The 55,934-nt window shown below is 62.0% G+C and carries 52 protein-coding genes and 2 pseudogenes (1 of these 54 cut by a window edge); 29 read left to right on the top strand and 25 right to left on the bottom strand.

Translation table 11 applies throughout. From position 1 onward, the window contains the following. Both AC1DLT_RS08785 and AC1DLT_RS08780 read left to right on the top strand, forming a co-directional pair. A pseudogene (locus AC1DLT_RS08785) lies at positions 1-131 on the top strand (IS3 family transposase); the annotation flags it as partial. A gap of 13 nt (positions 132-144) precedes the next feature. Next, a pseudogene (locus AC1DLT_RS08780) lies at positions 145-977 on the top strand (substrate-binding domain-containing protein); the annotation flags it as partial. Here the strand turns inward: AC1DLT_RS08780 and AC1DLT_RS08775 are convergent. Genes AC1DLT_RS08775 through AC1DLT_RS08765 form a run of 3 tightly spaced genes read right to left on the bottom strand, consistent with a single transcriptional unit; the run spans position 974 to position 3,137 of the window. After that, positions 974-1,849 carry an amidohydrolase family protein gene (locus AC1DLT_RS08775; protein WP_038547636.1) on the bottom strand — a complete coding sequence of 292 codons (876 nt, stop codon included), beginning with the start codon at positions 1,847-1,849 and terminating at the stop codon, positions 974-976. The pseudogene AC1DLT_RS08780 and the gene AC1DLT_RS08775 overlap by 4 nt on opposite strands. A 25-nt stretch (positions 1,850-1,874) precedes the next feature. Then, on the bottom strand, positions 1,875-2,330 hold the full coding sequence (locus AC1DLT_RS08770) for a MarR family winged helix-turn-helix transcriptional regulator (protein ID WP_038547639.1): 456 nt from the start codon (positions 2,328-2,330) through the stop codon (positions 1,875-1,877). 12 nt (positions 2,331-2,342) lie between these two features. Next, positions 2,343-3,137 (bottom strand): crotonase/enoyl-CoA hydratase family protein, encoded by a 795-nt coding sequence (locus AC1DLT_RS08765; protein WP_038547642.1) that lies wholly within the window; start codon positions 3,135-3,137, stop codon positions 2,343-2,345. A 133-nt stretch (positions 3,138-3,270) separates the two neighbouring features. Between AC1DLT_RS08765 and AC1DLT_RS08760 the strand changes: the two genes are divergently transcribed. From AC1DLT_RS08760 to AC1DLT_RS08720, 9 genes are all read left to right on the top strand, one after another. Then, the gene (locus AC1DLT_RS08760; protein WP_477486481.1) at positions 3,271-5,127 is read left to right on the top strand and encodes a feruloyl-CoA synthase; all 1,857 of its coding nucleotides are present in this window, start codon (positions 3,271-3,273) and stop codon (positions 5,125-5,127) included. After that, positions 5,124-5,885: an SDR family NAD(P)-dependent oxidoreductase gene (locus tag AC1DLT_RS08755; RefSeq protein ID WP_477486480.1), complete on the top strand. Its 762-nt coding sequence runs from the start codon at positions 5,124-5,126 to the stop codon at positions 5,883-5,885. Before AC1DLT_RS08760 ends, AC1DLT_RS08755 begins: the two co-directional genes overlap by 4 nt. 6 nt (positions 5,886-5,891) lie before the next feature. Then, positions 5,892-7,499, top strand: coding sequence for an acyl-CoA dehydrogenase family protein (locus AC1DLT_RS08750; protein ID WP_477486479.1), 1,608 nt, complete (start codon positions 5,892-5,894; stop codon positions 7,497-7,499). 118 nt (positions 7,500-7,617) lie between these two features. Then, on the top strand, positions 7,618-8,526 hold the full coding sequence (locus AC1DLT_RS08745; protein WP_477486478.1) for a LysR family transcriptional regulator: 909 nt from the start codon (positions 7,618-7,620) through the stop codon (positions 8,524-8,526). A gap of 194 nt (positions 8,527-8,720) precedes the next feature. Next, entirely contained in the window at positions 8,721-10,058 is a 1,338-nt protein-coding gene (locus tag AC1DLT_RS08740; RefSeq protein ID WP_477486477.1) for an FAD-dependent oxidoreductase, read from the top strand. Between the two features lie 10 nt (positions 10,059-10,068). Next, positions 10,069-11,340, top strand: a complete 1,272-nt coding sequence (locus tag AC1DLT_RS08735; RefSeq protein ID WP_436111386.1) for an aconitase X — start codon at positions 10,069-10,071, stop codon at positions 11,338-11,340. Next, on the top strand, positions 11,340-11,780 hold the full coding sequence (locus tag AC1DLT_RS08730; protein ID WP_247031871.1) for an aconitase X swivel domain-containing protein: 441 nt from the start codon (positions 11,340-11,342) through the stop codon (positions 11,778-11,780). Before AC1DLT_RS08735 ends, AC1DLT_RS08730 begins: the two co-directional genes overlap by 1 nt. 91 nt (positions 11,781-11,871) lie before the next feature. Continuing rightward, positions 11,872-12,612, top strand: a complete 741-nt coding sequence (locus AC1DLT_RS08725) for an SDR family oxidoreductase (protein ID WP_477486476.1) — start codon at positions 11,872-11,874, stop codon at positions 12,610-12,612. Between the two features lie 74 nt (positions 12,613-12,686). Next, entirely contained in the window at positions 12,687-13,733 is a 1,047-nt protein-coding gene (locus tag AC1DLT_RS08720; protein ID WP_477486475.1) for an NAD(P)-dependent alcohol dehydrogenase, read from the top strand. Here AC1DLT_RS08720 and AC1DLT_RS08715 read toward each other — a convergent pair whose 3' ends face one another. The 11 genes from AC1DLT_RS08715 to AC1DLT_RS08665 all read right to left on the bottom strand — a co-directional run bounded on the left by AC1DLT_RS08715 (position 13,734) and on the right by AC1DLT_RS08665 (position 26,087). Next, positions 13,734-14,438 (bottom strand): ParA family protein, encoded by a 705-nt coding sequence (locus AC1DLT_RS08715; protein WP_038547666.1) that lies wholly within the window; start codon positions 14,436-14,438, stop codon positions 13,734-13,736. A 116-nt stretch (positions 14,439-14,554) separates the two neighbouring features. Next, positions 14,555-15,637 (bottom strand): protein-glutamate methylesterase/protein-glutamine glutaminase, encoded by a 1,083-nt coding sequence (locus AC1DLT_RS08710; protein ID WP_477486474.1) that lies wholly within the window; start codon positions 15,635-15,637, stop codon positions 14,555-14,557. A gap of 3 nt (positions 15,638-15,640) precedes the next feature. Next, positions 15,641-16,504 carry a CheR family methyltransferase gene (locus tag AC1DLT_RS08705; protein WP_038547672.1) on the bottom strand — a complete coding sequence of 288 codons (864 nt, stop codon included), beginning with the start codon at positions 16,502-16,504 and terminating at the stop codon, positions 15,641-15,643. Between the two features lie 38 nt (positions 16,505-16,542). After that, positions 16,543-17,034, bottom strand: a complete 492-nt coding sequence (locus AC1DLT_RS08700) for a chemotaxis protein CheW (protein ID WP_038547675.1) — start codon at positions 17,032-17,034, stop codon at positions 16,543-16,545. Next, positions 17,034-18,959, bottom strand: coding sequence for a methyl-accepting chemotaxis protein (locus AC1DLT_RS08695; protein ID WP_247135968.1), 1,926 nt, complete (start codon positions 18,957-18,959; stop codon positions 17,034-17,036). The genes AC1DLT_RS08700 and AC1DLT_RS08695 overlap by 1 nt, the downstream gene beginning before the upstream one ends. 174 nt (positions 18,960-19,133) lie before the next feature. Next, positions 19,134-20,945: a methyl-accepting chemotaxis protein gene (locus AC1DLT_RS08690; RefSeq protein ID WP_477486473.1), complete on the bottom strand. Its 1,812-nt coding sequence runs from the start codon at positions 20,943-20,945 to the stop codon at positions 19,134-19,136. A gap of 186 nt (positions 20,946-21,131) precedes the next feature. After that, on the bottom strand, positions 21,132-22,838 hold the full coding sequence (locus AC1DLT_RS08685; RefSeq protein WP_477486472.1) for a methyl-accepting chemotaxis protein: 1,707 nt from the start codon (positions 22,836-22,838) through the stop codon (positions 21,132-21,134). Between the two features lie 24 nt (positions 22,839-22,862). Then, positions 22,863-23,378, bottom strand: coding sequence for a chemotaxis protein CheW (locus AC1DLT_RS08680; RefSeq protein ID WP_038591915.1), 516 nt, complete (start codon positions 23,376-23,378; stop codon positions 22,863-22,865). Continuing rightward, the gene (locus AC1DLT_RS08675; RefSeq protein WP_247031881.1) at positions 23,375-25,396 is read right to left on the bottom strand and encodes a chemotaxis protein CheA; all 2,022 of its coding nucleotides are present in this window, start codon (positions 25,394-25,396) and stop codon (positions 23,375-23,377) included. The genes AC1DLT_RS08680 and AC1DLT_RS08675 overlap by 4 nt, the downstream gene beginning before the upstream one ends. After that, positions 25,393-25,761, bottom strand: a complete 369-nt coding sequence (locus AC1DLT_RS08670; protein ID WP_038547692.1) for a response regulator — start codon at positions 25,759-25,761, stop codon at positions 25,393-25,395. The genes AC1DLT_RS08675 and AC1DLT_RS08670 overlap by 4 nt, the downstream gene beginning before the upstream one ends. After that, the gene (locus AC1DLT_RS08665) at positions 25,758-26,087 is read right to left on the bottom strand and encodes an STAS domain-containing protein (RefSeq protein WP_477484037.1); all 330 of its coding nucleotides are present in this window, start codon (positions 26,085-26,087) and stop codon (positions 25,758-25,760) included. Before AC1DLT_RS08665 ends, AC1DLT_RS08670 begins: the two co-directional genes overlap by 4 nt. A 335-nt stretch (positions 26,088-26,422) precedes the next feature. On the opposite strand from AC1DLT_RS08665, the gene AC1DLT_RS08660 reads away from it, so the two are divergent. The 6 genes from AC1DLT_RS08660 to AC1DLT_RS08635 all read left to right on the top strand — a co-directional run bounded on the left by AC1DLT_RS08660 (position 26,423) and on the right by AC1DLT_RS08635 (position 33,666). Beyond that, positions 26,423-28,156 carry a chemotaxis protein gene (locus tag AC1DLT_RS08660; RefSeq protein ID WP_477486471.1) on the top strand — a complete coding sequence of 578 codons (1,734 nt, stop codon included), beginning with the start codon at positions 26,423-26,425 and terminating at the stop codon, positions 28,154-28,156. 173 nt (positions 28,157-28,329) lie between these two features. Then, positions 28,330-28,737: a 30S ribosome-binding factor RbfA gene (gene rbfA / locus AC1DLT_RS08655; RefSeq protein WP_477486470.1), complete on the top strand. Its 408-nt coding sequence runs from the start codon at positions 28,330-28,332 to the stop codon at positions 28,735-28,737. A 12-nt stretch (positions 28,738-28,749) separates the two neighbouring features. Continuing rightward, positions 28,750-29,679: a tRNA pseudouridine(55) synthase TruB gene (gene truB, locus AC1DLT_RS08650; protein ID WP_038547697.1), complete on the top strand. Its 930-nt coding sequence runs from the start codon at positions 28,750-28,752 to the stop codon at positions 29,677-29,679. Between the two features lie 151 nt (positions 29,680-29,830). Beyond that, the gene (gene rpsO / locus AC1DLT_RS08645) at positions 29,831-30,100 is read left to right on the top strand and encodes a 30S ribosomal protein S15 (RefSeq protein ID WP_038547700.1); all 270 of its coding nucleotides are present in this window, start codon (positions 29,831-29,833) and stop codon (positions 30,098-30,100) included. Between the two features lie 335 nt (positions 30,101-30,435). Further along, on the top strand, positions 30,436-32,568 hold the full coding sequence (gene pnp / locus AC1DLT_RS08640; protein ID WP_477486469.1) for a polyribonucleotide nucleotidyltransferase: 2,133 nt from the start codon (positions 30,436-30,438) through the stop codon (positions 32,566-32,568). A gap of 90 nt (positions 32,569-32,658) precedes the next feature. Beyond that, positions 32,659-33,666: a class I SAM-dependent methyltransferase gene (locus AC1DLT_RS08635; protein ID WP_477486468.1), complete on the top strand. Its 1,008-nt coding sequence runs from the start codon at positions 32,659-32,661 to the stop codon at positions 33,664-33,666. Between the two features lie 7 nt (positions 33,667-33,673). On the opposite strand, the gene AC1DLT_RS08630 is transcribed toward AC1DLT_RS08635, so the two are convergent. The 5 genes from AC1DLT_RS08630 to fabA all read right to left on the bottom strand — a co-directional run bounded on the left by AC1DLT_RS08630 (position 33,674) and on the right by fabA (position 36,935). After that, positions 33,674-34,069 carry a type II toxin-antitoxin system HicB family antitoxin gene (locus AC1DLT_RS08630; protein WP_247135960.1) on the bottom strand — a complete coding sequence of 132 codons (396 nt, stop codon included), beginning with the start codon at positions 34,067-34,069 and terminating at the stop codon, positions 33,674-33,676. After that, on the bottom strand, positions 34,066-34,260 hold the full coding sequence (locus tag AC1DLT_RS08625; protein ID WP_247135959.1) for a type II toxin-antitoxin system HicA family toxin: 195 nt from the start codon (positions 34,258-34,260) through the stop codon (positions 34,066-34,068). Before AC1DLT_RS08625 ends, AC1DLT_RS08630 begins: the two co-directional genes overlap by 4 nt. A 77-nt stretch (positions 34,261-34,337) precedes the next feature. After that, the gene (gene fabI / locus AC1DLT_RS08620) at positions 34,338-35,144 is read right to left on the bottom strand and encodes an enoyl-ACP reductase FabI (protein ID WP_038547712.1); all 807 of its coding nucleotides are present in this window, start codon (positions 35,142-35,144) and stop codon (positions 34,338-34,340) included. A 4-nt stretch (positions 35,145-35,148) separates the two neighbouring features. Then, the gene (fabB, locus tag AC1DLT_RS08615; protein WP_247031890.1) at positions 35,149-36,372 is read right to left on the bottom strand and encodes a beta-ketoacyl-ACP synthase I; all 1,224 of its coding nucleotides are present in this window, start codon (positions 36,370-36,372) and stop codon (positions 35,149-35,151) included. A 47-nt stretch (positions 36,373-36,419) separates the two neighbouring features. After that, complete coding sequence (gene fabA / locus AC1DLT_RS08610) at positions 36,420-36,935, bottom strand: 3-hydroxyacyl-[acyl-carrier-protein] dehydratase FabA (RefSeq protein WP_038547719.1); 516 nt, start codon at positions 36,933-36,935, stop codon at positions 36,420-36,422. A 316-nt stretch (positions 36,936-37,251) separates the two neighbouring features. Here fabA and irrA point away from each other — a divergent pair, with 316 nt between their 5' ends. Next, positions 37,252-37,668 (top strand): iron response transcriptional regulator IrrA, encoded by a 417-nt coding sequence (irrA, locus tag AC1DLT_RS08605; RefSeq protein ID WP_038547722.1) that lies wholly within the window; start codon positions 37,252-37,254, stop codon positions 37,666-37,668. 6 nt (positions 37,669-37,674) lie between these two features. Here irrA and AC1DLT_RS08600 read toward each other — a convergent pair whose 3' ends face one another. Then, positions 37,675-38,328 carry a trimeric intracellular cation channel family protein gene (locus AC1DLT_RS08600; protein WP_247135958.1) on the bottom strand — a complete coding sequence of 218 codons (654 nt, stop codon included), beginning with the start codon at positions 38,326-38,328 and terminating at the stop codon, positions 37,675-37,677. Between the two features lie 116 nt (positions 38,329-38,444). On the opposite strand from AC1DLT_RS08600, the gene AC1DLT_RS08595 reads away from it, so the two are divergent. Continuing rightward, complete coding sequence (locus AC1DLT_RS08595) at positions 38,445-38,921, top strand: hypothetical protein (protein WP_247135957.1); 477 nt, start codon at positions 38,445-38,447, stop codon at positions 38,919-38,921. Positions 38,922-38,939: 18 nt separating this feature from the next. On the opposite strand, the gene AC1DLT_RS08590 is transcribed toward AC1DLT_RS08595, so the two are convergent. The 4 genes from AC1DLT_RS08590 to AC1DLT_RS08575 form a co-directional block, all read right to left on the bottom strand. Next, positions 38,940-39,728 (bottom strand): YdcF family protein, encoded by a 789-nt coding sequence (locus AC1DLT_RS08590; protein WP_477486467.1) that lies wholly within the window; start codon positions 39,726-39,728, stop codon positions 38,940-38,942. 18 nt (positions 39,729-39,746) lie between these two features. Continuing rightward, positions 39,747-40,466 carry a YoaK family protein gene (locus AC1DLT_RS08585; RefSeq protein WP_038547731.1) on the bottom strand — a complete coding sequence of 240 codons (720 nt, stop codon included), beginning with the start codon at positions 40,464-40,466 and terminating at the stop codon, positions 39,747-39,749. Positions 40,467-40,575: 109 nt separating this feature from the next. Further along, positions 40,576-41,784: a TIGR03862 family flavoprotein gene (locus AC1DLT_RS08580; RefSeq protein WP_477486466.1), complete on the bottom strand. Its 1,209-nt coding sequence runs from the start codon at positions 41,782-41,784 to the stop codon at positions 40,576-40,578. A 19-nt stretch (positions 41,785-41,803) separates the two neighbouring features. Beyond that, positions 41,804-45,430, bottom strand: a complete 3,627-nt coding sequence (locus tag AC1DLT_RS08575) for a hydantoinase B/oxoprolinase family protein (RefSeq protein WP_477486465.1) — start codon at positions 45,428-45,430, stop codon at positions 41,804-41,806. 204 nt (positions 45,431-45,634) lie between these two features. Here AC1DLT_RS08575 and AC1DLT_RS08570 point away from each other — a divergent pair, with 204 nt between their 5' ends. Genes AC1DLT_RS08570 through AC1DLT_RS08555 form a run of 4 tightly spaced genes read left to right on the top strand, consistent with a single transcriptional unit; the run spans position 45,635 to position 49,128 of the window. Beyond that, positions 45,635-46,219, top strand: a complete 585-nt coding sequence (locus AC1DLT_RS08570; RefSeq protein ID WP_477486464.1) for a TRAP transporter small permease — start codon at positions 45,635-45,637, stop codon at positions 46,217-46,219. Between the two features lie 2 nt (positions 46,220-46,221). Further along, positions 46,222-47,538, top strand: coding sequence for a TRAP transporter large permease (locus AC1DLT_RS08565; protein ID WP_038547739.1), 1,317 nt, complete (start codon positions 46,222-46,224; stop codon positions 47,536-47,538). Between the two features lie 31 nt (positions 47,539-47,569). Next, positions 47,570-48,550, top strand: a complete 981-nt coding sequence (locus AC1DLT_RS08560; RefSeq protein ID WP_408962357.1) for a TRAP transporter substrate-binding protein — start codon at positions 47,570-47,572, stop codon at positions 48,548-48,550. A gap of 56 nt (positions 48,551-48,606) precedes the next feature. Continuing rightward, positions 48,607-49,128, top strand: a complete 522-nt coding sequence (locus AC1DLT_RS08555) for a winged helix DNA-binding protein (RefSeq protein WP_477486463.1) — start codon at positions 48,607-48,609, stop codon at positions 49,126-49,128. Here AC1DLT_RS08555 and AC1DLT_RS08550 read toward each other — a convergent pair. After that, a complete protein-coding gene (locus AC1DLT_RS08550; protein ID WP_477486462.1) occupies positions 49,125-49,988 on the bottom strand; it encodes an alpha/beta hydrolase in 864 nt (287 codons plus the stop codon). The two genes, AC1DLT_RS08555 and AC1DLT_RS08550, sit on opposite strands and share 4 nt — an antisense overlap. 164 nt (positions 49,989-50,152) lie before the next feature. Here AC1DLT_RS08550 and AC1DLT_RS08545 point away from each other — a divergent pair, with 164 nt between their 5' ends. The 6 genes from AC1DLT_RS08545 to AC1DLT_RS08520 form a co-directional block, all read left to right on the top strand. Then, positions 50,153-51,778: an AMP-binding protein gene (locus tag AC1DLT_RS08545; protein ID WP_477486461.1), complete on the top strand. Its 1,626-nt coding sequence runs from the start codon at positions 50,153-50,155 to the stop codon at positions 51,776-51,778. Between the two features lie 142 nt (positions 51,779-51,920). Next, positions 51,921-53,057 (top strand): ABC transporter substrate-binding protein, encoded by a 1,137-nt coding sequence (locus tag AC1DLT_RS08540; protein WP_038547751.1) that lies wholly within the window; start codon positions 51,921-51,923, stop codon positions 53,055-53,057. A 9-nt stretch (positions 53,058-53,066) separates the two neighbouring features. Continuing rightward, complete coding sequence (locus AC1DLT_RS08535) at positions 53,067-53,990, top strand: branched-chain amino acid ABC transporter permease (RefSeq protein ID WP_247031908.1); 924 nt, start codon at positions 53,067-53,069, stop codon at positions 53,988-53,990. A gap of 15 nt (positions 53,991-54,005) precedes the next feature. After that, a complete protein-coding gene (locus AC1DLT_RS08530; protein ID WP_477486460.1) occupies positions 54,006-54,983 on the top strand; it encodes a branched-chain amino acid ABC transporter permease in 978 nt (325 codons plus the stop codon). Beyond that, entirely contained in the window at positions 54,976-55,725 is a 750-nt protein-coding gene (locus AC1DLT_RS08525; protein WP_477486459.1) for an ABC transporter ATP-binding protein, read from the top strand. The genes AC1DLT_RS08530 and AC1DLT_RS08525 overlap by 8 nt, the downstream gene beginning before the upstream one ends. Next, positions 55,725-55,934, top strand: partial view of an ABC transporter ATP-binding protein gene (locus AC1DLT_RS08520; RefSeq protein WP_477486458.1) — the beginning only. Its footprint extends 474 nt past the window's final position; only the first 210 of its 684 coding nucleotides appear in the window; it begins with the start codon at positions 55,725-55,727; its stop codon lies beyond the right edge, outside the window. The genes AC1DLT_RS08525 and AC1DLT_RS08520 overlap by 1 nt, the downstream gene beginning before the upstream one ends.

The following is a 55,934-nucleotide window of genomic DNA, read 5'->3' as shown; positions in this document are numbered from 1 at the left end:
ACTATGCCGGGACCATCGCCGCAACCGGTTCCAACGCTGCGCAAGATGAAAGCTTCGCGTTTCCGCCGGTTGCTCAAACCGCGCCATTTGGCATATTCAAAGCCGCCGAGGCTCTAACCGCCGCTGGATGAAAGTTCAGTGGCAGGTCAGCTCGCCAACCAGAGCCGCCTTGTCGGCATCGTCGCCACCAAGCCGGAACTCGGCTTTCGCGCCCATCTGACCGCGGCTTTGGCCAAAGCGCTGATCCAGCGTGGCAGCATCCCGATCCTCATCAATACCGGACAGGCGGAAGAGGAATTGCTGGCTGCCCAGAAAATGCTGATCGGCCACCGCGCCGAGGCGACGATCATCCTCTCCGGTTCGCCGCCCGCAAGCTTCTCGAACTCGCCCAGCGCAACGGCCAGCCGCTGGTGGTGATCGGCCGTTCGGAACCGGATGCCGATCATGTCCGCGCCGGCAATTCCGAGGCCTCCCGCAAGGCTGCCAATGCCTTTTTCGATGCCGGCCGTCGGCACCTCGCCGTCGTCGGTTCGCAATCGGGGACGCCGAGCATCGTCGAACGCGAAAATGCCTTCACGGCGGCGGCGCTGGCGCTCGGCGCCGAGGTCCGCTCCGCCGGCGGGCCCGATTCCGATTACGACAGCGGCATCGCCGCCGCCCGCGAGCTGTTTGCCGGTGGCGAACGCCCGGACGCGGTGTTCTGCGCCAACGACCAGATCGCCTTCGGCCTGATGGATTTCATCCGCATCGAGAAGAAGCTGCGCATCCCGGAGGATGTGGCGGTTATCGGCTTCGACGACGTGCCGGAAGCGGCATGGCTGAGCTACGGCCTCACCACCTTCCGCCAGGACCCGGTCACCATGGCGCTTCGGGCTGTCGAGCTTCTCGAACGGCGCCTTGAAAACCCGGACGCTTCGCCAGGTTACGAGCGGGTGATCCCCGAACTGGTGGTGCGAAAGAGTTTCGTCCCGGTTTAAAGCTTCAGCAGCTTGCGGGCGTTTTCCTTGAGGATCAGCGGCCGCACCTCGTCCTTGATCGAGATAGCGGCAAAATCCGCCATCCAGCGGTCCGGCGTGATCGCCGGCCAGTCCGAGCCGAACAGCATTTTGTGCTTCAGGATCGAGTTGGCGTATTGCACCAGGATGGCCGGAAAATATTTCGGCGACCAGCCGGACATGTCGATATAGACGTTCGGCTTGTGGGTCGCGACCGAAAGCGCCTCTTCCTGCCAAGGGAAGGAGGGATGCGCCAGAATGATCGGCATGTCGGGAAAGTCCGCTGCCACGTCGTCCAGATAGATAGGGTTGGAATATTTGAGCCGCATGTTCATGCCGCCGCGCATGCCGGCGCCGACGCCCGTCTGGCCCGTATGGAACAGCGTGATCGCACCCTCTTCGGCAATCGCCTCGTAGAGCGGGTAGGCCATCCGGTCGTTCGGATAGAAGGCCTGCATGGTCGGGTGGAACTTGAAACCCTTGACGCCGAATTCCCGCACCAGCCGGCGCGCCTCGCGGGCGCCCATCTTGCCCTTGGCGGGGTCGATCGACGCGAACGGGATCATGATGTCGCTGTTTTCGGCGGCGATCATCGCCACTTCTTCGTTGTTGTAACGCCGGAAACCGGTCTCGCGCTCGGCATCGACCGGAAAGATCACGCAGCCGATCTTGCGTTCGCGGTAATAGACGGCGGTTTCGTTCACCGTCGGCAGCATGCCCTTATGGCCGGCCGGGTTCTTGAAATATTTGGCCATGCCGGCCTGGAATTGGTCGTAGCCGTCGTCGCGCGGGCCGCAGCAGGGCTCTTCCGCATGGGTGTGGACGTCGATGGCGATCAGCTCGTCGATGTTCAAGGTTCGCTCCTCCCGATCCTTAAATTCAGCCCAGGCCTACGAATTTCCGCAGCAGGGACGTCAGTTGTTGGCGCTCGTCACCGGTAAGGTTGGCGCCGACCGACTCCTCGTAGGTAAAGAACCATTGGCTCGCCTGCTTCACCCTTGTCACCGCTTCCGGCGTCAGCGTGATCTCCACGGCGCGGCGATCGCCATCCGGCACCTTCCGAGAAACGAGGTTCTGATCCTCCAGCGCCCGGATCAGCTTGGTCATATGAGCCCGCTTGATCATCAGCCGTTGGCCGAGCACGCTTTGGCGGATGCCGGGATTGTGGAGAATGACCCAAAGCACGGAGAATTCCCCCGGCTTCAGATTGTGTTCGCCGACCTCTTCGAAAAAACGCTCGTAGATCTTGAGCTGCGCCAGCCGCATCAGGAAACCGAGCGCAGAATTGAGCCGGTCGAGTTCGACCTCGTCTGCGGTGCGGATCGGCATGTCCATGGGCGTTCCCCCTTATGCCGAGCCCGGCGCCTTCAAGCGCGCAGCGCGTTTTTCCAGGAAGGCGCGCAGACGCTCTTCGGCCTCCGGGCTGGTGGCGGTGAAGGAGGCGATGAAGGATTCGACGAAAAGCCCGTCTTCCTTGGCCATGTCCTGGATCCGCGGCAATGCGTTGAGCACCGCATAGTTGGAAATTTCGGCGTTGCTGGCGGCTGCTTCCGCAAGCTCGTGCGCCTTTTGCCGGGCCATGCCCTTTTCTACGACGTATTGGGCAAGGTTCCAGCGCTCGGCCTCTTCCGCCGAAGCGACGCGGCCGGTCAGCATCATGTCGGTCATGCGGGCGACGCCCATCAGCCGTGCGGCCCGCACCGAGCCGCCGCCGCCGACGAAGATGCCACGCTGGCCTTCCGGCAGGGCGAAAAAGGCGGACTTGTCCGCAACCCGGATATGCGTGGCGGACGCCAGTTCGAGGCCACCGCCGACCACCGCCCCATGCAGGGCTGAAATCCACGGGATCGTGCCATGTTCGATGCCGGCAAACACCGCATGCCAGCGGCGCGAACCGCGCACGCCTTCGATCGGCGTTTTCTTGACGTGTTCGGCAAGGTCGAGCCCGGCGCAGAAGTGATCGCCATGGCCGAACAGCACGACGGCTTTCGCCTCGCTTTCGGCGCGCGCCACGGTCTCGGCGATCGTTTCAACGAAACGGTCGCTGATCGCATTGCGCTTTTCCGGACGATTGAGACCTATATGGGCAACATTGCCCTTGAGCTCATAGGTCACGAAGCTGGTTGCCGTATGATCGGCCATTTTATGCATTCTCCTCCAGCAACGGACGCTCCCCAGCCCGTCATCAGTTTTTGATCGTTTACAGGGAGATTGTTTCTTTGTAAACAAATTTTGGGAGCCCGATAGGGAGCATTGACGTCTGGGAGGAGAAGTCATGAGCGGAAAACCTGTGCGTGACGTGAAGCTGTGGTCGCCTGTGGTCGGCTGGGAAGAACGGCCGAACGGCGAGTTCGTGGTCTGGCGTGAGGATCCGCTCGGACCTTATCCCGACAAGCTCAACGAGCGGCTGGTCCACTGGGCGAAAACCGCACCCGACCGCACCTGGATGGCGGATCGCGAAGGGACGGCCGAGTGGCGCAGGGTGAGTTTTGCTGAGGCGCTGGATCACGTGCGGCGCATCGGTCAGTTCCTGCTGGACATGAAGCTCTCGGCCGAAAATCCGCTCGTCATCCTTTCGGAAAACTCGATCGAACATGCGCTGATGGCGCTCGGCGCCCAGCATGTGGGCATCCCGTCGGCGGCGATTGCACCCGCCTATGCGACCATCTCCTCGGACTTTTCCAAGCTGCACGACATCGCCAGGCAGATCACCCCCGGCCTGATCTTCGCCGACGACGCGGCTGCTTTCCGCAACGCGGTCGATACGGCTTTCGGGGCGGATATTCCGTTTGCGGGGATGCGTAACCTGCCCGAGGGCCGGTCCTGCACTTATCTCCTCGACGACATCCTCAAGACCGAGCCGACAGTGGCCGTGGACAAGGCTTTTGACGCAGTCGGGCCGGATACGGTTGCGAAATTCCTGTTCACCTCGGGCACGACCGGCTCGCCCAAGGCGGTGATCCAGACCCAGCGCATGCTCTGCTCCAACCAGGAAATGGTCACCGACTGCTATTCCTATTTCCGCGACGAGCCGCCGGTTCTGGTCGATTGGGCGCCCTGGAACCATACCGCCAGCGGCAACAAGGTGTTCAACATCGCCATCTATAACGGTGGCACCTATTATATCGACCGCGGCAAGCCGAGCCCGGCGCTGATGGCCCAGACGATCGCCAACCTGAGGGAAATCTCGCCGACCTGGTATTTCAACGTGCCGGCCGGCTATGAAATGCTGATCCAGGCGATGCGCGAGGACGAGGGGCTTCGCAAGACCTTCTTCAAGGACCTGAAGCTCTTGATGTATGCCGGCGCCGGCATGGCGCAGCATACCTGGGATGCGCTGATCGAGCTTTCCGAAATGACGATTGGCGAACGGGTGCCGCTCGGCACCGGCATCGGCTCGACGGAGACCGCGCCGTTCGCGATCTTCTGCACCGAACCGCAGGAAAAGCCCGGCAATATCGGCGTCCCCGGCCAGGGGGTCACCATGAAACTGGTGCCGATCGACGACAAATACGAACTGCGCCTCAAGGGCCCGAACGTCACCCCAGGCTACTGGCGAAACGAAAAGCTGACGAAAGAAGCCTTCGACGAGGAAGGCTTTTATCGGATCGGTGACGCAGTGAAATTCGCCGTGCCCGGCGATCCGCGCCAGGGGTTCTATTTCGACGGCCGCACGGCCGAAAACTTCAAGCTGCAGACCGGCACCTGGGTGGCGGTCGGCGTGTTGCGGGCACAGTTGGTAAACCAGTTCGGCGGGCTGATCCGCGATGCGGTCATCACCGGCGAGAACCGGGCCGAGCTCGGGGCGTTGGCGGTTCCTTTCATGCCGGCACTGCGCGAACTGATCGGCGGCGACACTGCCCTTTCCGACGAGGCGGTGGTTGCCCATCCGAAGGTGAGGGCGGCGATCATCGAGCGGCTGAAGGAACATCAGCGCCAGTCGAGCGGTTCGGCAACGCGCGTCATGCGCATGATGCTGATGACCCAGCCGTTGCGTTTCGAGAAGGGCGAGGTGACCGACAAGGGTTCGATCAACCAGCGCGCCGTGCTCGCCCATCGTGGTGATCTCGTCGAGGAACTGTATGCGGATGCGTCGGGCGTCATCCGGGTCGGCAAGGAGCTGGCGGCATGAGGATCGAAGGAACAAGCGCCGTCGTCACCGGTGGCGGATCGGGGCTCGGCGAGGCGACGGCACGGCTGCTCGCGAAACTTGGGGCCGTGGTGCATGTCTTCGACCGCAACCAGGCTGCAGCCGAAAAGGTCGCGACCGAGATCGGCGGCGTGGCGCTTTCGGGCGACGTGACCAGCGAGGACGATGCGGCCAGGGCGCTCGACGTTGCGGCGAAGGCCGGTGACGGCTTGCGCATCCTCGTCAACTGCGCCGGCATCGGCACGGCGGGGCGCATCGTCGGCAAAAATGGCCCGATGCCGCTTGCCGATTTCGAGCGGGTCATCCGCGTCAACCTGATCGGTACGTTCAACATGATGCGGCTTGCGGCCGATCGCATGTCTGGCCTGCCCGAGCGCGACGACAAGGCACGTGGCGTCATCGTCAACACGGCGTCGGTCGCCGCTTTCGAGGGACAGATCGGTCAGGCGGCCTATGCGGCCTCCAAAGGCGGCATCGTTTCGCTGGCTTTGCCGGCGGCGCGCGAATTCTCCCGCTTCGGCGTACGGGTCAACACTGTAGCACCCGGCATCTTCCTGACGCCGCTGCTCTACGAATTGCCACAGGAAGCCCAGGACAGCCTTGCCAGCGCGATCCCCTATCCGTCTCGGCTAGGCGATCCCGGCGAGTTTGCCGACGCGGTGCGGTTCGTGATCGAGAACCAGTATGTCAACGGCGAAGTGATCCGGCTCGACGGCGCACTGCGCATGCAGCCGCGGTGACCGGCGATGTCGTTTGCGGATCAGGCCGACCGAACGCTGGACATCCTGGCTCTGACGCCGGGCTGGCACCGGCTGAAAGAGCTCCGTGAAGATTGCGACGACGAGACGGTTGCCGCGATTATCGGGGAGGCGGCGAGTTTCGCCGAGGGCGTGCTGGCGCCGCTGAATGCGGTGGGCGACCGGATCGGTGCGAGGATGGTCGACGGTCGGGTGAGGACGCCGGATGGCTTTTCCGACGCCTTCCGGCAATATGCCGAGGCTGGCTGGCTCGGCATGGACGTAGCCGAGAAATTCGGCGGCCAGGCCGTTCCGCTGACATTGCATGCCGCCTGCGCGCCGTTGTTCGAGCGCGCCTGCGTGGCGCTGATGATGGCGGCCGGCTCGACCCGTGCGGCGGCCCATCTTCTGGCGGAAGCCGCCGACGAAGCGACCGCAAACGAATGGGTGCCGAAGCTTAGCACCGGCGAATGGGCGGCGACGATCTGCATTTCCGAACCGGAAGCGGGTTCCGACGTCGGTCGGCTGCGCACGAAGGCCGAACTCAGCGATGGCGAATGGCTGATCACCGGCCAGAAGATCTGGATCTCCTTCGGCGATCACGACATGGCGGACCGCATCGGCCACTGCCTGCTCGCCCGTACCAACGATCAGCCGGGCACGCGCGGCATCAGCCTGTTTCTGGTGCCGAACCTCATCGATGGTCAGCCGAATGGGGTTTCGGTCGATCGAATCGAGGAGAAGATGGGCCTGCACGGCTCTCCCACCTGTGCCATGCAGTTCGACAATGCCCGGGGCATCATGCTCGGCAAGGAGGGGCGCGGCCTGCCGCAGCTTTTCACCATGATCGAGCTGATGCGGCTGCTCACTGGCTGCCAGGGGCTGGGCATCGCGTCCGCCGCGGCCGATATTGCCGAAGACTATGCGAAGGAGCGCCGCCAGGGCGGACGGCCGGACCAGCCGCCGGTACCGATATCGAGCCATCCGGATGTGCAGCGCCAGCTCCAAGAAATCCGCAGCTCCACGGAAATCCTGCGCGCCGCCATTCTCGAACTTGCCACGACCATGGATATCGCCCGGCTGGAGCCCGAATCCGGGCTGGAGGATTTCACCGGCTGGATGCTGCCGCTGATCAAGAACTTTGGCGCGGCGGCGGGGTTCGAGACGGCGAATGCGGCAATCCAGGTGCTCGGCGGCGTCGGTTACACCCGGGATTGGCCGCTCGAACAATATCTTCGCGACGCCCGCATCATGACCATCTATGAGGGCACGACGGGCATGCAGGCGCTGGATTTTTTGACCCGCCGCCTTTGGCGCGACGAGGGGCGGGGAGCCGCGCTTTTCCTGGAGAGGGCACGCGACGAGATCGATGCCTATATCGCCGAACATCCGCAGGCTTCGGAACTGGCTCTCGCGGCCCTCGATGGTTTCGAACTCTTGAGCGGGCGGATGACGGCGCTCCAGAGCGACCCGGATACCGCCCTCTACCGCGCCGACAGCTATATGCGGGCCGCCTGGTCGGCGGTGTCCATATGGATGGCATTGCGCATCTCGGAAACCGGTGCGGTCCGGAGACTGGCTGCGGAGTTCGATTTCCATAGCGCACGTTGCGGCTGATCCACGGAGGATGATCAGGCAAATAGGAAGCCGGCTGTGGAACGCGGCGGGAGTTGCGAAACCCCGGAAAATATGCGTGTGATACCGGCTCGGATTTTTTCTCGAAACGAGAAAGACAGTGAACATACTTCTCGATATCGGTGCGTTCCTGGCGACCGCCCGCGCCGGCAGTTTTTCCGCTGCCGGCCGTGATTTGGGCGTCGCGACTTCGGTCATCACCAAGCGCGTCAAGCGGCTCGAAGAGCACCTCAATACCCAGCTTTTCGTGCGCACCACAAGACGATTGGCCCTGACGTTGGATGGCGAGCGGCTGAGGCCCCGTCTACAGCTTCTGGTCGGCGAGATCGAGGAGACGCTGGCGACGCCCAATACTCACGAGTTGGGCCTGACGGGGTCGCTGCGCATCAAGGCGCCGACGACGCTGACCTCGATGTTCTTCGGAGATATTTGCGCCGCGTTCCAGGCCGCCAATCCGCGGGTGAAGATGGAGATCGTGCTGATCGACCGCTCGGTTAATCCGCTGGAAGAGGGGTTCGACGTGGCGATCGGCGCCCTGCCGCAATCCTACGCCTATGTGATCGATCATCCGCTTTGTCCCTATCCGCGGGTGCTGTGCGCATCGCGGGGTTATCTGGCGGGCCGCAAGCGGCCGAGGACGCCCACCGAACTCGTCGGCCACGAATGCATCACCTTCCACACGATCGGCACGACCTGGATCTTCCAGATGGAGACGAGCACGATCAACGTGGAGATCACCTCGAATTTCACGGCCAACGACAGCCGGGTCCTGCTCGCGGCTGCCCGTCAGGGACTGGGACTGGCGATCCTGCCGAGGTTCCTCGCTCGGTCGGATCTCGATAGCGGCGCGCTCGAAGAGGTGATGCCGGAGTTTCCGGTCGAGCCGCTCTGGGTCAAGGCGTCGGTGCCCAGGATCAAGATGAACAAGGTCGTGGTGTCAGAGTTCATATCCTACGTGCAGAAGCGGTTTTCGGAAGGGGTGCCGGATCAGGTCATTCCGATGTTCTGAGGAGAAATCCGGACGCACCCGCAGCTGTCCACCTCCACGCTCGCGTTTCGCTGACGCCAAACCGCTGAAATCCAGCGGGACCTTTCTCGAAACAAGAAAGCTGATCGCATCACTTGCCGGGTTCAAGGCGAGGCGGCTTGGGTTACGATCGTGGCCAGAGCGCCGGGAGGGCGCAGGCTGTATGGGAGGGTTCGATGGCGGAGACGCTGAGCAGGGAAACGCGGATTGTCCGGCGCGAGAAGTCGGCGCCATTCCGCAAGCTCAAGGCGGATATCTGCGTCGTCGGCGCCGGCATCGCCGGCATTTCCGCAGCACTTGAAGCCGCGAAGCTCGGTCGCAAGGTGGTGATCGTCGATGGCCAGGCAGCGCTCGGCGGGCAGGCGGTCAACTCGATCATCGCCACGTTCTGCGGCCTGTTTTCGAACGGCACGCATGGCTACCAGTTCACCTATGGCATCGCCGACAGGTTGCTCGCCCATCTCGAAAGCCAGGACCGGTCGATCTATTACCGCCACGGGCCGAACACCACGGTCGTCTATTACGACGAAGTCGTCCTCGGCCGCTGGATGGAGAGTAGCATTCTGGACGCCGGCATCGAGGTCGTGCTCGGTGCGCAGATTCTCGACGTGCATGTCGAAGGCCGGCGCGTCGTCCAGACCGATTTCATGACCCGTTATGGCGGCGTCTCGATCGAGGCGACCGGCTGGGTGGAGGCGAGCGGTGATGCGGCGCTCGTCTGGCAAGCCGGTTTTGCCTGCCGTCAGCCGGAAAAAGGCGGCGTTTTCGGCACCCAGATGGTGGTGCTGGAAAATATCGACGAAGCCAGGCAGCCGACCCGCTACGAAATCGGCGACCGAATGAAGGAAAAGGCGGCAAGCTACGGCCTGCTACGCCGCGAAGGCCTCGGCTTCACCATTCCCGGCCGCGGCATTGCCGCCATGAACATGACCCATGTGGAAACCCCGCTCGATCCGGTCGAGGCTTCCAGGAAGGCGCTCGAAGGCAAGGACCAGGCGGCCCGCGCCGTGGAATTCCTGAAAGCGGAATTCCCGGAATGTTTCGGCAATGCCCGCATCCGCTCCTTCGGCCTGCCGGGCATCCGCCAGACCCGCTGGATCGCCGGCAGCCATCACCTGACGGTTGACGAGATCAGGGCCGGCACCAAGTTCGACGACGCGGTTGCCCGCACCGCCTGGCCGATCGAGCTGCATGACCATGGCGACGGCCACCACTGGATCACTTTCGACGAAGAGCATGCCCACTACATTCCGCTTGGCAGCCTGACGCCGGACGAGTGCGACAATATCGCCGCGGCCGGCCGCTGCGTCGATGCGGATTCGGCAGCACTTTCGAGCATCCGGGTCATGGGGCCGTGCATCGCCATGGGCATGGCGGCCGCCAACGCGCTCGACCTTGCCGGAACCGGCAGCGTACACCAGATCGATCGCGATGCATTGCGCGAGCGGGTTTCCGACAACGTCGAAAAGAAGCATTATCGGTGGGCCGACGCGAAAATGCGCGCCGCATCGTGAGGAGGATGCGATGAACCTGACGGATCACGAAAAGGCGATGTATGACGGCGAGCACGGCCGCGCCAAGGCGCGCGCCATGGACCTGCTGGTTCGTTACGGCGAAGCGCTAGGTGCCGAACGGCTGGTCGAGACCAACAATGTCGCCGGCGCCTTCAACGCCTCGACCCCCTCGGTGCAGGCGATTGCCGAAAAGGGCATGGAGCACGTCTATTCCGAGCTCAACCTCGATAGCGACGAAGTCGTCGAGGTGCCGCATATGGTGGCGCATACCTGTCAGTTGATCACCGGCATCGACAACGACAATTGGGAACTGCAGGGCGTCGACAAGGCGCTGGTGGACATGCAGCGCGCCAATGAGAAGTACCTGGGGCGGCGCGGCGTCAACATGTTCGCCACCTGCACGCCCTATCAGGTGGGCAACGTGCCGGTGAAGGGCGAACACTGCGCCTGGATGGAATCGTCCGCCGTCATCTACTGCAATTCAGTGCTCGGCGCCCGCACCAATGTCGAGGGCAAGGAAAGCACCGGCGCCGCGGCGCTCACCGGCCGCATTCCCTATTGGGGTTTCCACATCACCGAAAACCGCCGCGGCACCCATCTGGTCGAGCTCGATATCGAGGTCGACGACATGATGGATTGGGGCCTGCTCGGTTATTACATCGGCGAGGTGATCGGTGAGGAGATCCCTGTCTTGAAGGGCGCCGGCCGCCAACCCGACCTCATCAAGCTCAAGCATTTCGGCGCCGCCGCCGCCTCGTCCGGCGGTGTTGAGATGTACCATATTCCAGGCATCACCCCGGAAGCGGACAGCATCGAGGAAGCCTTCGGCGGCCGCAAGGTCAAGGGCACGTTCCGCTACGGCGCCAAGGAGCGGCGCGAGACCTATGAGAAACTGCAGAGCTCGACCGAGAAAAAGGTCGACTTCATCATGCTCGGCTGTCCGCACAATTCCATCGACCAGATGGCCCTGATCGCCCACATGCTGGAGAACAAAAAGATCCATTCGAATGTGCAGCTCTGGGTGCACACGCCGCGGGCGATCAAGCAGGTCGCCGAGCGCAACGGCTATATCGACGTCATCCGCGAAGCCGGCGGGGTCGTCATGAGCGACACCTGTCCCGCCATTTCCCGCCGGCTGCCGGCTGGGACCAAGGTCATCGCTACCGATTCCGCCAAGCAGGCGCACTACCTGCCGGCGATCACCGGCGTGCAGGGTTGGTTCGGCTCGGTCAGCGATTGCGTCGATGCCGCCTTGACGGGCGAGTGGAACGGGAGAGCCTGATGGATATCGTAACAGAAGCAAAACCCGGAACCATCGAGCTCAAGGGCCGCAAGGTGGTGGCCGGCCGCGCCGAGGGCGAGGCGCTTGTCACGACCGAGACGATCTCCGGCTGGGGCGGTATCAACGAGCGCACCGGCACGGTCATCGAGCGTCGGCACGAAATGCGCGGCGTCTCCTTCGCTGGAAAGATACTTGTCTTTCCGGGTGCCAAGGGCTCGTCCGGCTGGTCGGCCTATTTCCATATGACGCGGCTCAATGGCGTCCAGCCAGCGGCGATGATCTTTACGCGGATGACTACCAAGATTGCGCTCGGCGCCGTCGTCACCCGCGTTCCGGCGATCACCGAGCTCGATCAGGACCCGCTATCAGTGATCGAGACCGGCGACTGGGTGGTTGTCGATGCCGATGCCGGCACGGTGACCGTGACCAAGAAATCCTGAAAGCGATGTTCGCTCTCGCAGGCCTGCCCACTCGACGGCCATGCCGATCGCCGACTATAAGATGCGGCGAAACGGACAAGGAGGAGTGGATATGTCGAAAGTAGCGATCGTAACCGGCGCGGGCTCGGGTGTTGGCAGGGCCGTCGCCATCGGGCTTCTGAACGCAGGTTATAGGACCGTGCTTGCCGGCCGGCGCGAGAGCGAGTTGCGGGGTACGGCGGAACTGGCCGGCGGGGAATCGCTCGTCGTGCCGACGGACGTCACCGATCCGGCCGCCGTCGACGCCTTGTTTGCGGCGACGCAGGAGGCCTATGGTCGTCTCGATCTTCTGTTCAACAATGCCGGCCGCGGCACGCCGGCCGTTCCGATCGACGAATTGCCGCTTGAAACCTGGCGCGCCGTCATCGACCTCAACCTCAATGGCGCCTTCTATTGCGCTCGGGCGGCCTTCGGGATGATGCGGCGGCAGAGCCCGGGCGGCGGGCGGATCATCAACAACGGCTCGATTTCGGCCCATGTGCCGCGCCCGTACCAAGCCGCCTATACCGCCACCAAACACGCCATTACCGGTCTGACCCGCCAGATCGCGCTCGACGGGCGGCCGCTGAACATCGTCTGCGGTCAGGTGGATATCGGCAATGCCGACACGCCGATGACGGTGCGAATGAAGGAAGGCGCGCTGCAAGCCGATCTGACGACTGCCGTGGAGCCGGTCATGGACCCGAAACACGTGGCCGATGCGGTGCTCTATATGGACGGATTGCCTTTGGAGGCCAATGTCCTGTTCATGACGGTGATGGCAAACGGCATGCCCTACGCCGGCCGCGGCTGAGATCGGCCGCCGGCCGCCTTGATCTTGCCCGCAAGCTCGACCAGCGTCAGAAAATAATCGGAAGGAAACATCCCATGCAGCAGGCACTGGTGCTCGAGAAAAAAGGCATCCTCTCGTTGAGGGAAATCGATCTTCCGACCGAGGTCGGGCCGGGCGACGTGAAGATCGCCATCGATACGGTCGGCGTCTGCGGCAGCGACGTTCATTATTACACCCACGGCGCGATCGGGCCCTTTGTTCTGCGCGAGCCGATGGTGCTCGGCCATGAGGCGGCCGGCATCGTCGTCGAGGTCGGCAGCGAGGTGAAGACCTTGAAGGTTGGTGACCGCGTCTGCATGGAGCCCGGCGTGCCGAACCTTTCGTCCCGCGCTTCCAAGCTCGGTCTCTACAACGTCGATCCAGATGTCCGTTTCTGGGCGACGCCGCCGATCCACGGGGTGCTGACGCCGGAAGTCATCCACCCTGCGGCCTTCACCTACAAGCTGCCGGACAATGTTTCCTTTGCCGAAGGCGCCATGGTGGAGCCGTTCGCGATCGGCATGCAGGCCGCCAGCCGCGCCCGCATCCAGCCCGGCGACGTCGGTGCGGTGATCGGTGCCGGCCCGATCGGCATCATGGTGGCATTGGCGGCACTCGCGGGCGGTTGCGCCCGCGTCTTCATCTCGGATCTGAGCCCCGACAAGCTGAAGATCGCCGGCCAGTACCCGGGCATCATCCCCGTCAACATCACCGAACGGCCGTTTGCCGAGGTCATCGCCGAAGCGACCGGCGGCTGGGGCGCGGATGTCGTGTTCGAGGCGAGCGGCAGCCCGAGGGCCTATGCCGGCATGTTGGACCTGGTGCGGCCCGGCGGCGCCTTCGTGCTGGTCGGCCTGCCGGTCGAGCCGGTGCCGTTGGATGTCGCAGGCGCCATCTCCAAGGAGGTTCGCTTCGAGACCGTGTTCCGTTACGCCAACATCTTCGACCGGGCGCTGGAACTGATCGCGTCCGGCAAGGTCGACCTGAAGCCGCTGATCACCGGCGTCTTCGATTTCAAGGATTCGATCAAGGCCTTCGAGCGGGCCGCAGCGGGACATCCATCGGACGTCAAGCTGCAGATCGTGCTGAGCGGCAAGGCCTGATCAGGCGGCGCGGGTAAAGCGCTTCGAAAGCGATGCCGGCTTGTGAAGCGGCACGCGGCGGAGCATTTCGAGCGCGAACAGGCGGGCGTTCTGCCGGGCCTTGTCGAGATTGCTGATGCGGTTTTCGTCCATCGTGTAGAGCGTGCCGCCGAGATCGAAGATGTCGCGGAAGGCGGCGCGTTCGATGATCGGCGTGTCCAGCACTTCGACCTTGCGCTCGGCAAGCAGCATCTTCACCGCCAGCAGCGCACGGGTGGTGACCATCGAGTTGACGCGGGTCAGCACGACCGAGTGCGGCACGTGAAGATTGGCCTTTTCTTCGAGATAGCGCAGCAGTTCCAGCACGTTTGCACCGCCCTGGGCATCCATGGCGCAGCCCTGGATAGGGATCAGCACGTGGTCGGAAAGGCCGATCGCCTTGGCGAGCAATGGGCTCTGCGCGCCGGGAAGGTCGAGCACGAAATAATCGGTCTTGTGGCGGTTTTCAGAAATATGCCGGTCGATCGAGGCCTGCGTCACGTAGGAAATGACGTTGAGTTTGTCGTTATGCGGCGAGAGCATGTGCCAGCGGGTGATCCAGTATTGCGGATCGGCATCCAGGATCGTAACGCGGTAGCCCTGCTCAACGAGTTCTGTTGCAAGAAGGAGCACAGCGGTGGTCTTGCCCGCTCCGCCCTTGGTGTTGGCAAAGGTAATGACTGGCATCTTGGGTCCCTGTCCGGCTACGAGCGTAAGATTGCTCTCTCACCGCACCCTCATGATGCGTTGCCCCATTCTTGCCAAACATGGTTAACGAGACGTGAAAAATCCGTTGCCAGATCTTACCGGCGGCGATCGGCGGCGAGAATTTCCCGGGCGATCTGTTCGAGCGACACGACCTTGTCGACGCCGCCATGGGCGATGGCTTCCTTGGGCATGCCGAAGACCACCGACGACGCCTCGTCCTGGGCCACCGTATAGGCTCCCGCCTGATGCATCTCGTTCATGCCGCGGGCGCCATCGTCGCCCATGCCGGTCATGATCACGCCCATCGCGTTGGCGCCGGCCGAGCGGGCGGCGGACCGGAACAGCACGTCGACGGAAGGGCGATGGCGGCTGACGAGCGGACCCGAGCGGACCGAGACTTCATAACGCGCGCCGCGCCGTTCGAGCAGCATATGTTTGTCGCCGGGGGCGATGAGCACATGGCCGCGCAGTACCGGATCGCCTTCGGCTGCTTCCTTGACCTCGACTTCGCAAAGGCTGTTGAGACGCTTGGCGAAGGCGGCGGTGAACTTTTCCGGCATATGCTGGACGATGACCAAGCCCGGAGAATTGGCCGGCAGGGCTTCGAGAAGTTCGCGCAGAGCTTCGGTTCCGCCGGTCGAGGCGCCGACGCAGACGACCATTTCGGTGGTCTTCGCCATGGCTCCGAGCCTGGGAGGCGGAAGCATCGCATCGGCCGTAAGCTTGGCGGTCGCGCCGCCTTCGGAAATGCGTGACGGACGCAGCCGGCCGACGCGGGCGCGTGCGGCTCCCTTGACCGCGGTGCGGATCCTTTCGCCGGACTCGGCGAGGTGGTCGGCCGCGCCGATCTTCGGTTTCAGGATAACGTCGACGGCGCCCGCTTCAAGCGCCTGCATCAGCGTTTCCGAGCCGCTTTCGGTCAGCGACGAACACATCACCACCGGGATGGGATGCTGCGCCATCAGCTTGCGGAGAAAAGTGATGCCGTCCATCTGCGGCATTTCCACATCGAGCGTGATGACGTCGGGAATTTCCTCGCGCAGCTTGCGCGCCGCCATGAAGGGATCGCTGGCTGCGCCGATGACTTCGATATCCGGATCCGCCGACAGGACGGCCGTCAGGGTCTGGCGGACGCTGGCTGAGTCATCGATGATCAGAACTCGAATTTTGCCGGTCATGGTTCATACCCGCTTGAACACAGTATTTGCCACCTGCCGGATCGGCAGATCGAAGCCGGTCACGGTTTCCGAGTGACCGATGAACAGATAGCCTCCCGGAAGCAGGGCTTCGCAAAGACGCGACAGCACGTGCTGCTGAGTCGGCTTGTCGAAATAGATCAGCACATTGCGGCAGAAGATCATGTGCATCGGATCGCCGATGGGATAGGCCTCGTCCATCAGGTTCAGCCGGGCGAAACCGACGCGGGAGCGCAGTTTCGGCGAAATTCGCATCTCCTGCCGCCGCTTGTCGGACGGCCGCATGACATATTTGTTCATCATGTCTGCCGGAACGGGTGCCAGGAGATCGCTCTGGTAGATGCCGCGCTGGGCCTTCTGCAGCACGTCGGTCGAAAGATCGGTAGCAAGCACGAAATAGTCGCGTTCCGGCGTCGACGAACTCAGAAATTCAGAAAGCACCATGGCCATCGTATAGGGTTCGGCGCCCGTCGAGCAGGCGGAACTCCAGGTGCGGATGCGCCGGTCGGCATAGGTCTTCAGGATGTCCGGCAGCGCCGTCTGTACCATGTAGTCGAAATGCTTCGGCTCGCGGAAGAAATCGGTCTTGTTGGTGGTCACCGCATCGATGAGGAAGATCGACTCCGCTTCAATGCCGCCGTGCTTGAACAGATAGTCGCAATAACTGTCGAAGGTCGGCATGGCCGTGACCCGCAGGCGCCGGCGAAGCCGCCCCTCCAGCATCGTCATCTTGCTGTGCGGCATCTTGATGCCGCTATAGTCGTAGATGTACTTCGAAAGCAGATCGAAGTTGCGCTTGCTCAGCCGATCATCGAGCGGCTGGCTTCTCATTGCTGCATTCACGCACATGCCCCCGTACAAGAACCTATTCGGTTATGCCAATTCCGTCATGCGACCTGAGACTGCGGCCCCACATCGGCGAGAGCCGATCCGGAATCCGAAAATAGCCGTGCAAGATCGACGACGACGACGAAACCGCTCTCCCGCCGCACCACGCCGGCGATATAATCGGAGCGCCAGCGCACGCCGATATCCGGTGCCGTCTCGATCTGTTCCTTGCGAAACGGCACGACCTCGAAGACCCGGTCTGCGACGAGGCCGAGCACCAGGACGCGATCGGCGACCGGGACGTCGAGCACCAGGATGCGCGTATGTGGCGTCTTAACCGTCCTCGTCATGCCAAGGCGAAGACGAAGGTCGATCACAGGCACGCCCTGTCCGCGCACATCGCGCAGGCCGAGCAGGTATTCCGGGCCGTGTGGGATCTTGAAGGGTTCCTCGTGGTCGAGAATCTCGCGGACCACCTCGACGGGGACCGCAAAAATCTCGTCGCCGAGGCTGAAGGTCACGAATTGGGATTCGGAGGATATGACTGCCATTACGCGCTCTCCCTGAAATCGTCATCGTCCGCGTCCGGGCCGCCCATCGACAGGTCGAGGGCAAAACCTTTCACGCGGGCCTGTTGTGCGGTCACCGAGTGGCCGGCCGAATAAGCCTTGGCCGGCGGCTGGGTCTTGGCCTTCGCCGGTGCGGGCTTGGCGGTCGGGGCCGGCTGGTTTCGCTGCTTGGACCCGGCCCGTTCGACCTTGAAGAATGCGATCGAGGCCTGCAGTTCTTCCGCCTGAGCGGCGAGTTCTTCTGAAGTCGCCGACATCTGTTCGGAGGCGCCGGCGTTCTGCTGTGTCACCTTGTCGAGCTGCTGGATCGCTTCGTTGATCTGCGAAGCACCGATGTCCTGCTCACGGCAGGCGGCGGAGATTTCCGACACGAGTTCCGCGGTCTTGTGGATGTCCGGCACCAGCTTGTTGAGCATCTCGCCGGCTTCGGTGGCGACCTGCACGGTCTCGCCCGAAAGCGCGCTGATTTCGGCGGCGGCAGCCTGGCTACGTTCGGCAAGCTTGCGGACTTCCGAAGCGACGACCGCAAAACCCTTGCCGTGTTCCCCGGCACGGGCGGCTTCGACCGCGGCGTTGAGAGCAAGAAGGTCGGTCTGGCGGGCGATTTCCTGGACGATCGAGATCTTCTGGGCAATCGTGCGCATGGCGCCGACGGCGCGTCCGACGGCCTGGCCGGACGCTTCGGCGTCACGCGACGACTGCCGGGCGATCTTTTCCGTCTGGGCGGCGTTATCGGCGTTCTGCTTGATGTTGGCTGCCATCTGCTCCATCGAAGAGGAGGCTTCTTCAGCCGATGAGGCCTGCTCGGTGGCGCCCTGGCTCAGCTGTTCCGAACTTGCCGACAGTTCCTGGCTGCCCGAAGAGACGTTGTTTGACGCTGCAAGCGCGTCGGCCACGACACCTCGAAGACGTTCCACCATGCTCTGCAGCGCAAGACCGAGCGTGTCCTTCTCGGAGAGTGGCTTTGGCGAAATGGTCAGGTCGCCATTGGCGATCTGGTCGGCCACGTGCGCCGTGGTCCGCAGATTGGCGACCATGCTCTGCATGGCGAGCCCAAGCGTATCCTTGTCGGAAAGCGGCTTGGCATCGACCGAAAGGTCGCCCTCGGAAATACGCTCGGCGATCGCCGCCGTATTGCGGAGATTGCCGGTCATCACGTTGACCGTATCGATGAGGTCCTTGATCTCGTCATTGGTCTTGACCTCGACCTTCTGGTTGAGGTCTCCGATCGCCACGGCATTGGCGATCAAGGATATCTTTTTCAGGCCTCGGCTGATGCCGAAAGCGATCCAGAGGGCGGCGGCGATCGCCACGATCGTTGCCAGAGAGGCGATGGCGAGGACAAGATTACGCGTGCTGTTGTATTGTTCGTCCGTGGCCTGATCCGTTGCAGCCATTTGGTTCTTTGCGGCCTGGACGCGCTTGTCGATGGCGCTTTCGATCTCGTCGATCAGCTCTCGGCCTTGGCCTGCGATGATCACGACCGCTTCGTTGGACTTGCCGGCCTTGACAAGATCGCGGATTCGGGTGTCGAGAGTCACGATCTGCTGAAACTTGAGGCCGACATCTCTCCAAGCCTGCCTGCCTTCCTCTGTAGAGGCAAGGCCGGCAAGTTTCTCAAGTATCGTCTTGAAGTTCTGCTGGTTACGGTCACTGGCTTCGGCATAGGTGTCGAAGTCCTTGGGATTGCTTGCATTTACCATATTGAGCTGCGCCCGGGTCAGGCGAAGCTGGATATTGCCCAGGTCCTGCGCGGTTTCCAAACGCGCCGCCGGCCCAGCGATCAGTTTGCCGATCGCGTCGTTCAGGTTGGACAAGCTGTATATTCCGAAGCCCGCCACGCCGATTAGCAGCGCTATGACCAAGCCATAGGTGAATGCCAGCTTCAATTTGATAGTAAACCGCATTTTAAGGTCTCCGAAATCCTTCAGGTCGGGGAATGCTTCATCTCGGATGCGATCGAGAAAGCCTCACGATCAGGATACTTCCTAACGGCAGTCGTTTCGTTGCTCGCACCAACGCAATAACGCTGGCTATCGCGGGGCCGCCTGACGGCCCCGCTCATTGGTTGGGGTGAGCGCTCAGGCGCTTTCCCGGAAGTCGTCGTCATCGCCGTCGGGACCGCCCATCGAAAGATCGAGAGCAAATCCTTTGGCGCGTGACTGCTGAGCTGCGACGGAATGGCCGGCCGGACGGGGCGCGGGAGCCTTAGACGGCTGTTTTGGGCTAGGCTTTGCTGTTGTGTGAGCCTTGGCTCCCGGCTGCGGCCGCGCTTTTGCGCCCGCCCGTTCGACCTTGAAGAAGGCGATCGAGGCCTGCAGTTCTTCCGCCTGAGCGGCGAGTTCTTCTGAAGTCGCCGACATTTCTTCCGAGGCGCCGGCGTTCTGCTGGGTCACCTTGTCGAGTTGCTGGATCGCTTCGTTGATCTGGCTGGCACCGACATCCTGCTCACGGCAGGCGGCGGAGATTTCCGAGACCAGCTCGGCGGTCTTCTGGATGTCCGGCACCAGCTTGTTGAGCATCTCGCCGGCTTCGGTGGCGACCTGCACGGTCTCGCCCGAAAGCGCGCTGATTTCGGCGGCGGCAGCCTGGCTACGTTCGGCAAGCTTGCGGACTTCTGAGGCGACGACCGCGAAGCCCTTGCCGTGTTCGCCGGCACGGGCGGCTTCCACCGCAGCATTCAGAGCAAGAAGGTCGGTCTGGCGGGCGATTTCCTGGACGATCGAGATCTTCTGGGCAATCGTGCGCATGGCGCCGACGGCGCGTCCTACCGCCTGGCCCGACGCTTCGGCGTCACGCGACGACTGGCGGGCGATCTTTTCCGTCTGGGCGGCGTTATCGGCATTCTGCTTGATGTTGGCTGCCATCTGCTCCATCGAAGAGGAAGCTTCTTCAGCCGATGAGGCCTGCTCGGTGGCGCCCTGGCTCAGCTGTTCCGAGCTGGCCGACAGTTCCTGGCTGCCCGAAGAGACATTGTCCGCCGCCGAAAGAGCGTCGCCAACCACGCCGCGCAGGCGTTCCACCATGCTTTCAAGCGCAAGACCGAGCGTGTCCTTGTCGGAGAGCGGTTTCGGTGAAACGGTCAGATCACCATTAGCGATCTGATCGGCAATGGTCGCCGTGTTGCGCAGGTTGGCCGTCATCGTGTTGATGGTATCGACCAGATCCTTGATCTCGTCATTTGTCTTGATTTCGACGTTCTGATTGAGATCGCCGATCGACACGGCCCGGGCGACGCCCATGATCTTGGTAAGGCCTCTGCCGATGCCCAGGGCGATCCAGAACGCTGTCGCCGCTGCCGTAATGACGGCAACGACCGCGATTGTGATCATCAGGCTGCGCGTGGTCCAATAGGTGGCTTCGGCTTCATCATTGGCCTTCTGCATCCGGTCGCGATTGATTTGGACGGATTCATCCAGCTGCGCGGAGAGTTCGGTGATCGCCTTGCGGCTTTCTCCAGCCGAGAGAGCGAGTGCTTGCTGCATGTCGCCGCGCTTGGCGGCGGCATCGACCTTGTCGTTCGCAGCCTGGTTGGTCGTCGCGAGACCGCGCGTTTCATCCCAGAACGGCTTCTGGTCTGCCGATGCGGTCGAAGCCAGTTCGTTCAGCAGCGTGATGAACTGCAACTCCAGCTTGTCGCCGTCGCCGAGGAACTTTTCGATCTCCTGCGGCGAGGTGGCAAGCAGCATGTTCTTCTGCGCGCGGATGCGATTGAGCGACAGGATGTTCATCTGCTGGACTTTATCGAGCCGCGTCGCCGCGACGTCCGTGACGTAAGTCATGGCCTCATTGGCGGCGCCAAGGCTATATATTCCGTAGCCGGCCGTACCAACCAGCATGCTGACAAGAAAGCCGAAGGCCAATGTCAGTTTGGCTTTGATCGTAAATCGCATAGCCCTATCCCCTCAAGGCAATGAAGTGCATCAGTCGATGCGTCCCTCCAGGCGGGGGGACGCGGTTGAAAACGAGAAGACCGATACATTCACCCTTCTGCGATAGTCCGGTTGCCCGGATATTCTCCCGCCTACATGCAAGAGACGATCCCGAATTCCTGTCAATCCGGGATCGGTTCAGTTCCCTCAGGCGCTTTCGCGGAAGTCCGCGTCATCGGCATCCGGCCCGCCCATCGACATGTCGAGGGCAAAACCCTTGGCGCGGGCTTGCTGGCTGAGGACCGAATGGTCGCCCTTGTGGTGTTGTCCCGCAGCGCGTGCCTGCGTGGGTTTTGCCATCGGCTTGCGGGCGGTGGAGGCGACCGGAGCGCGCTTTGCCTGTTTGGCCTGTTTGCTGCCGGACTGATCCACCCGGAAGAAGGCGATCGAGGCCTGCAGTTCTTCTGCCTGCGAGGCAAGTTCTTCCGAAGTCGCCGACATTTCTTCCGAGGCACCGGCGTTCTGCTGGGTCACCTTGTCGAGTTGCTGGATCGCTTCGTTGATCTGGCTGGCACCGACATCCTGCTCACGGCAAGCGGCGGAGATTTCCGACACAAGTTCCGCCGTCTTCTGGATGTCCGGCACCAGCTTGTTGAGCATCTCGCCGGCTTCGGTTGCGACTTGCACGGTCTCGCCCGAAAGCGCGCTGATTTCAGCGGCGGCAGCCTGGCTGCGTTCGGCAAGCTTGCGGACTTCCGAGGCGACGACCGCGAAGCCCTTGCCGTGTTCGCCGGCACGGGCGGCTTCGACCGCGGCGTTCAGAGCGAGAAGGTCGGTCTGACGGGCGATTTCCTGGACGATCGAGATTTTTTCCGCGATCGTGCGCATTGCATGGACGGCGCGTCCTACCGCCTGGCCCGACGCTTCGGCGTCACGCGACGACTGGCGGGCGATCTTTTCCGTCTGGGCGGCGTTATCGGCGTTCTGCTTGATGTTGGCCGCCATCTGCTCCATCGAGGCGGATGCTTCTTCGGCCGACGAGGCCTGTTCGGTGGCGCCCTGGCTCAGCTGTTCCGAACTTGCCGACAGTTCCTGGCTGCCCGAGGAGACGTTGTCGGAAGCGGCGAGCGCATCGCCGACGACGCCGCGCAGGCGCTCGATCATGGTGTTGACGAAGCCGAGCAGTTCACCGATCTCGTCCCTGCTGGAGATGGCGGCGAAGCGGGTCAGGTCGCCGTCGGCGACGTTCTGCACTGCCCCGATCGCATTGCGCAGGCCCTTGTTGATCGAAAGGGCGATCCAGAGGGCGGCCAGCAAGGCGATCAGGAAAGCGGTTGCCGCGACCGAGATCATGATCAGTCGGGTCTGAGCATAATCCACATCCGACTGTTTGTTGGCGTCGTCGAGCCGGCCTTCTTCGAGTTTGACCACGTCGGAGAGCAAAGCATCGATCTCGTTGGTGACGGTGCGTGCCTCAGCGGTTGAAATACGCAGTGCCGAGCTTGTATCTCCACCCAGCATCAGGGTGCGGATGTGGTCATCCTGCTTGCGGAATTCCGCTGTGAAGGCGGAGAGCTTGCCCCAAAGGACTTTGCCCTGTTCCGTCGCACGGGCTTCAACCGCCTTGAGCGTCTCGTCGAATACACGGCGGGCCTCGTCACTTTTCGCGATATATCCCTGCATCTCGCCGGGATTCGCCGCCAGAAGCAGGTTCTTCTGCTGGCGGATCTGCTGAAGCTGCTCGTTGTTCAGGTTCTGGGCAAGTTTCAGTCGCAGGGCTGGCCCCTGCAGCACATTTTCGAGCGTGTCGTTCAGGCTGCCGAGGCTGAAAATGCCATAGGTAGCAGTCGCCAACAGCATGATGATGATGAAACCGAATGCTGAAGCCAGCTTAAATTTGATTGAAGCGTGCATTTTTTGAGTCCATCAAAAGGGTGATCAACCGTGGGAGGCCCCGGTCGCGGAATGGTCGTGTTGGGCGGAGAAGATCACCTGGAGGTTCGGGAGGATGATGAATTCCGCCCCCCGCTTGACGAGGCAATCGATGAAATCTGGTCGCCAGCGCATCCCCACGCTCGGCGGTGGCTCGCCGGCGGTGCGAAGCAGCGTTGTCACTTCGTGGACCTTGTCCGTGCGGATGCCCGTCAGAACCGATTCGCCGTCGATCTCGATCGAGATGACGATGATGCGGCTGTCGATCGTCGGCTTGGTCGCTTCCATGCCGAATGCGAGACGGATATCGGCAAGCGGGATGACCTTGCCGCGGAAGTTGATGACGCTGCCGACAAAGGCCTTGGCGCCCGGAACCATGGTCTCCGGCAGAAGATCGAGGATCTCCTGCACGATGAAGGCTTCCAGCGCGAAAACTTCGCCGGCAATGTCGAATGTCAGGACTTCCAGCTCGTCGCGGCCGCCCCAAAGGTCCTGAGAAATCTTTCTGACTGCTTCGTTCATCCGGCCGCGCGCAGATGCGCCTCCTGTTGTTGCCCCTCGGCCACCAGATGACCGACGTCGAGGATCAGCGCCACGTCCCCGTCGCCGAGGATGGTCGCACCCGAGAAAGTGGCGACGTCATGGTGCAGTTTCGACATGCCCTTGATGACCGTCTGGTGATCGCCAATGATCTGGTCGACGACCAGGCCGACCCGTTCGGAACCTGTCGAGATGACGACCACCTTCTGGAAGGGATCGGGCTTCGTGCCGGTGCGGAACAGATCGCGAAGCCTGAGAAATGGCACGAGGCTGTCGCGCAGCGAGATGAAGCTGCGGCCGCGTGAGCGCATGTCTTCTTCGATCGAGAGTTCGAGGCATTCCTCTACCGCCGAAAGCGGAATGACATAACGGCCGTCGCCGACCCGCACGAGCAGTCCGTCGATGATCGCGAGCGTCAGAGGGATCGCCAGCGAAATCTCGGAACCTTCGCCAGGATGGCTTGCAACGTTGATCGTGCCGCGGAGTGCATCGATGGTCCGCTTGACCACATCCATGCCGACACCGCGGCCTGAAAGGTTGGTGACCGTCTGGGCTGTCGAGAAGCCGGGGTGGAAGATCAGCTGGTAGAGTTCCTGATCGGTGAGGCTGGCATTCGGCGGGATGAGGCCGGAGGATTCCGCCTTGGCGCGCACCCGTTCGCGGTTGATGCCGCGACCGTCGTCCTTGATAGTGATAATGACTTCGCCGGCCTGCTGGCGGGCGGAAAGCAAGATATGCCCCGCTTGTGATTTGCCGGCGGCAAGCCGTTCCTCGGGGGTCTCGAGACCGTGGTCGCAGGAGTTGCGCACCAGATGCACCAGCGGATCGGCCAGGCGTTCGATGACGCTCTTGTCGACTTCCGTGCTTTCGCCCTCGGTGACCAGTTCGATCGTCTTGCCGGTTTCATGCGAAAGATCGTGCACCAGCCTGCGGAAGCGGCTGAAGAGGTGCGCGACCGGTACCATGCGCAGCACCATCATCGTATCGCGCAGCTCGCCTGAAAGGCGTTCCACATCTTCCGAGACGGCCCGCAGCTGCAGATCGCCGCTGCCGCCTGCAAGTTGGCTGAGGCGCGACTGGGCGATGACGAGTTCGCCGACCCGGTCCATCAGCTCGTCGAGTTTTTCGGCGGGCACACGGACGTTTTCGGACGCCTTGTTCTGCTTCGTCTCGACGGGAGCTGCAGCGATCGGCGCAGGTGCAGCCGCATGCAGGACGACAACCGGTGCCGCCGCAGGCTGGGGTGCCGCGGCGGGCTGCGATGCCGTAACCGGGGCTTCCGTCTTGGCCGGTGCCTTGGCGGCGACCGAAGTCTCGACGGTTATGACTTCGAGCTGCATCTCGTCCATGACGAAGATGAATACGTCGTCAATCGCAGACCGCGGCTGGGTGGTCAGAAGCTCGACTTCCCAGGAGACATAAAGATCGGTCGGCGCGAGAAGGTCGAGCGATGGGATGGCAGAGCGGTCTGCCACGATCCGGCACTCGCCGAGCTCGCGCAGTTCGTCGAGAAGCGGCAGCGGATTGGTGCCGTTTGCCATTGCGTTCTGCGGCAAGCTGAAGCGGATCTTGAAATGGTTCTGGCCCGGAGCAGTTTTGGCGGGGCCGGAAGAACCGGCGTTGTTGGCGCCATCGACGGCAGCGCGCAGACTGGCGAGAAGCGCTTCGCCAGTCGCCTCATGGTCGCCATTCGGCGTGTCGACCAGGGCACGCATGTGATCCTTGGCCTCGAGAACCGCCGTGACCAGCTCCTGCGTTGCAGGAACTTCGCCCTTGCGGACGCGGTCGAACGCCGTCTCGCAATGATGGGTGAAAGCAGCCAGGGCATCGAAGCCGAACATGGCTCCCGATCCCTTCAAAGTGTGGAGTCCGCGGAAGACCGCGTCCACCTGATCCTTGTCGCCGAGGTTTACGTTCAGGTCGAGAAGCCCTGCTTCGATCTGTTCCAGAAGCTCGGCAGCTTCTGTCCTGAAAACCGCGATAGGATCGGGAAAGCTCATCTGCCGAGTACCTTTCGGACGATCTTGACCAGGCTTTCCGGGTCGAAGGGCTTGGTGAGCCAACCGGTGGCACCGGCGGCCTTGGCTTCCTGCTTGATGTCGTTGTCGGATTCCGTCGTCAGGAAGATGACCGGAACGCCCATATGGGCCGGCATCTTGCGCAGTTCCCGGATCATCGTCAGGCCGTCCATGTTCGGCATGTTGAGATCGGTGACGATCAGGTCGAACTGGCTGGCGCTAAGCTTGGCGATGCCGTCCATGCCGTCGACTGCTTCCGTGATCTGGTATCCGGCATTGCTGAGGGCGACGCGCGTCGTCAGCCGGATGCTGGCGGAATCGTCGACTGTTAAGATGCTGGCGCTCATTGAATACCCCCTTGATGAAGCCAGAATTTCAGGTCTTCAGCGGACATCCCGTCGAGGAAGCCGCTGCGCTTCAAGACATCGAGCGTTGGGCCGCTGGCGGGACGGGCTAACGCGATTTGCTTTCCGGCTGCGACGGCGTAGATGCGCGCCGCTTCCATGAGTTGAATGAAGCTGATGTCCACTTGGCAATCATCGTCGAGTTCGATGGTTGCGGACGCGGTTTTGTCCAGAAACTGCAGCATTTCCCGCTGCACGGTTGCAATCGTGCGAACAGTCAGGTTCTGCGGCGGGCGAAAGTAATCCTCTTGAACATCGGAAGCAGGCATTCTTACCTCAATATAATTCCGAAAACGCTGAAATAGCTGGCCGAATGTGGACTTGCATCGTTAATGCGGAGTTAACCGACCATGGCCATTTCTCACGAAACAAAACTGATAGGTTGCATTTTGCCGCGCTAATGAGCGGGAAAATTAACCACAAGTCGCAAACGACCGCCGCTATTCTGCGGGAATTAACTCATCGTCCCTCAGAGTAGTTCTCGCGCAGGACAAAACCGTGCCCGAACTTGCTGGTGCGGAACTGTCCCAAAACAATGCAGGCGAGTTCATCGTCGTATCTTCAGCAGGCAGAGGTCCCGTGGGGACCTGAAAGGTGAGGCAAAGTGGCTGTCAGGGCATCCATTTTTGACATCGTGAGTAGCTCGACTGGCGTTCTCGCCTTCGTCGACCGGATGGAAACGGCACGCTCGCGTATCGAGGAGCGTTTTCTCGATGGCGGCGCGGCGCTCCTGTCGATCCTCGATGTGCTGAACAAGCTGATCACCTCCCTCGACCAGTTGACCGGTTCGCTGGACGAAGGAACGGCAAACGCCACGATGACCGAGCTGAAGAGCACGGTCGAGCGGCTGTCGCACCTGACCAGGCTCGAATCCGGACGCCAGGTTGGCTTCCAGGAAATCGCCTCCGCGGAAAGAAAACTGCGGCCTCAGATCGAGGACATGCAGGAAACGCTGCGCTATCTGCGCACCTTCGCCGTGACTGCCAAGATCACCGGGGCCGGTATTGCCGATTTTGCGGGCTTCGCGGAAGAGATTCTCGCAAAGATCCAGGAGGGGTCACGCCAGGTCAACGATCTGGCCGGCAAGCTGAGCAGCCTCGGCCATGGCCTAGGGCCAGTGATGATCAAGGGAAAGGCGATCCTGGCGAGCTACGACGAAACGGTGCCGCAAATCGTTTCCGGACTCTCCAACGGCGCGGCTGAGATCGGCAAACACCGCAAACTGCTCGTCGAGCGCGCAGCAAGGGTGCGTACCGTCGCAAGCGGCATCCAGTCGAAGCTCGCCTCGACGCTGTCGGCCATGCAGGTCGGCGATATCACCCGCCAGCGTATTGAACACTGCCAGTCGAGCCTGCGCATCCTTTCGGATTATCTGGAAGCGCCTGGGGCCGCAAAACTAACCGGCGGCGAGCGCGAAAGCCTGTCGCTGATCATCCGCAAGCTCGTCTCGCTGCAGCTCAATCAATCGATCTCCGACTTTGATCGCGATACTGCAAAGATAGTCGCCATCGTCGCAAGCTTCCGGTCCGATCTGTCGCAGATCGAGGCCCTTCGTGCGGCGATGACCGATGCCGACAGCGGCAACAACAACAATGCGATCCGGCAACTTGAAACCGGTGTGGCCGCCGCTCGCGGCGCCGTGCGCGAAATCGAGGATGTCGCCCATCGCGCCGGCGAGCTCAGCCGGGCGACCAGCGACACCGTCAGGGAACTTCTCGACGGCATCGGCACCGTCCAGATCGTGCGCACCGACATTCATTATATGGCACTCAATACCAACCTGCGCTGCAGCAAGATAGGCGAAGAGGGCAAGGCTATAAATGTCGTGACCGCCGAACTGCGCAACTTTGCAGCAGCGCTCGACGGAACGGCTGAAAAGATCCTGACCGAACTCCAGACGCTGGAAATCGCCGCCAACAAGCTGACCAGCGTGCATGGCGAAGAAGGTGAACAAAGCCTCGATCAGCGCCTCGAAAACGCGCTTGAGAATATCCGCTCCGTCGGCGACCGGATGGATGCTCAGATGCTGGCGCTCGGCGATCAGAGCAGGACGGCCGTCGGCGAAATGGATATCGCGCTCGCCCGGTTGAACTTCAACGCCGAACTCGGCGAAGTGCTACGCGCCTGCGCAGACGAGATGGAACTCGATGAGGACGTCTTCGAAGCGCCGGGCCTTGAAGAGGCGCTTGTGGAAGTCGGTGGCCGTATTGCCCGTCTTTATACGATGGTGACCGAACGCGAATTGCATGCCGCGGTGCTTGGCACGGCGCCGCCGATGGTCGCCGCTGCTGCCGCCACCACCATGTCGGATGAAGACATCGACGATGCCCTGTTCTGATCGGCCGGCGCCTGCGCGGACCGGCGGGGGCTGCATTCAGCGGCTTGTCCTGTTAAGATAAAGCGAAGGCCGCGCCTTGACCTTTGGGTGCGTCTGGGTCATGTGACCGCCTTTACTGACGCAGCGCTTGGAATACGGGACGAACCCCGCAAGTGCTCTAGAAGAGAAACACAATGAGCAAGCCAACATCCTCGGCGCCTTCCCAGCGCATGCTTCGCGTTGGCGAACAGGTCCGCGCCGCCATAACCCAGGTCCTGCAACGCGGCGAAGTGCGCGACGACCTCATCGAAAAGACCGTGATCTCGGTGTCCGAAGTGCGCATGTCGACAGACCTTAAGGTCGCCACGGCCTACGTGACACCCCTCGGCCTGCCGGATCATGCGGCAATCATCGAGGCGCTGAACCGCAACGCCAAATACATTCGCGGCCGTATCGGCGGTCAACTCCGGCAGATGAAATACATGCCGGAAGTCCGCTTCCGCGACGATACCAGCTTCGACAACTACAAGAAGATCGATGAGCTGCTGCGCTCGCCGGAGGTCCAGCGGGATCTCGATGGCGGCAGCGAAGACAAAGAATAGTCAAGAGAACGCATGTCCAAACCCCGCAAACCAAAGGGCCGCCCGATTTCCGGCTGGCTGATCCTCGACAAGCCGGTCGATTTCGGCTCGACCGAGGCCGTCTCCAAGATCAAGTGGCTGTTCAACGCCCAGAAGGCGGGACATGCCGGTACGCTCGATCCGCTCGCTTCCGGTATGCTGCCGATTGCGCTCGGCGATGCGACCAAGACCGTGCCTTACGTTATGGACGGACGCAAGATCTATGAATTCGCCGTCAGCTGGGGCGAAGAGCGTTCGACCGACGACCTCGAAGGCGAAGTCACAGCCGCTTCGGATATGCGTCCCGACGAACAGTCCATCCGCGATCTGCTGCCGAAATACACCGGCACGATCAGCCAGATCCCGCCACAGTTCTCGGCGATCAAGATTGCCGGCGAACGGGCCTATGACCTCGCTCGCGATGGCGAGACGGTCGATATCCCTTCCCGCGAAGTGGAGATCTTCCGGCTGACGCTGCTCGGCGTCACCGCGGACAAGGCGCATTTCGAGGTGGAATGCGGCAAGGGCACTTATGTGCGCGCGCTCGCCCGCGATTTCGGCCGCGATCTCGGCTGCTATGGTCACATTTCCGAACTGCGCCGCACCTTCGTCGCGCCGTTCGCCGAGGAAAAGATGGTGCCGCTCGCCGATCTCGTGGCGCTTGAGGAGATCGAGGACCGCGACGAACGCCTGGCGGCGCTCGATGAGTTCCTGATCGACACTGCCGAAGCGCTGTCCAGCCTGCCGCATCTGCCGGTCACCGACGATCAGGCGCACAGGCTGAAGATGGGCAATCCGGTCATTCTGCGCGGCCGCGATGCGCCGCTTGCGGAGGCCGAGGCCTACGCGACAGTGCGTGGCAAGCTGATCGCCATCGGCGAGATCGGCCAGGGCGAATTCCGGCCGAAGCGGGTGTTCGGCTGATCGGCGGACGCCTCTTCCAATTGCAACGTGAATGGTCTATAGGCAGCGCCAGCATCAGGAGCCTATAGGCATCCTACTGCATTCATGGCCGAAGCTGAACGACATCTCGGCTTCTGGCGTCTCGTTCTCCTCTTTACGAAAGGATCGTAAGATGTCGATCACTGCCGAGCGCAAGACTGCGCTGATCAAGGAATATGCAACCGTCGAAGGCGACACCGGTTCTCCGGAAATTCAGGTCGCAATCCTGACGGAACGCATCAACAACCTGACGGGTCACTTCAAGGATCACAAGAAGGACAACCACTCGCGTCGTGGCCTTCTGACCATGGTTTCCACCCGTCGCTCGCTTCTTGATTATCTCAAGAAGAAGGACGAGGCCCGTTACAGCAAGATCATTGCTGCTCTGGGTATTCGCCGCTAAAAATTTCCGGCGGGCGCTCTTGGAGCGCCTGCCGGTTCTTTATTCGGGCTAAGGTCCGATGAAATGTTTGCGCTACGCCCTAGTTCGCGTGGTGACTGCCCGCAGACCCGGATGGGCCGGATCTGCCAAACAAACCGTTGACCTGTCATGGGGCAGGATTGCCGGACGCTTTCGGCCAAAGCCCTCGGGGCTTTAGCCGCGGCTCCTTTTCCAGGATGCCGGTGATGCAAAGCCTCCCGTTGTCTTGCCCATGATGTGTCACATTGATTGCGGTCGACTGTACGCTACGCCCGATATCGGCGATGCGTGTGCTCCCGCATTGAAGGACAAGACATATGTTCAATACTCATTCCGTCGAAATCGAATGGGCCGGCCGCCCGCTGAGGCTGGAAACGGGCAAGATCGCCCGCCAGGCTGACGGCGCGGTTCTCGCAACCTACGGCGAGACCGTCGTTCTCGCGACCGTTGTTTCCGCCAAGTCTCCGAAGCCTGGCCAGGATTTCTTCCCGCTCACCGTCAACTACCAGGAAAAGACCTATGCCGCCGGCAAGATCCCGGGCGGCTATTTCAAGCGCGAAGGTCGTCCGTCGGAAAAGGAAACGCTGGTTTCCCGCCTGATCGACCGTCCGATCCGCCCGCTCTTCCCGGAAGGCTACAAGAACGATACCCAGGTCGTCGTTACCGTCGTACAGCACGACCTTGAGAACGATCCGGACGTCTTGTCGATGGTTGCGGCTTCCGCGGCGCTGACGCTCTCCGGCGTTCCCTTCATGGGCCCGGTCGGCGGCGCTCGCGTTGGTTACATCAACGGCGAATACGTTCTGAACCCGCATCTCGACGAGATGGACGAGTCGGTCCTCGATCTCGTCGTCGCCGGTACGGGCGATGCCGTCCTGATGGTTGAATCCGAAGCCAAGGAACTCAACGAAGACATCATGCTCGGCGCCGTCATGTTCGGCCATCGCGGTTTCCAGCCGGTCATCGACGCGATCATCAAACTCGCTGAAGTTGCCGCCAAGGAACCCCGCGAATTCGAACCGGAAGACCATTCCGCGCTCGAAGCCGAAATGCTTCAGCATTTCGAAGCCGAGCTTCGCGAAGGCTACAAGATCACCCAGAAGGCCGACCGTTACGCTGCCGTCGACGCCGTCAAGGCGAAGGTGAAGGCCCACTTCTTCCCCGAGGGCGTCGAGCCGAAATACAGCGCCGAAGTCATCGGCGCCGTCTTCAAGCACCTGCAGGCCAAGATCGTCCGCTGGAACATTCTCGACACCAAGAGCCGCATCGACGGCCGTGATCTCGAGACCGTCCGCCCGATCGTCTCGGAAGTCGGCATCCTGCCGCGCACCCACGGTTCGGCCCTCTTTACCCGCGGCGAGACCCAGGCGATCGTTGTCGCCACGCTCGGCACCGGCGAAGACGAGCAGTACGTCGACAGCCTGACGGGCATGTACAAGGAGCGCTTCCTGCTCCATTACAACTTCCCTCCCTACTCGGTTGGTGAAACCGGCCGCATGGGCTCCCCAGGCCGCCGCGAAATCGGCCATGGCAAGCTCGCATGGCGCGCCATTCGTCCGATGCTGCCGACTGTCGAGCAGTTCCCCTACACGCTGCGCGTCGTCTCCGAGATCACCGAGTCCAACGGCTCGTCTTCGATGGCGACCGTCTGCGGCACTTCGCTCGCACTGATGGACGCCGGCGTACCGCTGGCCAAGCCGGTTGCCGGTATCGCCATGGGCCTCATCCTCGAAGGTGAGCGTTTCGCGGTTCTCTCCGACATCCTCGGCGACGAAGACCACCTCGGCGACATGGACTTCAAGGTAGCGGGTACTGCCGACGGCATCACCTCGCTGCAGATGGACATCAAGATCGCCGGTATCACCGAAGAGATCATGAAGGTCGCGCTCAATCAGGCACAGGGCGGTCGCAAGCACATCCTCGGCGAAATGGCCAATGCCATCACCGAGAGCCGCGGCCAGCTCGGCGAATTCGCACCGCGCATCGAAGTAATGAACATCCCGGTCGACAAGATCCGTGAAGTCATCGGTTCGGGCGGCAAGGTCATCCGCGAAATCGTCGAAAAGACCGGCGCCAAGATCAACATCGAGGACGACGGCACCGTCAAGATCGCTTCGTCTTCCGGCAAGGAAATCGAAGCGGCCCGCAAGTGGATCCACTCGATCGTTGCCGAGCCGGAAGTTGGCGCTATCTACGAAGGCACGGTCGTCAAGACCGCCGACTTCGGTGCTTTCGTGAACTTCTTCGGCGCCCGCGACGGCCTCGTGCACATCTCGCAGCTTGCTTCCGAGCGTGTTGCCAAGACCCAGGACGTCGTCAAGGAAGGCGACAAGGTCTGGGTCAAGCTGATGGGCTTCGACGAGCGCGGCAAGGTTCGCCTGTCGATGAAGGTCGTCGACCAGGCCACCGGCCAGGAACTCAAGAAGGCTGAAGGCGAAGCCGCCGAATAAGGCCTTCGTCTTCCCGAGACATCGAGGCGCGGAAGCTCTTCCGCGCCTTTTGTTTATCTGCTGCCACGAGACGAACCCACGAGACTAGCCATGAGCCGAGACGCCTTGAAAACCCTGTTCCATCCCTTCGACACCGAGGCTGTTCCGATGCCCGGCGAAGGCGAGCGCGTGCTCTTCCTGGGCGCCGAGGCAGGCAATGCCTTGCCCGAGGGGTTTGCGGCGGAAATCACCGCGGTGCAGCCGTTCCGGCCGCTGTTCCGGGCTTTGCGCGACGGCGCCTTTCCCGAGGCCGAGGGCGACGGTTACGACTTTGGGCTGGTGCTTTGCGGCAAACATCGCGGCGAGAACGAGAACCGTGTCGCCGAGGCTCTCGAGCGTGTCAGAACGGGAGGCGTCATCATCGTCGCCGGCGGTAAGGAAGATGGCATCCAGCCGCTTCGCAACACGCTCCTGAAGCTTGGCATCGAACTCGATTACACCCCGAAATATCACGGCGTCGCCATATGGTTCGCCAGGCCCGCCAATGCCGACGCAGCGATCAAGGCGCTGAAGAAGTCGACCGTGGTGATCGACGCCCGGTTCGAGGCCGCACCCGGCATGTTCTCCCACGAGCGTGTGGATGCAGGCTCGGAACTGCTCGCAGGCCGCCTGCCGACCGATTTCGACGGCAATGCCGCCGACTTCGGCGCCGGCTGGGGTTATCTCTCGGTGATGCTGGCCGAAAAGTCGAAGCGGGTGAACCGCATCGATCTCTTCGAAGCCGATTACCAGGCGCTGGAATTTGCCAAGCGCAACATCGCGCGCAACTGCCCGGATCTCAATGCCCGTTTCTATTGGCAGGACCTCGGCGCCGAGCCGCCGAAGGAAAAATACGACCTCGTCATCATGAACCCGCCGTTCCACGAGGCGCAGGCGACGGACCCCGAACTCGGCAAGACGATGATCCGCACGGCCGCCGCGGCACTCAAGAACGGCGGCCGCCTGATGCTGGTCGCCAATCGCGGCCTGACCTACGAGCCGGTCCTGGCCGAAGGTTTCCGCGAAAGCGGCGAGACTTGCCGCAACGCCCGCTTTAAGGTTCTATGGGCGAAGAAGTAAGCCGATCCTAAGCCGCCTCGATATCCTTGCGAGCGGCGCTGGCCAGGAAGGCTGAGCGCGTCAGCCCGCGCTCTTTTGCGGCCGCGTCGATCGCGTCGAGCATGCCTTTTTCAAAAGTGACGTTGGCACGCACGACGCGTGTATCATCCTCGATGAAGGGAATACGCGCCAGGAACGCTCCCTTGGAGAGTTCTGCGCGAATCTCGCTATGGGACATTAGTTCTTCATAGGAGGAGGGAGCCGGTAGTGCGTCATCTTCCGCCCAGAGCCGAAGCGCTTCGATCGCATTCGCAGTCAGGTCATCCTCGATATCGGCCGCGGAAAAAACCGACGGTAGGTCGGGGAAGCTGATGCCGAAAGCGCTGTCGCTGTCTTTATGCACGAGCGCAATGAAATATTTCATCGGTCTACCTCAACCCACCCAGCCTGCTTGGCAATCGCAAGCGCGGTCCCAACAGGCAGGTCTTTCTTCGGGTGCGGAACGATGATGGTTTGCGCACCCTTGCGGAGCTTGTGGTGTGAGCCTTTTACGGAGATGAGTTCGTAACCGTCGCGTTTCAGCCTCGCGATGATCTTGTGACTGTTCCGCTCCACGGGCACACCCTTGCTATGCAAAGACCATAGTGCGATGGAGATGAAGGATCAAGATGCGCATGATAATGCGCATCCAATTACTCCGAATCCGCGTTCCGCAGCCGGTCGAGGCTCGGCAGCGACGTGATGTTGTAGCCGGCGTCCACATAGTGGATTTCGCCGGTCACGCCGCGGGAAAGGTCCGAGAGCAGGTAGAGGGCCGAGCCGCCGATATCCTCGATGGTGGCCGTGCGACGCAGGGGCGCGTTCTTCTGGTTCCAGGAATAGATCGCGCGCGCGTCGGAAATGCCCGCACCCGCAAGCGTGCGCACGGGGCCTGCCGAGATCGCGTTGACGCGGATGTCGCGTGGGCCGTAATCGGCGGCGAGATAGCGCACCGAGCTTTCCAGCGCCGCCTTTGCAACGCCCATGACGTTGTAGTTCGGGATGACCCGCATCGAACCGCCGTAGGTGAGCGTCAGGATCGTTCCGCCGTCGATCATCAGGTCCGCCGCCCGTTTGGAAATCTCGGTGAAGGAGAAGCAGGAAATCACCATGGTGCGGCTGAAATTCTCGCGCGTGGTGTCGGCGTAGAGGCCTTTCAGCTCGTTCTTGTCGGAAAAGCCGATGGCATGCACCAGGAAGTCGAGCTTGCCCCAGCGTTCCTTGATCGCCGCGAAGGTCGCGTCCACCGAGGCGATATCCTCGACATCGCAAGGCACCACGAAATCGGAATTGAGTTCGGCTGCGAGCGGCTTAACCCGCTTCCCGAGCGCTTCGCCCTGAAAGGTGAAGGCGAGTTCGGCGCCTTGCGCTGCGACGGCTTTCGAAATCCCCCAGGCGATGGAGTGATTATTGGCGACCCCCATGATCAGGCCGCGTTTCCCCTGCATGATTCCGGTCATGGATTTACCCGTTAAAGCGCTGGAAGACGAGCGTGGCGTTGGTGCCACCGAACCCGAAGGAATTGGAAAGAACCGTATCGATCTTGGCGTCGTCGATCCGCTTGCGGACGATCGGCACACCTTCGAATTCCGGGTCCAGGTTCTCGATATGGGCGCTTTCGCCGATGAAGCGTTCCTGCATCATCAAAAGGCCGTAGATCGATTCCTGCACGCCGGCACCGCCGAGCGAATGGCCGGTCAGCGACTTGGTCGACTGGATATGCGGGATCTTATCACCGAAGACCTGGCGGATTGCGCCGATCTCCTTGCTGTCCCCGACCGGCGTCGAGGTGCCGTGGGTGTTGATGTAGTCGATATCGCCTTTCACGGTCGCCAGCGCCTGGCGCATGCATCGCATCGCGCCTTCGCCCGAGGGGGCGACCATGTCGTAGCCATCCGACGTCGCGCCGTAGCCGACGATTTCCGCATAGATCTTGGCGCCGCGCGCTTTGGCATGCTCGAGTTCTTCGAGAACCAGCACGCCGGCGCCGCCGGCGATGACGAAACCGTCGCGGTCGACGTCATAGGCGCGGGAGGCCTTGTCGGGATTGTTATTGTACTTGGTGGACATGGCGCCCATGGCGTCGAACAGGTTCGACATCGTCCAGTCGAGGTCCTCGTGGCCACCGGCGAACATCACGTCCTGCTTGCCCCACTGGATCATCTCCGCAGCGTTGCCGATGCAGTGCGCGGATGTCGAGCAGGCGGACGAGATCGAATAGTTGACGCCGTGGATCTTGAACCAGGTGGCGAGCGTCGCGGATGCCGTGGAGGACATCGCCTTCGGCACGGCAAACGGGCCGATCCGCTTCGGACTGTTGTTCTTGAGCGTGATCTCGGCGGCTTCGATCAGCGTGCGCGTGGACGGGCCGCCGGAGCCCATGATGATGCCGGTGCGCTCGTTCTCGCCGATATCCTTGTCTTCGAGACCGGAATCGGCGATCGCCTGTTTCATGGCGACATGGTTCCAGGCGCCGCCCTGGCTGAGGAAGCGCATCGCGCGGCGGTCGACGAGATCGGTCGGGTCGAGCGTCGGCTTGCCCCAGACCTGGCACTTGAAGCCGTGCTCGGCGAAATCGGGAGAGAAGGAAATGCCGGACTTTGCCTGACGCAAGGATTCGGTGACTTCGGCGGCATCGCTCCCGATCGAGGATACGATACCGAGACCCGTTACAACTACCCGTCTCATCTCATCAAAACCTTTTCTGCTTGTTCTGCTTTGGCCGCCACGCAGGATCAGGCGGCCTTTTCCTTCGACAGGCCTACACGAAGGTCCGTCGCCTGGTAAATGGTTTCGCCATCCGCCTTCAGCCAGCCATCGGCGGTGCCGAGCACCAGGCGGCCGCGCATGACGCGCTTGAAGTCGATGCCATACTCAAGCAGCTTGGTATCCGGGCGTATCATGCCCTTGAACTTCACTTCGCCGGTCGACAGAGCCATGCCGCGTCCGGGTTCGCCGAGCCAGCCGAGGAAAAAGCCGGTCAACTGCCACATGCCGTCGAGACCGAGGCAGCCCGGCATGATGGGATTGCCTTCGAAATGGCAGGGAAAATACCAGTCGTCCGGTCGTACGTCGTACTCGGCGCGGAGATAACCCTTGTCGAAAGCTCCGCCTGTTTCCGAGATATCGGTGATGCGGTGGACCATCAACATCGGCGGCAGCGGAAGCTGCGCATTGCCTGGTCCGAACAGCTCACCATGGGCGCAAGAGAGAAGTTCTTCGTAAGAGAAGCTGGACTGCCTGGGTGCCATAAATTTCCGTTCCCCCCGTTGAACCTTAGACCTTTTGTTTCAGCAGCGTATTGCAAGATCGGTCGGAATTGAAGCGTAACGATGAACTTGCGCTCCGCCTGGGGATGGCAGCCGAGCCGCTGGAACATGCGTTTGTTCTGGTCCGCATATAGGAAGCTACAGGCGCAAACCAGAGGCTTGTAGCGAAATTGCGCGTTTTTGGCGCTCTCGCCGCAGGTATCCTCCGGAAACTATTGAAACTACCGTCCGTAAAAGTTATATCGGAAAGTCAAGATACCTGATATTGGCGTGAAACGGCAGGAGTTGACGGGTAATTATGGCAGAAGCCATTACGGACATCGAGACGAGACTGCGCCATTGCGGCCTGCGTCCGACGCGGCAGCGTATTGCGCTTGCCGACCTGTTGTTCGCCAAGGGTGACCGCCATCTGACCGTCGAGGAACTGCACGAGGAAGCCACCTTTGCCGGCGTTCCGGTTTCGCTCGCGACCGTCTACAATACCTTGCATCAGTTCACCGAAGCCGGTCTCATCCGCGTGCTCGCGGTTGAAAGCGCCAGGACCTATTTCGACACCAATATTTCCGATCACCATCACTTCTTCGTCGAGGGCCGCAATCAGGTGCTCGACATTCCGGTCAGCAATCTGCAGATCGACAACCTTCCGGAAGCTCCCGAAGGCATGGAAATCGCTCATGTGGATGTGATCATCCGTCTGCGCGAAAAGAAAAGCTGACGCCTCTCACGGCCTTTTCTTTCCTTTGATTGCTTCGTCCTGGTCCCGTCCGGGACGCGGCCTGTACCGTGGCAATGTCCAGCCATAGTGGATCGCGCCACCGCGCAGGCCGAAGGCGAGCGCCGCGCCCAGCCCCGAACTTGCATAGACCGGCAGGCCGAGTGCATTCGCCGCGGTAAACCCGCAGGCGCCCGCAAGGGCGGCGGTGATGTATATTTCCGGCCGAAGCAGAACCGAGGGTTCGTTGGCGAGAAGGTCGCGCAGGATGCCGCCGAAGGCGGCTGTCAACGCTCCGGTGACGATCGCGATCGTCGGCGATCCGGTGGCGGCGAGACCTTTTGCTGCACCGAGCACGCTATAGGCGGCAAGCCCGATCGCGTCGAGCCAGATCAGCAGGCGAAAGCGCCATTCCACCCGATGCGCGGTGCAGAACACGAAGGCGCCCGAGATGACGCAGATGAGAATATAGGTCGGGTCCAGCACCCAGAAGACCGGCGTGCGACCGAGGAGGATGTCCCTGAGCGTTCCCCCGCCGAGCCCGGTGACCGCCGCGAAAAACAGGAAGCCGACGAGGTCGAGCTGCTTTCGCGAAGCGGCAAGCGCGCCTGTCGCGGCAAAAAGCGCGATGCCGGCATAGTCGAGTATCGTCAGCAGGGACATGTCAGACCTTGTGATCCAGCGTCGCGCAAGTGCGGGCCGTTAGCATAACCGCCGATCGTTGCGTGCGTCATCCTTCGACGCACGCCGTGAACAGATGAATTTGCAGAGGTCCGCCAGTGAAAAAGCTCTTGATCATTGTCGTGCAGGCGCTCGTCCTGGTGTTTGCGCCAACACTTGCTTTTGCTCAGCAGCCGCAGCGTTTCAGCGATCCGGAAATCTACGAGAAGGACTACTTCCGCAAGGAGTGCAAGACCGTCGATTTCGGCCCGGCCTTCATCAAGCGCTTCGACATCAACAACGACGGCATGCTCGATCTCGTTTCCAACCAATCCGAAGTAACCTGCGACGGGGTCAGGGGGCCGCGCTGCGCCAGTGAAGGCTGCCGCTACAATTTTTATGTGCAGATCAAGGAAGGCGGCTACGTCATGGTCGCCACTGCCCAGCTTTATCACTACGATTTCGTTCAGTACTTCGGCAACATGGTCTTCGAGTTGACGATGCATCCCCGCTTCTGCGGTCGCACCGACGCCGCGCCCTGCGAAATGCGCGTCAGGGTACGCGGCCTTGACTTCAATATCCTGTCGAAAAAATAGAACGGCCCGGCAGGGGGCTTATTTCGGAAAGATCTCGCCGATCCGCCCGGTGAGATAATAGGCCGTCAGGCTCATCCACTCGCGGGCTGCAGTCGTCGTCAGCTGCGCATTCAGCGCCGGCTGGGTGAAATCCAGCGATAGGCGGACGATGCCGCTGGTGCGGTAATCGACCGGCCACGGCGTCACCTCTATGCCGGCCGCTCGGAACAGCCCCGTCGCGCGCGGCATATGGAAGGCAGAGGTGATCAGCAGGCAGCGTTCGAGCCCCTGAGCCTTCAGAAGCCCGGCCGAATTCACCGTGTTCTCATAGGTCGTGCGAGACGCATTCTCCTTCACCAGTCGATCGGCCGGGATGTCGAAGGCGGAGAAGAACCGTTCCGCAGCCTGCGCCTCTCCTTCGTAGGCGCCGCTGATGGAACCGTCGCCGCCGGAAATCAGGATGTGTGCTTGCGGATGATTACGGGCGAGCCGCAACGCCTCCACGAACCGGTCGGCGGCCTGATTGAGCTCGATGCCGCCGCGCACGGTCGTCACCTCGTTCTCGAGCACGCCGCCGAGCACGATCATGCAGGAAACCGACTGGGGTTCCTGCATCGGCTTTGGAATGCGGCCTTCCAGCGCCTGCAGCGCCACTGCGCCCGTCGTGGTAAAAAGCGTCACGAACAGCACCAGTGCGGTCAGCAGCGCAGCAAGGCCGCCAAGCCGGCGCCAGCCGACGGCGATGAGAACTGTGGCAAGGGCGGAGAGGAGAAAAGCAAGCGAGAGGGGCTGGGCGAAGACCCAGAAGAGTTTTGAAAGCAGGAACATCAAAAACTTTCGGAAAGATCAGGCACGGCGGCGGGCTGAGGCGATCGGCTGCTGGAAATGCAGGTGCAGCGGGCGCGGCAGAAGCGTCGTCGCCAATGCGACCGCGAGGGCCAGAACCGAAACGATCCAGAGCGCATGGCTGCCTGCATATTTCGTCAAAAAAGCGCCCGTCACCGCGCCGCATGCCATTCCGGTCCAAGGAACCGTCTGGATCAGCCAACCGGTCGGGTTGCGGTCGCCGATCAGCCAGCGGCCGATGCCGCGGCCAAAGCGGGAAAGCGCCCCCGTCACGTAGGTGAGGCCGATCGGCAGCCCTTCGATATGTTCGACCGTTGCGTTGATCATGCCCATCGACAACACGACCAGATAGAATTGCAGCCGAGGATACCCCCCCGCGTCGGGGACGGTCGAGGCGGCGGCAAGCAGGATGGAGACGCTTGCAAGCACCACGAATGTGCGGCGCGCCGACACCGTATAGGCAAGCACGATGCCAAGCGCGTTGCCGAGGATGAAGACCCAGAGCGCGATGAACAGGATGATCGCATGGCTATAGTCGCCGTCGGCGAAGGCGATGGCCGCGCGGGTCGTGTTGCCGGTCATGAAGGACACGAAGTCGCCCGAGAGCAACAGGCCCACCGCATCCGTCATGCCCGCCACGAAGGAAATGGCGGCAACCAGCGCAAGGCCTGTCACGGTCCGCCGCCTGCGGATGATGCGTCTTCGTCTTTCCCTGCTCATGGAGCCCCTTCTTCCGCGTAAATCTGCGCGAATCACGCCTTGAGGCGTTGATCTAGGACAATGTCGGATAAGTGGAGAAGAAATCGCAAATAGCGTCCCGAAGCGAGTCCTATCTCGGGTCCAACCAGGCATCGATACCCTTTGCCGCGGCCCGGCCCGTCGCAAGACACGCGGTCAGCAGGTAGCCACCCGTCGGGGCCTCCCAGTCGAGCATTTCCCCGGCGGCGAAAAGGCCCGGAAGCGGTTTCAGCATGTAGTTTTCGTCAAGGTCGCTCCAGGCGATGCCGCCGGCGGATGAGATCGCTTCCGCGATCGGTCGCGGGCGGACAACCGGGATCGGCAGAGACTTGATCAGCCTCGCCAGTTCCTCCGGGGACATGCGGTTGATATCGCCAACAAGCTCGCGAAGCAGAGCGCTCTTCACGCCCTCCAGCCCTGCTCCCTTGCGCAGGCGGTTGGAGAAACTCGCCTTGGCATCTTGCCGGGCAAGGTCGCGGCCAAGTCGCTCCAGCGTGCGGCCGGGTGCGAGGTCGACGGTCAATGTCGCCTGGCCTTGCACAAAAAGCCGGTCCCGAAGTGCTGCTGAATGGGCATAGACAAGGCTGCCTTCGATCCCCTGCCCGGAGATCACGAATTCGCCTTGGAATGTGCCGGCGTCGGAAGTGGTCGAAACGGATTTCAGCGGCTCGCCGGCGAAGCGCTCGCGAAACGCCTCGCTCCAGGCGACATCGAAACCGCAATTGGCCGGCTGCAGGCCGGCGACTTCAACGCCCTTGGCGCTCAGCCACGGCACCCAGGCGGCATCCGAGCCAAGCCGCGGCCAGCTGGCGCCGCCCAGTGCCACAAGAGCGGCATCCGGCTGGGCGGTAACCGGCCCTTCCGGCGTTTCGAACCGATAACTGTTTTCGGCAAACCCCACCCAGCGATGCCGCGTCCTGAGCGCCACGCCCTGCGCCTCCAGCCGCCGCAGCCAGGCGCGCAAGAGCGGCGAGGCCTTCATAACCGTCGGAAACACGCGGCCGGAGGTCCCCACGAAGGTTTCCGTGCCAAGCCCCAGCGCCCAGGCCCGAACGTCGCCCGGCGTGAATGCCTCGAGGGCAGGGCGCAGTCGAGCGGAGGCGCTTCCGAAACGCGCCGCGAACTTTAAAAAATCCTCCGCATGGGTGATGTTCAACCCGGATTTCCCGGCGAGCAGGAATTTCCGCCCGAAGGTCGGCATCGCCTCGTAGACGGTCACGGAATGGCCGGCGGCGGAGAGAACTTCCGCCGCCATCAGCGCTGTCGGGCCGCCGCCGATGATCGCGATCTGCTTTGTCATGCCTCCCGGTTAAGGCAGATCAGTCCGCTTTGCCATAGCCTCCGGCGGTCGGCGTCTGGACGGTCACCGCTTCGCCCGCCTCGATGATCGTCTGGGCGCAGCCCCCAAGCTCTTCGAGCGTGCCGCCGAGGCGCCGCACCGTCGTCTTGCCAAGCTCGCCGGTTTCGCCGCCCTCAAGCCCATGCGGCTTGATCGTCCGGTGCGAGGAAAGGATGGCACAATCCATTTTTTCGAGGAAGCGGATGGTGCGTTTCGTGCCGTTGCCGGCTGAGAACCTGCCCCTGCCGCCGGAATTGTCGCGGATGTGGAAATCTTCGAGCAGCACCGGATAACGGGTTTCCAGGATTTCCGGGTCGGTGAGACGGGAATTGGTCATGTGCACATGCACCGCGTCCGTGCCTTCGAAACCGGTCCCGTCGTTGAACACGCCGGCCGGCGAGCCGGAGCACAGCGTCTCGTAATATTGGTAGGTCGCATTGCCGAAGGTGAGGTTGTTCATCGAGCCCTGGCTTGCCGCCATCGCGCCGAGCGCGCCGAACAGCGCGTTGGTCACATGCTGGCTGGTCTCGACATTGCCGGCGACGACCGCTGCCGGATATTGCGGCTTCAGCATCGACCCTTCCGGCACGATGATCCGGATCGGCCGCAGGCATCCCGCGTTCATGGGAATGGAGCTTTCGACCATGACGCGGAAGACATAGAGCACCGCGGCCCGGGTGACCGGTTCCGGTGCATTGAAGTTGTTCTTCTTTTGCGGGCTCGTTCCGGTGAAATCGACAGTCGCCTCGCGCTTGGCCTTGTCGACGGTGATTTTCACCTGGATCACGCTGCCCTGGTCGGTCGGGTAGGTGAATTCAGAATCGCCAAGCTTTTCGATGACGCGGCGGACGCTCTCCTCCGCATTGTCCTGCACGTGGCCCATATAGGCCCGCACCACGTCCAGCCCGAACTGCGCGATCATCTTGCGCATTTCGTGCACGCCCTTTTCATTGGCGGCGATCTGGGCGCGAAGGTCCGCGACGTTCTGGGCGACGTTGCGGGCGGGGTAGGGGTGGTTGGAGAGGAGATCGGTGATGCCGGCCTCGTCGAACCGGCCGCGATCGACAAGCAGCACGTTGTCGAACAGCACGCCCTCCTCGTCGACAGTCGTCGCAAGCGGCGTCATCGAACCCGGCGCGGTGCCGCCGACATCCGCGTGGTGTCCGCGCGAGGCGACGTAGAACAGGATGTGTCTACCCTCGGAATCGAAGACCGGCGTAACGACGGTGATATCCGGCAGGTGCGTGCCGCCATTATAGGGCGCGTTCAACGCAAACACGTCGCCGGGGCGGATCCTGCCATGATTCTGAGCGATGACGCTTTCGACCGAGCGGTCCATCGAGCCGAGATGCACCGGCATATGCGGCGCGTTCGCCACCAGCGCGCCGTCCGCATCGAAGACGGCGCAGGAGAAGTCCAGCCGTTCCTTGATGTTGACCGACGAGGCGGTGTTCTGCAGCGTCACGCCCATCTGTTCGGCGATCGACATGAAAAGGTTGTTGAACACTTCGAGCAGCACCGGATCGGCCTGGGTGCCGACCGGCTTGGCGCGGGAGAGTTCCGCAACGCGCTTCAGAACGACGTGGTTCAACCTGGTGATCTCGAAAGCCCAGCCGTCTTCGACGACGATCGTCTGATGCGGCTCGACGATCAGGCACGGGCCGTTTGCGCGCGAGCCAGGCTTGATCTCGGCGCGCCGATAAACTGGCGCTTCGCGCCATGCACCGCCGGAGAAGAACTTTGTCTGTTCAGCCGCCGTTGGCGCGCTATCGTCCAATTCGAATTCCGGTTCGTCGGAATCGGCGCCGCCGCCGATCGCCTCGACCTCGTAGGCCTCGAAAATGATCTCTCGGTTTTCGAAGATGAAGCCGAACTGTTTCCTGTGCGCCGTCTCGAAGGCGACCGTCATGTCGGCAGCGTCGGTCACGGTTACAGGCAAAGTCGTATCCGTGCCCTGATAGCGCAGGTGCGCGCGGTGCAGAACCTCGGTTCCGGATGCGGTCACGCCCTGCGACGCCATTTCCTCCAGCACGCTGGCGGTCAGCTCGTCGCGGATGGGTCCGAGCGTCTCCAGGGCGGCCGCAAGCTCGTCCGATACCGTGCGCTGGCGTGTGGCCCGGATATCCGCAAGCCCCATGCCATAGGCCGACAGGATGCCCGAAAACGGATGGATCATCACGGTCGAAATACCGAGCGCATCCGCCGTCAGGCAGGCATGCTGGCCGCCGGCGCCGCCGAAGCAGGTCAGCACGTAATGGGTGACGTCGTAGCCGCGCTGGACGCTGATCTTCTTGACCGCATTCGCCATGTTCTCGACGGCGATCGCCAGAAAGCCATCAGCCACTTCTTCCGGCGAACGGCCGTCGCCGATCACCTTGGCCATATCCTCGAAGGCGGAGCGCACGGCATCCGCATCGAGCGGCTGGTCGCGGTTGGGTCCGAAGATCGCCGGAAACAGCTTTGGGGACAGCTTGCCGAGCATGACGTTGGCGTCTGTAACGGTCAGAGGTCCACCGCGGCGATAGGCCTTCGGGCCAGGATTGGCGCCGGCCGAATCCGGGCCGACGCGAAAACGGCCATTCTCGAAATGCAGGATCGAACCGCCGCCGGCGGCAACGGTATGGATCGACATCATCGGCGCGCGCATGCGAACGCCCGCGACTTCGGTTTCGAACGAGCGTTCCAGCTCGCCGTCATAGTGTGACACGTCGGTCGACGTACCGCCCATGTCGAAGCCGATCATCCGGTTGAAGCCGGCCAGCCGCGAGGTCTCGACCGCGCCGACCACGCCGCCGGCGGGGCCGGAGAGAATCGCATCCTTGCCCTGGAATAGCCGCGCCGCAGTCAATCCGCCGGACGACTGCATGAACATCAGCTGCGCACCTTGCTTGTCGGCGACGTCGAGCCCGGTGCCAAGTTCACCGGCAACCTGTTCCACATAGCGACGCAGGATCGGCGAGAGATAGGCGTCGACCACGGTCGTGTCGCCGCGCCCGACCAGCTTGATCAGCGGCGAAACCTCGTGACTGACGGAAACCTGCGTGAAGCCGATCTCGCGGGCAATCCCTGCCACAAGCTGTTCGTGGGCCGGATACCGATAGGCGTGCATCAGGACGATCGCGACGGCGCGGAAGCCGGCGTCATACTGCTCCTGCAGCTGCGCGCGGATCGTTGCGGCATCCGGTGCAGCTTCGATCGTGCCGTCGGCGCGGACGCGTTCATCCACCTCGACCACGTGCTTGTAGAGCAGTTCGGGCTTGATGATCTTCTTGGCGAAGATGTCGGCGCGGGCCTGATAGCCGATCGCCAGCGCATCGCGGAAGCCGCGGGTCGTCACCAGCAGCGTGCGCTCGCCCTTGCGCTCCAACAGTGCATTGGTGGCGACTGTCGTGCCCATCTTTACCGCGCCGATGGCATCGGCGGGTATGGCAGTGCCGGCCGGCACGCCCAGGAGTTCGCGAATCCCTTGTACGGCCGCATCACGATAGGCTTCCGGATTTTCGGACAGGACTTTATGGGCGACAAGCGATCCGTCCGGCTTCCGGCCGACGATGTCGGTGAACGTGCCGCCGCGATCGATCCAGAAATCCCACTTAGCTTCGGTCATGTTCCGCCCTCAAATCAAACTCGATAGGCAATAACGAAAACATTTCGTCGATAAAACGTCAATGATTAGTTGACAGGAAAATGCACATTGAAGCATCATGCTCGCTGAACGGGCAGGAAGCCGCCAAGAGCTCCACCCGGATAACCGGCAACCGAGGGGAGCCGACCATGCCGTTTTTCATATCCTGTTACGGGAGGCCGATCCATGTCCTCCGTTGATCCGCATCATAGCATTCTTCCGGAATTCCTTCGACGAGCGCTGGACGGCCTGTATCTCGCCGCTGGGTATCTGGGAGGCGTATTTCTCGTGGCGACGTTCGCAATCATGCTGTCCCTGTCGGCCGGCCGGCCGCTGGGCGTCGATATTCCCGCCGGTGACGACTTTACCGCCTGGTGCATGGCAGCAACGGCCTTTCTGCCGTTAGCTCATACCTTCCGGTCCGCCGAACTCATCCGCATGGGGTTGCTGATCGACAGGATCGGCGGAGCGCCTCGGCGGGCGCTTGAAATCGGCTGCACAGTTGTTGCGACTTTGGCTGTCGGTTATTTCGCTTGGTATGCCGTGGACATGACATCGACCTCGTGGAAATTCAACGACGTCTCGCAGGGGGTCGTACCGGTTCCGCTCTGGATTCCCCAGATCGGCATGTCTCTTGGTCTGGTCATCCTGGAAATCGCCTTCGTTGACGAACTTCTCCACCTCCTGTTCGGTGGTATGCCACGTTACGAGAAGCCGGTGCCGAAGACCAAGGAAGAGATCATCGAGCGCGTCATGGAAAGTGGAGTCTGAAGATGGATACCACTTTCCTGGTCGAGATTTCAGGTCTCATTCTCGGCGCGATGCTCATCCTCCTTATGGGCGGAGTGTGGATTGGCATCGCGTTGCTGATATGCGGCTTCATTGCGATGCAGTTCGCCCCGGCCGGCATCCAGATCGGCGCCGCCATGGCCACCAATGCCTGGAGCGGCAGCGCATCCTGGAGCCTCGCAGCCTTGCCCCTGTTCATCTGGATGGGAGAAATCCTCTACAGGACGCGGCTCTCGGACGAGATGTTTCGTGGCCTGTCGCCTTGGCTGAATTGGCTGCCGGGACGTCTCGTCCACGTCAACGTGCTTGGCTGCGGGCTTTTTGGCGCGGTCTCAGGCTCGTCCGCAGCAACGACCGCAATGGTGGCGAAAATCACCTTGCCCGAACTCAAGAAGCGGGGCTACGACGAAAACATCAGCCTGGGATCGCTCGCCGGCGCGGGCACGCTTGGTTTTCTGGTGCCGCCGTCCATTCCAATGATCGTCTATGCTGTCGCAGCGAATGTTTCGATCATCCAGATGTTCATGGCGGGTCTCATTCCGGCCGTCATCGTCATGATCCTGTACATGGGTGCGATCGTCGTTTGGTCGCTGATGAACCCGGACAAGAGCCCCGCTCCTGCCCCGAAGACGTCTTTTCCGACCAAGCTGAAGGAGACGTTGAACCTCATCCCCCTGGCGTTGCTGATTCTCACGGTTTTTTCTGCCCTGATGCTCGGATGGGCGACGGCGACCGAATGCGCGGCATGGGGCGTCCTGGGCGCCCTCGTCATCGCTGCATCGCAGAGGGCTCTTACCTGGAGGAGTTTCATCGACAGCGTGTTGGGCGCCACCCGCATGACGTCGATGGTCATGCTGATCCTCACAGGAGCCGGCTATATGTCGATTGCCATGGGATATACGGGCATTCCCAACGCTCTTGCGGCATGGGTCGACAGTTTCCAGCTTAGCCCCTATGCGCTGATTGCCGTTCTGACGCTTATGTATGTGCTGCTCGGTTGCGCCATCGACGGCCTGTCCATGATCGTGCTGACCACGGTCGTGGTGCTGCCGATGATCCAGCAGGCCGGTTTCGACCTGATCTGGTTCGGCATCTTCCTGGTGTTGATGGTCGAGATGGCGCAGATCACGCCACCGGTCGGCTTCAACCTCTTCGTCCTCCAGACGATGAGCGGGCGCGACAGCCTGACGGTTGCGCGCGCCGCACTGCCATTCTTCTTCCTGCTTCTGGCGACCGTCGCCATCCTCACGATCTTCCCGGATATCGTGATGTTTCTGCCGAAAATGGCTTTCCCGGGATAACTAGAGAGAAAAGGGAACTGAAATGAGGAAATTGCTCTCCAATCTGGTTCGCCCGGGCATTGCAGTGGCGGCCTTGCTGGCAGCCTCCGGTGCGGCGCTCGCCCAGACGGCCTGGGTCCTGCCGTCCGCCTATCCGCCGGCGAACTACCATGTCGAGAACCTGATGCAGTTCGCCAAGGACGTCGAAACGGCCTCCGGCGGCAAGTTGAAAATCACCGTTCATCCGAACGCTTCGCTCTTCAAGGCGCCGGATATCAAGCGGGCTGTCCAGACCGGTCAGGCCCAGGCCGGCGAAGTGCTGATCTCGCTGCACGAGAACGAAAATCCGGTCTTCGGCATCGACGTCGTGCCGTTCCTGGCAACCAGCTTCGACGCATCGAAGAAGCTCTATGCCGCCTCGAAGCCGGCGGTTGAAAAGGCGCTCGACGCCCAGGGTCTCAAGCTGCTCTATGCAACGCCATGGCCACCCCAGGGCATCTTCACCAAGAAGGATGTCAACAGCACGACGGATCTCAAGGGCCTGAAATGGCGCGCCTATAACGTCGGTACGTCGCGCATCGCCGATCTCGTCGGCGCCCAGCCGGTGACCGTCCAGGCAGCCGAACTGCCGCAGGCTCTCGCAACCGGCGTCGTCGACGGCCTGATGACCTCGAGCGCCACCGGCGTCGATAGCAAGATCTGGGAATCGCTGAACCACTATTACGATACCCAGGCCTGGATCCCGAAGAACGTCATCTTCGTCAACAAGGCCGCCTTCGCAGCACTCGATCCGGCCGTCCAGAAGGCCGTCACCGATGCCGCGGCTGCCGCCGAAGCTCGCGGCTGGGCGCTCGGTGCCGAAAAGACCGCCGCCTACATGGAAACCCTCAGGAAGAACGGCATGAAGGTTCTTGAACCGAGTGCCGACCTGAAAAAGGGCCTGGCCGATGTCGGCTCCAAGCTGACCGAGGACTGGTCGAAGAAGGCCGGCGCTGATGGCGCCGCCATTCTGGACGCCTACAAGAAGATGTGATTTGAGGGGCGCCGCAGGCACCCGTCTGCGGCGCGCTCGTCCCGGGAGGAGAAATCATGGTATCGGAAAAGAGTGAATTCGGCCCGATCGTATCCTCCGGGCACCTGGCGAGCGGCGCATTGCCGGCGCTGTCGGAAATCGAGTTCGGCATGATCATGCTGAACCACGCCTTCAGCCGCTGGATGGTGCGCTGCATGTCGGCAGCCGGCGTACCGGATCTGTCGCCGATCGATATCCTCGTGCTGCACAACATCAACAGCCGCAACAAGGCAAAGACGCTCGCCGATATCGCGCTCGTCCTCAACATCGAGGACACGCATGTGGTGACTTACGCGCTGAAGAAACTGGAACGCCTGAAGCTGATCAAATCCGGCCGCCGCGGCAAGGAAAAGCTGGTCATGGTGACGGATGCGGGCGCCGAAGCCTGCAGGCGTTATGCGACGGTGCGCGAGGAACTGCTGGTCAAGTCGGTGCTTGCGACCGAGGTATCGGGCGAAACCCTGTCGGCCATGGCAGCCCGCCTGCGCGCGCTGTCTGGGCATTACGACCAGGCCGCCCGCGCGGCGGCTTCGCTTTAGGAAAACAGCGCATCCATCAGCGGATGAGCGGGATCCTCCATGCCGTCGAGGATGGTGAAATGATGCCTGTCCGGCTCCTCGACGGCTTCGGTTTCAGCGCCCAGTCCCTTCCAGATGCTGGAAAGCAGTGCGTTCTGGCGGACGAATTCCGCGCGCTCGCCGGCTCCGACCCAGCAGGTCACCCGAGCACCTGCAAGCGGCTCCAGCAGGGCCGGGCTTTCCGATTGCGCTTCCTCGGCGTCGATACGCTGTTTTTCGTTCATCTTCGTTTTCATGATCGGCCGCAGGTCGTGCACACCGGACAGTGAAACCGTATTGGCGATGCGGCTGCGCACTGCTTCCGGCAGCGGTGAGGTGGCTGAGATCATCCGCGTCACCAGATGCCCGCCCGCCGAATGGCCGATCAGCCGGATCGGTCCCGCCACGTCCTTTGCGGCAGCTTCGATCGCCTTGCCGATTTCCACAGTGATGCCGGAAATGCGGTTTTCCGGGGCCAATGTGTACATCGGCATGGCGACGGCATATCCGCGCTCCACCGAACCCCTGGCAAACTGCGACCAATAACTGTTGTCGAGCCCGATCCAGAAGCCCCCGTGGACAAAAACCACGAGGCCGGCCGGTTCGGTTTCGGGCAGAAAAAGGTCGAAGCGGTTGCGCGGTCTTTCGCCATAGGAAAGACCGAGCTTGGCGCGGCCGGCTGCGAAAAGCGTCTCGCGAAAAAGTCGTGCCGGCTCTACCCATGCTGCCGGCCAACGGTCGCCCTGGGGAATGTTGATGCCGTTCGCATAGGCATTGTCCCAGTCGCTGATCCGATGACGCATCTTCACTTTCCCTTCGATCCGCTTGATTTCGAACGCCATACTGTCACCGCATCAGCCCGCTTGGAAGCCCGTCGCAGCTTCAAAAAGCGTCGGAGGAAAATTATTACAAACTTAAAATTTCTCTCTTGCAACCGAGGGAAAGCAGTGCTTTGCTGGGCGAAAGGCAAAAAGCCGCTATATAAAAAACGCTTGGGAACGAAAATATGCTGGGACCGTCAGGCCATCTGGATACGTTTGCCCGCGACAATCTTCCGCCGCCGGATCAGTGGCCGGAAATCAGGCTTGATGGCTTTGATTATCCGGAATGGATGAATGCGGGCGTCGAACTCACCGACCGCATGGTTGAGCGCGGCTTCGGCGACAATACTGCGCTCATTGGCAACGGCCGCCGCCGCACCTACAAGGAATTGTCTGACTGGACGAACCGCATCGCGCGTGCGCTGACCGAGGATTACGGCCTGAAGCCCGGCAACCGGGTGTTGATCCGCTCCGCCAACAACCCGGCCATGGTCGCCTGCTGGCTGGCCGCGACCAAGGCCGGCGCGGTCGTCGTCAACACCATGCCGATGCTGCGCTCCGGCGAGCTCGCCAAGATCATCGACAAAGCGGAAATTTCGATCGCGCTCTGCGATACGCGGCTGATGGACGAACTGGTCGCCTGCGCCAAGGAAAGCCGGTTCCTGAAACAGGTGATCGGCTTCGACGGCACCGCCAATCATGACGCCGAGCTCGATCGGGCGGCGCTGAACAAGCCGGTGCGTTTCGAAGCGGTGAAAACCGGCCGCGACGACGTCGCCCTGCTCGGCTTCACGTCCGGTTCCACTGGCGTGCCGAAGGCGACCATGCATTTCCACCGCGATATCCTGATCATCGCCGACGCCTATGCGAAGGAAGTGCTGGACGTGACGCCGGACGACGTGTTCGTCGGTTCACCGCCGCTCGCCTTCACCTTCGGGCTCGGTGGCCTCGCGGTCTTCCCCTTACGTTTCGGCGCGGCCGCGACCCTTCTGGAACAGGCAACGCCGGCCAAGATGATCGAGATCATCGAGACCTATAAGGCGACGATCAGCTTCACCGCGCCGACCGCATACCGCGCCATGCTGGCGGCGATGGATGCCGGCGCCGATCTCTCGTCGCTGCGCATCGCCGTTTCCGCCGGCGAGACCTTGCCCGGTCCGGTCTTCGACGAGTGGGTCAAGAAGACCGGCAAGCCGATCCTCGACGGCATCGGCGCCACGGAGATGCTGCATATCTTCATCTCCAACCGGCTCGGCGATTCCAGGCCCGCCTGCACCGGCAAGCCGCTTACCGGCTACGAGGCGATCGTCGTCGACGACGACATGAATGAGGTGCCGCGCGGCACGATCGGGAAGCTGGCGGTCAAGGGGCCGATCGGTTGCCGTTACCTCGCCGACGACCGCCAGGAAGACTACGTCAAGGACGGCTGGAACCTGACCGGCGACAGTTTCGTCGAGGACGAGGACGGTTATTTCCACTTCGCCGCCCGCTCCGACGACATGATCGTCTCGGCCGGCTACAATATCGCCGGTCCCGAGGTCGAGGCGGCCCTCCTCAAGCACGAGGCGGTGCTCGAATGCGCCGTGATCGGCGTGTCGGACGAGGCGCGCGGCACGATCGTCGAGGCGCATGTGGTTCTGGCGAAGGGCGCCGAACCAGGCGAACTGATGGTCAAGCTTCTGCAGGATCATGTGAAGGCGGTCATCGCGCCTTACAAATATCCGCGTTCGATCGTGTTCACCGAGGCCCTGCCGAAGACGGAATCCGGCAAGATCCAGCGCTTCCGCCTGAAGCAGAAGCCCTCGGCTTAACCATGGCGATTGGCGGTTGAATTTCGCCTGACATGTAGAGTGGAAGTTTCCACGCAAATGTGGAAGACAAAGAAGACCCGGCGGATGTCCAAGTCCGTCGAAGGCATCGGGAACAACACAAAAACAAACGGGAGTTCGTCACATGAAGAAAATGCTTGCTGCTGCCACTTTGGCGCTGAGCATGAGCACCACCGGCATGGCTTTCGCCGAGCCGCTGAAGATCGGCATGATCACCACGCTTTCGGGCGGTGGCGCCGGCCTCGGCATCGATACGCGCGACGGCTTCATGCTGGCAATCAAGAACGCCGGCAACAAGGACATCACAGTCGTTACCGAAGACGATGCGCAGAAGCCGGAACTGGCCGTGCAGATCGCCGACAAGATGATCCAGAGCGACAAGGTCGATATCCTGACCGGCATCGTCTGGTCGAACCTGCTGATGGCCGTTGCCCCGAGTGCGGTGGCACAGGGCAAGTTCTACGTGTCGACCAATGCGGCGCCTGCAGCGCTTGCCGGCGCCAACTGCAACAAGCTCTATTTCAACGCCGCCTACCAGAACGACAACCTTCATGAAGCCATGGGCGAATATGCCAACAAGGGCTACAAGAAGATGTTCATCCTCGCCCCGAACTATCCGGCCGGCAAGGATTCGCTGACCGGTTTCAAGCGTTATTACAAGGGTCAGCTCGCAGCCGAGGTCTACACCCAGGTCGGCCAGACCGACTATGCTGCCGAAATCGCCCAGATGCGCGCCTCCGGCGCCGACGGCATCTTCGTCTTCCTCCCAGGCGGCATGGGCATCGCCTTCATGAAGCAGTTCGCCCAGTCGGGCGTCAAAATCCCGGTCATGGGCCCGGGCTTCTCCTTCAGCCAGGACGTGTTGCCGGCAATCGGCGATGCGGCGGTCGGCGCCAAGGCGTCCGGCCAGTGGGCCCCGGACTTCGACAACGCTGCGAGCAAGAAGTTCCTGGCGGATTTCCAGAAGGAATATAACCGCCTGCCGTCCATCTATGCCGTCCAGGCCTATGACGCAGCCCAGCTCATCGTTGCCGCAGCGTCCAAGGCCAGCGTCAAGAATGCCGATGCGTTCGGCGCCGAACTGAAGAAGGCCGACATCCAGTCCCCACGTGGAAAATTCAAGTTCAACACCAACCAGCATCCGATCCAGGACATCTACCTGACGGAAGTGGTGAAGCAGAACGGCGTTATCACCAATAAGACGGTGGAGAAGATCTTCGCCGATCACGGCGATGCCTATGCCAAAGACTGCAAGATCTAAGGTCATCCCGTGACTTTGGCACTTGCTCTCGAGCAGTTGCTCAACGGCCTGCAGCTCGGCGTCATGTTGTTTCTCATGGCAGCCGGGCTGACGCTGATCTTCGGCGTCATGGGCCTGATCAACCTCGCTCACGGCTCGCTCTACATGGTCGGCGCATTCGCCTGCGCCACCGTGGCGGCGTGGACCGGCTCGTTCTGGATCGGATTGATCGCCAGCCTCGCCGCGGCCGCCGCCGCCGGCGCGATCGTCGAACTCGTGGTAATCCGCAGGCTCTACGATCGCGATCACCTCGACCAGGTGCTCGCCACCTTCGCGCTGATCCTGATGTTTTCGGAAGGCACACGCTGGCTGTTCGGCTCCTTCCCGCTCTATCTCGATATCCCACCGCTTCTGCAGGGCGCCGTCGCGTTGCCGGGCGGCACGGAATATCCGGTCTACCGTCTGGCGATCATCCTCGCCGGCGCGATCGTCGCGTTCGGCCTCTATCTGCTGATCTCCCGGACCCGCCTCGGCATGCGCATCCGCGCCGGCGAAAGCGACCGCGAGATGATCGGTGCTTTAGGCGTCGATATCCGCACGCTCTATACGGTCGTCTTCGCGCTCGGCGCGGCACTCGCTGGTTTTGCCGGCGCCATGGTCGGGGCACTGCAGTCGGTGCAGGTCGGCATGGGCGAGCCGGTGCTGATCCTCGCCTTCGTGGTCATCGTCATCGGCGGCATCGGCTCGATCAAGGGCGCGCTTCTCGGTGCGCTGCTGGTCGGGGTTACCGATACGATGGGGCGTTTCCTGTTGCCGAAGATCCTGGCGCTGTTCGTCGCCCCGGCCCAGGCCGGCATGATCGGCGGCGCTGCGGCCTCGATGCTGATCTATATCGTCATGGCGGTCATTCTTGCGGTCAAACCGCGCGGCCTCTTCCCCGCGGCGCATGCGTGAGGCCCCTGGTTTAAGATGATCCTGACCCGCGAAAACCTCATCAACTTCATTCTGGCGGCAATGCTGCTCGCCGTGCCCTTTGCGGCGAACGCGCTAGGCCAGCCATTCTACATCACACTGGCGACCCGCATCGCCATCCTCGCGCTTGCTGCGACTGGCCTCAATCTGGCGCTCGGCCTCGGCGGTCTCGTCTCGTTCGGCCACGCGGCCTTCTTCGGAATCGGCGGTTATGTCGCCGGCATCCTGGCCGCTCACGCCTTTTCCGGCGATCCGCTGCTGTTCGGCCTTTCCGGCTCGAAGCAGATGTGGGTGATCTGGATCGTTGCCGTGATCGTCTCGGGACTCGTCGGCCTGGCGATCGGCGCGATCAGCCTTCGCACCTCGGGCGTCTATTTCATCATGATCACGCTCGCATTCGCGCAGATGGTCTATTATTTCGCGATCTCCTGGCCCGCCTATGGCGGCGAGGACGGCCTGTCGATCCTCGTCAGGAACCAGTTTCCGGGCGTCAACACCATGCGGCCGCTGACCTTCTTCCTGATCTGCTACGTTGTCCTGCTGCTGGCGCTCAGCCTCTTCGCGCTGATTCGCGCCTCGCGTTTCGGCACGGCGCTGCAGGCGGCGCGGCAGAACGAGGTGCGTGTCGCGACCGTCGGCATCCAGCCCTACCGCATCCGGCTGACCGGCTTTGCGATCTCGGCGGCGGTCACTGGCCTTGCCGGCGCCCTGTTTGCCGATCTCAACCGCTTCGTCAGCCCGTCCATGCTCTCCTGGCACATGTCGGGCGAACTGATCGTGCTGATCATCCTCGGCGGCACCGGCCGGCTGTTCGGGCCGCTCGCGGGTGCGGCACTCTACGTCATCTTCGAATTTGCGCTCGGCGGCCTCACCGAGCGCTGGCAGTTCTTCCTCGGCCTCATCCTCCTTGTCGTCGTACTGTTTGCGCGCGGCGGTCTTCTGGGCCTGCTTGCCGGAAAGGCCAAACATGGTTGAGCCGGTTCTCCAGATCTCCAATCTCGTCAAGAATTTCGGCGCGCTCCGGGCCACAGATGGCGTGACGCTCGACCTGCGTCCCGGCGAAATTCACGCCCTGATCGGCCCGAACGGCGCCGGCAAGTCGACGCTCATCCACCAGATCTGCGGCACGCTCCGGCAGGATAGCGGCTCGATCCGTTTTGCCGGGCAGGATATCGGTTCATTTGGGGTTGCCGAACGCGCCCGCCTTGGGCTTGGCCGCACCTTCCAGGTCTCGTCGATCGCGCCGGATTTCTCAGGCCTGCGCAATGTCATGCTGGCGGTCCAGGCAAAGCAGGGCTCGAGTTTCCGTTTTTTCAAGCCCGTCATGCGCGACAGGTCACTGATCGACACAGCGATGGCCATACTGGAACGCGTCGGGCTCGCAGCCCGCGCCCGCATCCCTGCCGCCGAGCTTTCCCATGGCGAACGCCGGCAGCTCGAAATCGCCATGGCGCTGGCGCTCGGCTCGAAAGCCTTCCTGCTCGATGAGCCGATGGCCGGCATGGGGCCGGAAGGCTCGAAGTCGCTGACCCACTTTCTCGATACGCTGCGGCATGAGGCGCCGATCCTGCTGGTCGAGCACGACATGGATGCGGTCTTTGCGCTCGCCGACCGGATTTCGGTGCTCGTTTACGGTCGCATCATTGCGACCGGCACGGTGGATGAGATCCGCCGCGATCCTACGGTGCGCACCGCCTATCTCGGAGACCATGCCTGATGCTGCTCGATGTAACAAAGATCGAAGCATTTTATGGCGCCAGCCAGGCGTTGTTCGGGGTTGATCTCTCGGTCGCCGAAGGCGAGGCCGTCGCGCTGATGGGCCGTAACGGCATGGGCAAGACGACGACGATCCGTGCCATCTGCAACCTCAATCCGCCACGTGCCGGTGCGGTGAAGATCGGCGGCACCGACACGAAGGGCAAGCGG

The organism is Neorhizobium sp. 05N33, assembly GCF_056397445.1.
Note: the sequence above shows the minus strand (reverse complement) of the source record. Positions and strands in the feature narration are given on the sequence as shown.

Coding starts and splice junctions, on each gene's coding strand:
- AC1DLT_RS08770 (WP_038547639.1), bottom strand. CDS start 2,330: ATGGACATGCCGATCCGCACCGCAGACGAGGTCGAACTCGACCGGCTC.
- AC1DLT_RS08765 (WP_038547642.1), bottom strand. CDS start 3,137: ATGGCCGATCATACGGCAACCAGCTTCGTGACCTATGAGCTCAAGGGC.
- AC1DLT_RS08760 (WP_477486481.1), top strand. CDS start 3,271: ATGAGCGGAAAACCTGTGCGTGACGTGAAGCTGTGGTCGCCTGTGGTC.
- AC1DLT_RS08755 (WP_477486480.1), top strand. CDS start 5,124: ATGAGGATCGAAGGAACAAGCGCCGTCGTCACCGGTGGCGGATCGGGG.
- AC1DLT_RS08750 (WP_477486479.1), top strand. CDS start 5,892: ATGTCGTTTGCGGATCAGGCCGACCGAACGCTGGACATCCTGGCTCTG.
- AC1DLT_RS08740 (WP_477486477.1), top strand. CDS start 8,721: ATGGCGGAGACGCTGAGCAGGGAAACGCGGATTGTCCGGCGCGAGAAG.
- AC1DLT_RS08735 (WP_436111386.1), top strand. CDS start 10,069: ATGAACCTGACGGATCACGAAAAGGCGATGTATGACGGCGAGCACGGC.
- AC1DLT_RS08730 (WP_247031871.1), top strand. CDS start 11,340: ATGGATATCGTAACAGAAGCAAAACCCGGAACCATCGAGCTCAAGGGC.
- AC1DLT_RS08725 (WP_477486476.1), top strand. CDS start 11,872: ATGTCGAAAGTAGCGATCGTAACCGGCGCGGGCTCGGGTGTTGGCAGG.
- AC1DLT_RS08720 (WP_477486475.1), top strand. CDS start 12,687: ATGCAGCAGGCACTGGTGCTCGAGAAAAAAGGCATCCTCTCGTTGAGG.
- AC1DLT_RS08715 (WP_038547666.1), bottom strand. CDS start 14,438: ATGCCAGTCATTACCTTTGCCAACACCAAGGGCGGAGCGGGCAAGACC.
- AC1DLT_RS08710 (WP_477486474.1), bottom strand. CDS start 15,637: ATGACCGGCAAAATTCGAGTTCTGATCATCGATGACTCAGCCAGCGTC.
- AC1DLT_RS08705 (WP_038547672.1), bottom strand. CDS start 16,504: ATGTGCGTGAATGCAGCAATGAGAAGCCAGCCGCTCGATGATCGGCTG.
- AC1DLT_RS08700 (WP_038547675.1), bottom strand. CDS start 17,034: ATGGCAGTCATATCCTCCGAATCCCAATTCGTGACCTTCAGCCTCGGC.
- AC1DLT_RS08695 (WP_247135968.1), bottom strand. CDS start 18,959: ATGCGGTTTACTATCAAATTGAAGCTGGCATTCACCTATGGCTTGGTC.
- AC1DLT_RS08690 (WP_477486473.1), bottom strand. CDS start 20,945: ATGCGATTTACGATCAAAGCCAAACTGACATTGGCCTTCGGCTTTCTT.
- AC1DLT_RS08685 (WP_477486472.1), bottom strand. CDS start 22,838: ATGCACGCTTCAATCAAATTTAAGCTGGCTTCAGCATTCGGTTTCATC.
- AC1DLT_RS08680 (WP_038591915.1), bottom strand. CDS start 23,378: ATGAACGAAGCAGTCAGAAAGATTTCTCAGGACCTTTGGGGCGGCCGC.
- AC1DLT_RS08675 (WP_247031881.1), bottom strand. CDS start 25,396: ATGAGCTTTCCCGATCCTATCGCGGTTTTCAGGACAGAAGCTGCCGAG.
- AC1DLT_RS08670 (WP_038547692.1), bottom strand. CDS start 25,761: ATGAGCGCCAGCATCTTAACAGTCGACGATTCCGCCAGCATCCGGCTG.
- AC1DLT_RS08665 (WP_477484037.1), bottom strand. CDS start 26,087: ATGCCTGCTTCCGATGTTCAAGAGGATTACTTTCGCCCGCCGCAGAAC.
- rbfA (WP_477486470.1), top strand. CDS start 28,330: ATGAGCAAGCCAACATCCTCGGCGCCTTCCCAGCGCATGCTTCGCGTT.
- truB (WP_038547697.1), top strand. CDS start 28,750: ATGTCCAAACCCCGCAAACCAAAGGGCCGCCCGATTTCCGGCTGGCTG.
- rpsO (WP_038547700.1), top strand. CDS start 29,831: ATGTCGATCACTGCCGAGCGCAAGACTGCGCTGATCAAGGAATATGCA.
- pnp (WP_477486469.1), top strand. CDS start 30,436: ATGTTCAATACTCATTCCGTCGAAATCGAATGGGCCGGCCGCCCGCTG.
- AC1DLT_RS08635 (WP_477486468.1), top strand. CDS start 32,659: ATGAGCCGAGACGCCTTGAAAACCCTGTTCCATCCCTTCGACACCGAG.
- AC1DLT_RS08630 (WP_247135960.1), bottom strand. CDS start 34,069: ATGAAATATTTCATTGCGCTCGTGCATAAAGACAGCGACAGCGCTTTC.
- fabI (WP_038547712.1), bottom strand. CDS start 35,144: ATGACCGGAATCATGCAGGGGAAACGCGGCCTGATCATGGGGGTCGCC.
- fabB (WP_247031890.1), bottom strand. CDS start 36,372: ATGAGACGGGTAGTTGTAACGGGTCTCGGTATCGTATCCTCGATCGGG.
- fabA (WP_038547719.1), bottom strand. CDS start 36,935: ATGGCACCCAGGCAGTCCAGCTTCTCTTACGAAGAACTTCTCTCTTGC.
- irrA (WP_038547722.1), top strand. CDS start 37,252: ATGGCAGAAGCCATTACGGACATCGAGACGAGACTGCGCCATTGCGGC.
- AC1DLT_RS08600 (WP_247135958.1), bottom strand. CDS start 38,328: ATGTCCCTGCTGACGATACTCGACTATGCCGGCATCGCGCTTTTTGCC.
- AC1DLT_RS08590 (WP_477486467.1), bottom strand. CDS start 39,728: ATGTTCCTGCTTTCAAAACTCTTCTGGGTCTTCGCCCAGCCCCTCTCG.
- AC1DLT_RS08585 (WP_038547731.1), bottom strand. CDS start 40,466: ATGAGCAGGGAAAGACGAAGACGCATCATCCGCAGGCGGCGGACCGTG.
- AC1DLT_RS08580 (WP_477486466.1), bottom strand. CDS start 41,784: ATGACAAAGCAGATCGCGATCATCGGCGGCGGCCCGACAGCGCTGATG.
- AC1DLT_RS08575 (WP_477486465.1), bottom strand. CDS start 45,430: ATGACCGAAGCTAAGTGGGATTTCTGGATCGATCGCGGCGGCACGTTC.
- AC1DLT_RS08570 (WP_477486464.1), top strand. CDS start 45,635: ATGTCCTCCGTTGATCCGCATCATAGCATTCTTCCGGAATTCCTTCGA.
- AC1DLT_RS08565 (WP_038547739.1), top strand. CDS start 46,222: ATGGATACCACTTTCCTGGTCGAGATTTCAGGTCTCATTCTCGGCGCG.
- AC1DLT_RS08555 (WP_477486463.1), top strand. CDS start 48,607: ATGGTATCGGAAAAGAGTGAATTCGGCCCGATCGTATCCTCCGGGCAC.
- AC1DLT_RS08550 (WP_477486462.1), bottom strand. CDS start 49,988: ATGGCGTTCGAAATCAAGCGGATCGAAGGGAAAGTGAAGATGCGTCAT.
- AC1DLT_RS08545 (WP_477486461.1), top strand. CDS start 50,153: ATGCTGGGACCGTCAGGCCATCTGGATACGTTTGCCCGCGACAATCTT.
- AC1DLT_RS08540 (WP_038547751.1), top strand. CDS start 51,921: ATGAAGAAAATGCTTGCTGCTGCCACTTTGGCGCTGAGCATGAGCACC.
- AC1DLT_RS08530 (WP_477486460.1), top strand. CDS start 54,006: ATGATCCTGACCCGCGAAAACCTCATCAACTTCATTCTGGCGGCAATG.
- AC1DLT_RS08525 (WP_477486459.1), top strand. CDS start 54,976: ATGGTTGAGCCGGTTCTCCAGATCTCCAATCTCGTCAAGAATTTCGGC.